Annotated in this window: 52 protein-coding genes (1 of these 52 running past the window's edge); 28 read left to right on the forward strand and 24 right to left on the reverse strand. The window is 65.8% G+C overall.

The genetic code is table 11. From position 1 onward, the window contains the following. Positions 1 to 57 precede the first annotated feature (57 nt). From WMN78_RS04970 to WMN78_RS05010, 9 genes are all read left to right on the forward strand, one after another. Entirely contained in the window at positions 58 to 1,641 is a 1,584-nt protein-coding gene (locus WMN78_RS04970; protein WP_340532397.1) for an amino acid permease, read from the forward strand. A 218-nt stretch (positions 1,642 to 1,859) separates the two neighbouring features. Continuing rightward, the gene (locus tag WMN78_RS04975) at positions 1,860 to 2,807 is read left to right on the forward strand and encodes an L-lactate dehydrogenase (protein WP_340532398.1); all 948 of its coding nucleotides are present in this window, start codon (positions 1,860 to 1,862) and stop codon (positions 2,805 to 2,807) included. A 105-nt stretch (positions 2,808 to 2,912) separates the two neighbouring features. Next, entirely contained in the window at positions 2,913 to 3,392 is a 480-nt protein-coding gene (locus WMN78_RS04980) for a hypothetical protein (protein WP_340532399.1), read from the forward strand. Between the two features lie 142 nt (positions 3,393 to 3,534). Continuing rightward, positions 3,535 to 4,155: a DUF305 domain-containing protein gene (locus tag WMN78_RS04985; RefSeq protein WP_340532400.1), complete on the forward strand. Its 621-nt coding sequence runs from the start codon at positions 3,535 to 3,537 to the stop codon at positions 4,153 to 4,155. 83 nt (positions 4,156 to 4,238) lie between these two features. After that, positions 4,239 to 5,117, forward strand: a complete 879-nt coding sequence (locus WMN78_RS04990) for a F510_1955 family glycosylhydrolase (RefSeq protein ID WP_340532401.1) — start codon at positions 4,239 to 4,241, stop codon at positions 5,115 to 5,117. Between the two features lie 117 nt (positions 5,118 to 5,234). Continuing rightward, complete coding sequence (locus tag WMN78_RS04995; protein WP_340532402.1) at positions 5,235 to 6,551, forward strand: ATP-binding protein; 1,317 nt, start codon at positions 5,235 to 5,237, stop codon at positions 6,549 to 6,551. Between the two features lie 8 nt (positions 6,552 to 6,559). Then, positions 6,560 to 7,204 carry a hypothetical protein gene (locus WMN78_RS05000; RefSeq protein ID WP_340532403.1) on the forward strand — a complete coding sequence of 215 codons (645 nt, stop codon included), beginning with the start codon at positions 6,560 to 6,562 and terminating at the stop codon, positions 7,202 to 7,204. Between the two features lie 3 nt (positions 7,205 to 7,207). Next, positions 7,208 to 8,458: a low temperature requirement protein A gene (locus WMN78_RS05005; protein WP_340532404.1), complete on the forward strand. Its 1,251-nt coding sequence runs from the start codon at positions 7,208 to 7,210 to the stop codon at positions 8,456 to 8,458. Positions 8,459 to 8,540: 82 nt separating this feature from the next. Then, entirely contained in the window at positions 8,541 to 10,052 is a 1,512-nt protein-coding gene (locus WMN78_RS05010; protein ID WP_340532405.1) for a carboxylesterase/lipase family protein, read from the forward strand. Here the strand turns inward: WMN78_RS05010 and WMN78_RS05015 are convergent. Both WMN78_RS05015 and gluQRS read right to left on the reverse strand, forming a co-directional pair. Then, entirely contained in the window at positions 10,049 to 10,660 is a 612-nt protein-coding gene (locus WMN78_RS05015) for a phosphohydrolase (protein ID WP_340532406.1), read from the reverse strand. The two genes, WMN78_RS05010 and WMN78_RS05015, sit on opposite strands and share 4 nt — an antisense overlap. Before the next feature lie 9 nt (positions 10,661 to 10,669). Beyond that, complete coding sequence (gene gluQRS, locus WMN78_RS05020) at positions 10,670 to 11,566, reverse strand: tRNA glutamyl-Q(34) synthetase GluQRS (protein WP_340532407.1); 897 nt, start codon at positions 11,564 to 11,566, stop codon at positions 10,670 to 10,672. Positions 11,567 to 11,891: 325 nt separating this feature from the next. Between gluQRS and WMN78_RS05025 the strand changes: the two genes are divergently transcribed. The 3 genes from WMN78_RS05025 to WMN78_RS05035 all read left to right on the forward strand — a co-directional run bounded on the left by WMN78_RS05025 (position 11,892) and on the right by WMN78_RS05035 (position 14,577). Next, on the forward strand, positions 11,892 to 12,350 hold the full coding sequence (locus WMN78_RS05025) for an Lrp/AsnC family transcriptional regulator (RefSeq protein ID WP_340532503.1): 459 nt from the start codon (positions 11,892 to 11,894) through the stop codon (positions 12,348 to 12,350). A gap of 86 nt (positions 12,351 to 12,436) precedes the next feature. Further along, positions 12,437 to 13,930 carry a WXG100 family type VII secretion target gene (locus WMN78_RS05030; protein WP_340532408.1) on the forward strand — a complete coding sequence of 498 codons (1,494 nt, stop codon included), beginning with the start codon at positions 12,437 to 12,439 and terminating at the stop codon, positions 13,928 to 13,930. Positions 13,931 to 14,016: 86 nt separating this feature from the next. Continuing rightward, entirely contained in the window at positions 14,017 to 14,577 is a 561-nt protein-coding gene (locus WMN78_RS05035) for a hypothetical protein (RefSeq protein WP_340532409.1), read from the forward strand. Positions 14,578 to 14,593: 16 nt separating this feature from the next. Here WMN78_RS05035 and WMN78_RS05040 read toward each other — a convergent pair whose 3' ends face one another. Beyond that, complete coding sequence (locus tag WMN78_RS05040) at positions 14,594 to 15,049, reverse strand: Lrp/AsnC family transcriptional regulator (protein WP_340532410.1); 456 nt, start codon at positions 15,047 to 15,049, stop codon at positions 14,594 to 14,596. 104 nt (positions 15,050 to 15,153) lie between these two features. Between WMN78_RS05040 and WMN78_RS05045 the strand changes: the two genes are divergently transcribed. Next, entirely contained in the window at positions 15,154 to 15,852 is a 699-nt protein-coding gene (locus tag WMN78_RS05045) for a LysE family translocator (protein WP_340532411.1), read from the forward strand. Positions 15,853 to 15,869: 17 nt separating this feature from the next. Here the strand turns inward: WMN78_RS05045 and WMN78_RS05050 are convergent, their stop codons facing one another. The 6 genes from WMN78_RS05050 to WMN78_RS05075 form a co-directional block, all read right to left on the reverse strand. After that, complete coding sequence (locus WMN78_RS05050) at positions 15,870 to 16,229, reverse strand: nuclear transport factor 2 family protein (protein ID WP_340532412.1); 360 nt, start codon at positions 16,227 to 16,229, stop codon at positions 15,870 to 15,872. 80 nt (positions 16,230 to 16,309) lie between these two features. Next, entirely contained in the window at positions 16,310 to 17,275 is a 966-nt protein-coding gene (locus WMN78_RS05055; protein WP_340532413.1) for a hypothetical protein, read from the reverse strand. A 41-nt stretch (positions 17,276 to 17,316) separates the two neighbouring features. Continuing rightward, positions 17,317 to 17,817 (reverse strand): DUF456 domain-containing protein, encoded by a 501-nt coding sequence (locus WMN78_RS05060; RefSeq protein WP_340532414.1) that lies wholly within the window; start codon positions 17,815 to 17,817, stop codon positions 17,317 to 17,319. 127 nt (positions 17,818 to 17,944) lie between these two features. After that, positions 17,945 to 19,135 (reverse strand): NADP-dependent malic enzyme, encoded by a 1,191-nt coding sequence (locus tag WMN78_RS05065; RefSeq protein ID WP_340532504.1) that lies wholly within the window; start codon positions 19,133 to 19,135, stop codon positions 17,945 to 17,947. A gap of 373 nt (positions 19,136 to 19,508) precedes the next feature. Continuing rightward, positions 19,509 to 20,084, reverse strand: a complete 576-nt coding sequence (locus WMN78_RS05070) for a TetR/AcrR family transcriptional regulator (protein WP_425341116.1) — start codon at positions 20,082 to 20,084, stop codon at positions 19,509 to 19,511. 160 nt (positions 20,085 to 20,244) lie between these two features. Beyond that, complete coding sequence (locus WMN78_RS05075; RefSeq protein WP_340532417.1) at positions 20,245 to 21,561, reverse strand: MFS transporter; 1,317 nt, start codon at positions 21,559 to 21,561, stop codon at positions 20,245 to 20,247. A 313-nt stretch (positions 21,562 to 21,874) separates the two neighbouring features. Between WMN78_RS05075 and WMN78_RS05080 the strand changes: the two genes are divergently transcribed. The 4 genes from WMN78_RS05080 (at position 21,875) to WMN78_RS05095 (ending at position 26,835) form a co-directional block, all read left to right on the forward strand. Beyond that, positions 21,875 to 22,819 (forward strand): thermonuclease family protein, encoded by a 945-nt coding sequence (locus tag WMN78_RS05080; RefSeq protein WP_340532418.1) that lies wholly within the window; start codon positions 21,875 to 21,877, stop codon positions 22,817 to 22,819. A 72-nt stretch (positions 22,820 to 22,891) separates the two neighbouring features. Beyond that, positions 22,892 to 23,413 (forward strand): ribonuclease E activity regulator RraA, encoded by a 522-nt coding sequence (gene rraA, locus WMN78_RS05085; RefSeq protein WP_340532419.1) that lies wholly within the window; start codon positions 22,892 to 22,894, stop codon positions 23,411 to 23,413. Positions 23,414 to 23,529: 116 nt separating this feature from the next. Beyond that, complete coding sequence (locus WMN78_RS05090) at positions 23,530 to 25,182, forward strand: MDR family MFS transporter (RefSeq protein ID WP_340532420.1); 1,653 nt, start codon at positions 23,530 to 23,532, stop codon at positions 25,180 to 25,182. A gap of 213 nt (positions 25,183 to 25,395) precedes the next feature. Beyond that, positions 25,396 to 26,835, forward strand: coding sequence for a sugar porter family MFS transporter (locus tag WMN78_RS05095; RefSeq protein ID WP_340532421.1), 1,440 nt, complete (start codon positions 25,396 to 25,398; stop codon positions 26,833 to 26,835). A 230-nt stretch (positions 26,836 to 27,065) separates the two neighbouring features. Here the strand turns inward: WMN78_RS05095 and WMN78_RS05100 are convergent, their stop codons facing one another. From WMN78_RS05100 to WMN78_RS05110, 3 genes are read right to left on the reverse strand one after another with little or no spacing between them, the layout of a single operon-like run. Continuing rightward, complete coding sequence (locus WMN78_RS05100) at positions 27,066 to 28,220, reverse strand: mannitol-1-phosphate 5-dehydrogenase (protein WP_340532422.1); 1,155 nt, start codon at positions 28,218 to 28,220, stop codon at positions 27,066 to 27,068. Then, complete coding sequence (locus WMN78_RS05105) at positions 28,220 to 30,193, reverse strand: PTS mannitol transporter subunit IICBA (protein WP_317783312.1); 1,974 nt, start codon at positions 30,191 to 30,193, stop codon at positions 28,220 to 28,222. The genes WMN78_RS05100 and WMN78_RS05105 overlap by 1 nt, the downstream gene beginning before the upstream one ends. 58 nt (positions 30,194 to 30,251) lie before the next feature. Further along, positions 30,252 to 30,980 (reverse strand): TetR/AcrR family transcriptional regulator, encoded by a 729-nt coding sequence (locus tag WMN78_RS05110; RefSeq protein ID WP_340532423.1) that lies wholly within the window; start codon positions 30,978 to 30,980, stop codon positions 30,252 to 30,254. 161 nt (positions 30,981 to 31,141) lie between these two features. On the opposite strand from WMN78_RS05110, the gene ptsP reads away from it, so the two are divergent. The 5 genes from ptsP (at position 31,142) to WMN78_RS05135 (ending at position 35,389) form a co-directional block, all read left to right on the forward strand. Then, positions 31,142 to 32,827, forward strand: a complete 1,686-nt coding sequence (gene ptsP, locus WMN78_RS05115) for a phosphoenolpyruvate--protein phosphotransferase (RefSeq protein ID WP_340532424.1) — start codon at positions 31,142 to 31,144, stop codon at positions 32,825 to 32,827. Between the two features lie 32 nt (positions 32,828 to 32,859). Then, entirely contained in the window at positions 32,860 to 33,138 is a 279-nt protein-coding gene (locus WMN78_RS05120; protein WP_340532425.1) for an HPr family phosphocarrier protein, read from the forward strand. A gap of 63 nt (positions 33,139 to 33,201) precedes the next feature. Then, positions 33,202 to 33,600: a helix-turn-helix domain-containing protein gene (locus WMN78_RS05125; RefSeq protein ID WP_340532426.1), complete on the forward strand. Its 399-nt coding sequence runs from the start codon at positions 33,202 to 33,204 to the stop codon at positions 33,598 to 33,600. 112 nt (positions 33,601 to 33,712) lie between these two features. Further along, the gene (locus WMN78_RS05130; protein WP_340532427.1) at positions 33,713 to 33,943 is read left to right on the forward strand and encodes a hypothetical protein; all 231 of its coding nucleotides are present in this window, start codon (positions 33,713 to 33,715) and stop codon (positions 33,941 to 33,943) included. 96 nt (positions 33,944 to 34,039) lie between these two features. Further along, entirely contained in the window at positions 34,040 to 35,389 is a 1,350-nt protein-coding gene (locus WMN78_RS05135) for an FAD-binding protein (RefSeq protein WP_340532428.1), read from the forward strand. 12 nt (positions 35,390 to 35,401) lie between these two features. On the opposite strand, the gene WMN78_RS05140 is transcribed toward WMN78_RS05135, so the two are convergent. After that, a complete protein-coding gene (locus tag WMN78_RS05140; RefSeq protein WP_340532429.1) occupies positions 35,402 to 36,622 on the reverse strand; it encodes a helix-turn-helix domain-containing protein in 1,221 nt (406 codons plus the stop codon). Positions 36,623 to 36,855: 233 nt separating this feature from the next. On the opposite strand from WMN78_RS05140, the gene ald reads away from it, so the two are divergent. Then, a complete protein-coding gene (ald, locus tag WMN78_RS05145) occupies positions 36,856 to 37,974 on the forward strand; it encodes an alanine dehydrogenase (RefSeq protein ID WP_340532431.1) in 1,119 nt (372 codons plus the stop codon). A gap of 105 nt (positions 37,975 to 38,079) precedes the next feature. Here ald and WMN78_RS05150 read toward each other — a convergent pair whose 3' ends face one another. From WMN78_RS05150 to WMN78_RS05180, 7 genes are all read right to left on the reverse strand, one after another. Then, positions 38,080 to 39,168 carry a Gfo/Idh/MocA family protein gene (locus tag WMN78_RS05150; protein ID WP_340532432.1) on the reverse strand — a complete coding sequence of 363 codons (1,089 nt, stop codon included), beginning with the start codon at positions 39,166 to 39,168 and terminating at the stop codon, positions 38,080 to 38,082. Positions 39,169 to 39,466: 298 nt separating this feature from the next. Then, the gene (locus WMN78_RS05155; RefSeq protein ID WP_340532433.1) at positions 39,467 to 41,176 is read right to left on the reverse strand and encodes an ABC transporter family substrate-binding protein; all 1,710 of its coding nucleotides are present in this window, start codon (positions 41,174 to 41,176) and stop codon (positions 39,467 to 39,469) included. A gap of 52 nt (positions 41,177 to 41,228) precedes the next feature. Beyond that, positions 41,229 to 43,514, reverse strand: a complete 2,286-nt coding sequence (locus tag WMN78_RS05160; protein ID WP_340532434.1) for a dipeptide ABC transporter ATP-binding protein — start codon at positions 43,512 to 43,514, stop codon at positions 41,229 to 41,231. Then, entirely contained in the window at positions 43,511 to 44,494 is a 984-nt protein-coding gene (locus tag WMN78_RS05165; protein WP_340532436.1) for an ABC transporter permease, read from the reverse strand. Before WMN78_RS05165 ends, WMN78_RS05160 begins: the two co-directional genes overlap by 4 nt. A gap of 2 nt (positions 44,495 to 44,496) precedes the next feature. Continuing rightward, positions 44,497 to 45,483, reverse strand: a complete 987-nt coding sequence (locus WMN78_RS05170; protein ID WP_340532438.1) for an ABC transporter permease — start codon at positions 45,481 to 45,483, stop codon at positions 44,497 to 44,499. 377 nt (positions 45,484 to 45,860) lie between these two features. Continuing rightward, complete coding sequence (locus WMN78_RS05175) at positions 45,861 to 46,514, reverse strand: helix-turn-helix domain-containing protein (RefSeq protein WP_340532440.1); 654 nt, start codon at positions 46,512 to 46,514, stop codon at positions 45,861 to 45,863. A gap of 34 nt (positions 46,515 to 46,548) precedes the next feature. Next, a complete protein-coding gene (locus tag WMN78_RS05180) occupies positions 46,549 to 48,567 on the reverse strand; it encodes a hypothetical protein (protein ID WP_340532441.1) in 2,019 nt (672 codons plus the stop codon). Positions 48,568 to 48,834: 267 nt separating this feature from the next. Here WMN78_RS05180 and WMN78_RS05185 point away from each other — a divergent pair, with 267 nt between their 5' ends. Both WMN78_RS05185 and WMN78_RS05190 read left to right on the forward strand, forming a co-directional pair. Continuing rightward, on the forward strand, positions 48,835 to 49,401 hold the full coding sequence (locus tag WMN78_RS05185) for an NADPH-dependent FMN reductase (RefSeq protein ID WP_340532442.1): 567 nt from the start codon (positions 48,835 to 48,837) through the stop codon (positions 49,399 to 49,401). Between the two features lie 180 nt (positions 49,402 to 49,581). Beyond that, positions 49,582 to 50,385: a GerMN domain-containing protein gene (locus tag WMN78_RS05190; RefSeq protein WP_340532443.1), complete on the forward strand. Its 804-nt coding sequence runs from the start codon at positions 49,582 to 49,584 to the stop codon at positions 50,383 to 50,385. A gap of 48 nt (positions 50,386 to 50,433) precedes the next feature. Here the strand turns inward: WMN78_RS05190 and WMN78_RS05195 are convergent, their stop codons facing one another. Then, the gene (locus WMN78_RS05195; RefSeq protein ID WP_340532444.1) at positions 50,434 to 51,279 is read right to left on the reverse strand and encodes an isocitrate lyase/phosphoenolpyruvate mutase family protein; all 846 of its coding nucleotides are present in this window, start codon (positions 51,277 to 51,279) and stop codon (positions 50,434 to 50,436) included. Positions 51,280 to 51,400: 121 nt separating this feature from the next. On the opposite strand from WMN78_RS05195, the gene WMN78_RS05200 reads away from it, so the two are divergent. Continuing rightward, on the forward strand, positions 51,401 to 52,693 hold the full coding sequence (locus WMN78_RS05200; RefSeq protein ID WP_340532445.1) for a PLP-dependent aminotransferase family protein: 1,293 nt from the start codon (positions 51,401 to 51,403) through the stop codon (positions 52,691 to 52,693). 66 nt (positions 52,694 to 52,759) lie between these two features. Next, positions 52,760 to 53,188, forward strand: a complete 429-nt coding sequence (locus tag WMN78_RS05205; RefSeq protein ID WP_340532446.1) for a universal stress protein — start codon at positions 52,760 to 52,762, stop codon at positions 53,186 to 53,188. A 12-nt stretch (positions 53,189 to 53,200) separates the two neighbouring features. Here the strand turns inward: WMN78_RS05205 and WMN78_RS05210 are convergent, their stop codons facing one another. Then, positions 53,201 to 54,784: an AMP-binding protein gene (locus WMN78_RS05210; RefSeq protein ID WP_340532447.1), complete on the reverse strand. Its 1,584-nt coding sequence runs from the start codon at positions 54,782 to 54,784 to the stop codon at positions 53,201 to 53,203. 229 nt (positions 54,785 to 55,013) lie between these two features. On the opposite strand from WMN78_RS05210, the gene WMN78_RS05215 reads away from it, so the two are divergent. Next, positions 55,014 to 55,352, forward strand: a complete 339-nt coding sequence (locus WMN78_RS05215) for a hypothetical protein (protein WP_340532448.1) — start codon at positions 55,014 to 55,016, stop codon at positions 55,350 to 55,352. A gap of 103 nt (positions 55,353 to 55,455) precedes the next feature. Here the strand turns inward: WMN78_RS05215 and WMN78_RS05220 are convergent, their stop codons facing one another. Continuing rightward, on the reverse strand, positions 55,456 to 56,949 hold the full coding sequence (locus WMN78_RS05220; RefSeq protein ID WP_340532449.1) for a dihydrolipoamide acetyltransferase family protein: 1,494 nt from the start codon (positions 56,947 to 56,949) through the stop codon (positions 55,456 to 55,458). 68 nt (positions 56,950 to 57,017) lie between these two features. After that, positions 57,018 to 57,104 carry the 3' end of an alpha-ketoacid dehydrogenase subunit beta gene (locus WMN78_RS05225; RefSeq protein WP_340532450.1) on the reverse strand. 894 nt of this gene lie beyond the right edge of the window, so 87 of the gene's 981 nt are visible here — the last part of the coding sequence; the start codon falls outside the window, past its right edge; the stop codon is at positions 57,018 to 57,020.

The raw sequence follows: 57,104 nt of genomic DNA on the forward strand, positions 1-57,104 counted from the left end.
CCACTCCCCGAACAGCGCACCTCCGGCTCCTCCCCAACAGGAAACCAAAGGACTCCCATGACACAGCCCCAGCAGGACACTGCCCAAAAGCAGCCAACCACGCAGAAACCGGCCATCACCGACCACACCATCCCGGCGCACGCCCACGCCTCCGAAGCCACCCTCCACCGCGAGGACGAGGGCTACCACAAGGGGCTCAAGCCCCGGCAGGTCCAGATGATCGCCATCGGCGGCGCGATCGGCACCGGGCTCTTCATGGGCGCCGGCGGCCGGCTGGCCGCTGCCGGGCCGGCGCTCATCATCAGCTATGCGGTGTGCGGCTTCTTCGCCTTCATGATCCTCCGCGCCCTCGGCGAGCTCGTGATGCACCGCCCGTCATCGGGATCGTTCGTTTCCTACGCCCGTGAATTCTTCGGCGAGAAGGCCGCCTTTGTCACCGGCTGGCTGTACTGGCTGAACTGGGCGATGACCGCAATCGTGGACATCACCGCCGTTGCGCTTTACATGAACTTCTTCAAAAAATACTGGGCACCCATTGCGGACGTTGACCAGTGGGTCTGGGCGCTGACGGCCCTGATCCTGGTCCTCGGCCTGAACCTGGTCTCCGTCAAGGTCTTCGGCGAGCTCGAGTTCTGGTTCGCGCTCATCAAGGTGGTGGCGCTGGTGACCTTCCTGCTGGTGGGCATCTACTTCGTCATCTTCGGCACCCCGGTGGAAGGCCAGCAGGTGGGCTTCAGCCTGATTGCGGATAACGGCGGCATGTTCCCCAACGGGCTGCTGCCGGCAATTGTGGTGATGCAGGGCGTGGTGTTCGCCTACGCGTCGATCGAGCTGATCGGCACCGCGGCCGGCGAAACCGAGAACCCGGAAAAGATCATGCCCAAGGCCATCAACACGGTGATCGTCCGTATTGCGGTGTTCTACGTCGGCTCCCTGGTGCTGCTTTCCCTGCTGCTGCCGTACACCTCGTACAAAGCCGGCGAAAGCCCGTTCGTCACCTTCTTCGGCTCCATCGGGGTGGAGGGCGTGGACGCCATCATGAACCTGGTGGTCCTCACCGCGGCGCTGTCCTCGCTCAACGCGGGCCTCTACTCCACCGGCCGGATCATGCGCTCCATGTCCGTCACCGGCTCCGCCCCCAAGTTCGCCGCCCGCATGAACAAGGCCGGCGTCCCCTACGGCGGCATCGCCCTGACCGCTGCCGTGGCTGTCCTGGGTGTAGTGCTCAACGCCATCGTTCCCGCCGAAGCCTTCGAGATCGTCCTCAACGTAGCGTCCCTGGGCATCATCAGCACCTGGGCCGTGATTGTGATGTGCCAGATGCAGCTGGCACGGCTGGCCAAGCGCGGCGAACTCCTGCGGCCGGCGTTCCGGATGCCGGGTGCACCGGTGACCGGCTGGATCACGCTGGCCTTCCTGCTGGCTGTGCTGGTCCTGATGGCCTTCGACTCGCCCGTGGGCACTTGGACCATCGCTTCGCTGCTGGTGGTCATTCCGGCGCTGATGCTGGGCTGGCGCCTCTGCCGGGACCGGGTCCTGGAGCTTGCCGCGGTCCGCGACGGCTTCACCGGCCCATACCCGCTCGTGGCCAACCGTCCGGGCCCGGGCGCGGGAAACAACAGCGCGGGGGACAACAACTAACCGCCCCTCCTCAAGGTTCTTCCAGCGCGAACGGACACTTGCGGCCCCGAAATCTTCGGATTCACGGGCCGCAAGTGTCTGTTCGCGCTTTTGTCTGGGGCTTAAGTGTCTGTTCGCGCTGGTGTGCGGCCACTCCTGAATCGGTAGCATGAAGCCATTGCGGGCCGTTGCACATCAGCGCGGGTCCCGGGGCTCCGGGGCCGGGGAAGAGGTAACTCATGTCAGGATCCAAACTTGCCGTGGTGGGTGCCGGGAGCGTGGGCACCTCACTGGCCTACGCTGCCCTGATCCGGGGTTCGGCCAGCAACATCGCACTGTTCGACGTCAACGCCCTCAAGGCGGAGGCGGAAGTCCTGGACCTAGCCCACGGCACCCAGTTCGCCGCAGCGGCCGCCACCGTCACCGGTGGCGGCGACATTGCCGTGACGGAGGGCGCCGACGTCGTGGTGATCACTGCCGGGGCAAAGCAGGCGCCGGGCCAGACGCGCCTGGACCTCGCCGGGACGAACGTCCGCATCCTCGAACAGCTCATGCCGCAACTGCTGCAGCATGCCCCGGACGCGGTCTACGTCCTGGTCACCAACCCCTGCGACGTGCTCACAGTTGCCGCGCAAAAGATCTCCGGGCTGCCGCCGGAACGCGTCTTCTCGTCCGGGACCGTGCTGGATACCTCGCGGCTGCGGTGGCTGCTTGCCCGCCGGGCCGGGGTTTCCGTGGCCAGCGTCCATGCCAGCATGGTGGGCGAGCACGGCGACACGGAGTTTCCGGTGTGGTCCGGCGCCACCATCGGCCCCGTCCCCATCCGCGACTGGACGGACGACGGCGAACGCATCTTCACGCAGGACTACCTCGCAGAGACGGCCCGTGAAGTGACGCAGGCGGCCTACAAGGTCATCGCCGGCAAGGGAGCAACCAACTACGCGATCGGGCTCTCCGGCGCGCGGATCGTGGAAGCCCTGCTCCGGGACGAGAACGCCGTCCTGCCCGTGTCCACCGTGCTGGACGGCCCCTACGGAATCTCCGGCGTGGCATTGTCCCTTCCCAGCATTGTGGGGCGCGGCGGCGTGCACCGCGTCCTGCATACGCCCATGGACGACGGCGAACTGGCCGCCCTGCAGCATTCGGCCGACACGCTGCGGAAAACAATGGGTACGCTGGGAATCTAAGAGCCGCACGCTTCGTTGAACGGTGTGGACTCTACAGCCACTGCGCTCGATACCAAGGGAAGGGAGAACGCTGTGCCCCACATTGCCGGTGCCCTATCCTTCCCTGTGAGTCGCCGGCTCCGGACCGCCCTGTTTTTGGGCGTCCTCGCAATCCTGGCCGGATTCATCGGCATGCACGTCTTGGCGTCCCCGCACACCAAGCACGGCCCGGGGGCCTCGGCGGCCGTTCCCGCCGGCACCCACGCAACCCACGCCGCGGCGCCGAGTGCAGCGGCACATGCCGCGGCCATGGCGGACGGAACAGTGCACGGCACAGCCTTGGATCCGGCGTCCGCCCGGCCCATGGGCAGCAGCGCACCCGAACCGCCGCCGTCGTGCGTCTCCACCGGCGAAACCGGTGAGATGTCTGCCCCGCACGCAAGCTGCATTCCTGCACCGGCCACCGCAGGCCTGTCCGCGCCGCCCCCCGGCGCCACATCTTTCGCCGGGCCGGAACCGGCCGCGGACACCGGCCGGGCGCTGTACGCCTACCCACACGTGCCCGGCAGTCCCACGCCCGGCGAACTCTCCATCAGCCGGACGTAAAACCGGGAGCTGCACCGTGACGCTTCCGGTGCTTCCACCTGCCCCTGGATGCCGGCTCCCCGCGTTGAACCCCCGCGCACCGAAGCCAGGCATCCGCCCCTCCCCGGCGCCGCATGCCGGATTCCCGAAGGACACCATTCACATGAAGAAGCCAATCACCCTTTCAGCCGCTGCCCTGGCAGCCGTCATCACACTCGCCGGTTGCGGCTCGAACGCCACCACCGGCCCCTCAACGATGCCCGCGGACCACGGGGCCATAAGCTCCAGTTCCGCACCGTCGGGCAGCGCTGACGCCATGGGCCACAACTCCGCTGACACGCTGTTCACCCAGTCCATGATTCCGCACCACGCACAGGCCGTGGAAATGAGCGACATGATGCTCGGCAAGCAGGGCGCCAGCCCGGCCATCACCGAGCTGGCCACCAAAATAAAAGCCGCACAGGGCCCGGAAATCGAACAGATGAACGGCTGGCTCAAGGGCTGGAATGAACCCACCGCCATGGCCGGGCACGGCGAAGCCGGCCACAGCATGTCCGGCATGATGAGCGACGACGACCTCAAGGCACTCGACGCCGCCCAGGGCAAGGAAGCTGACAAGCTGTTCCTCACCCAGATGATTGCGCACCACGAGGGCGCCGTGCAGATGGCAAAGGCCCAAATAGCCGACGGGCAGAACAGCGACGCCGTGAAGCTCGCCCAGGAAATCGTTACCGCCCAGGAGGCCGAAATAAAGCAGATGCAGGACCTGCTGGCCACACTTTAGTCCGCCGGTCCCCGGCGCCGGACCGGGACCACCTGGTCCGGCGCCACCGTCCGTTTACCCACCCCAAGCCGCTGGAGCCTGCCTTGTATTTATCCCGTGCCGCCCGGCGCGGCCGCCTCGTCGCAGCCGTATCGGGCCTCCTTCTGCTTCTGACTGGCTGCTCGGCCGCCCAGAAGCCAACCACCGGAGAGACCAGCCAGCAAGTACCTCAGCAGGGCCTGCCCAACAGCCACGTCCATGGCCTCTCCGTCGACGGGGAAACCGGCAAGCCGCTCCTGGCCACCCACGACGGCCTGTTCGACCTCTCGGCAAACCCGGCGGTCCGGATCGGGCCCGGGCACGACCTCATGGGGTTCGCTGCCGGGCCTGACCATGGCACGTTGTACGCGTCGGGCCACCCGGAGAAGGGCTCAACGCTCCCGGACCCGCTGGGCCTGATGCGCTCAACCGACGGGGGTGCCACCTGGGAGCCCCTTTCCAGGCAGGGTGCATCCGACTTTCACGCCCTGACCACCACTGCGTCCGGGATCGTAGCGTTCGACGACGCCCTTCGCGTCAGTGCTGATGGAAAGTCATGGCAAAAGGTGGCGGCATCTTTCGTTCCTGCCGCCCTGGCTGGAAGCCCGGACAGTGATGTAGTCCTCGCCACCACCGCGGAAGGGCTGCAGCGGTCCGTTGACGGCGGGCGCACGTGGACGTTGAACCGGGCCGCCCCGGTCCTCCGGTTTGTGGCTTTCGTCGGTGACAACGGCGTCGTAGGGGTGGAGCCGGGCGGTGCTGTCCACCAGTCCCCCGACGGTGGTGGCAGCTGGGTTCCGCGCGGGATCCTGCCAGGCGAGGTGTACGCCATTGACGCGGCGGCCGGCAGCGGCGGTACCGTCCGTGTGTGGGCTGCCACGTCAGCCGGGCTCCTGGAGTCCGGGGACGGCGGGGTCACCTTCCGTCCCCACAGCCCTTCCTAGCGGCCGCCCGGCGGCGTAATGCAACGCCGCCGCAACCCCGGGCGGGGGCGCGTTCGCATATGCTCAGCTAAGAAGTTCATGCTGGCTCAACGACGAACCACCTCGGGAGAAACGCACATGACCACCTGGCGGATCAGGGATTTCCATTCGGCCGACCTTGACGGCATCCTGCACCTCTGGGAGTCGCTCAAGGCCACCAACGTGGAGCCCGTCTACGCGCTCTCCGAGGTACTGGCCTCCTGCGAAAAGGACCACGCCGTGGTGGCGGTGCAGGGCGACCAGGTGGTGGGCGCCGCCGTCGGACGTGCCGCGCACGACCAGGGCTGGATCGTTTTCCTGGCCACCCTCCCCGAATACCGCGGCCGCGGGATCGGCACCTCGCTGCTGGCCGCCGTCGAAAACCGGATGGCCCCGCACGGGCTGAACAAGCTGTCCGCGCTGATGCCGGAGTCCGAAACCCGGGTGGAGGCCTTCCTCAGCCGCGGCTTCGTCCTCAAGAAAAACCTGCGGTACTTCGAACGCACCATCCCCGTCCAGCGCCAGGAACTCGAGCCGCTGGGCCTGCTCGGTGGCCGCATCCTGGCCCGCGACCTCTGGGAAAACGTGGCCGGCATGCGGAACGAGAAGGAACTGCTGGAACGCCGGCTGGTGCTCCCCCTGGCCGAGGCGGACCTGGCGGATGAATTCGGCGTGGTGCCGCCGCGCGCCGTCGTCCTCTTTGGCCCTCCCGGCACCGGCAAGACAACGTTCGCGAAGGCCATCGCGTCCCGGCTCGAATGGCCGTTCGTGGAAGTATTCCCCTCCAGGCTCGCCGCCGATCCCAAGGGGCTCGCCGGCGCCCTCCGTGAAACCTTCCTGGAGATCGCCGAGCTGGAACATGCCGTGGTGTTCATAGACGAAGTGGAAGAGATCGCGTCCCAGCGGTCCGGCGAACCGCCGTCGCCGCTGCAGGGCGTCACCAACGAGCTGCTGAAGATCATCCCGGCCTTCCGCGAGCAGCCCGGCCGCCTGCTGGTCTGCGCCACCAACTTCATCCGCGCACTGGACACCGCGTTCCTCCGGCACGGCCGCTTTGACTACGTCATCCCCATCGGACTCCCGGACCGCCAGGCCCGCGAGGCCATGTGGCAGCGATTCATCCCGGCCACCGTGGTGGACGACGTGGACGTTGCGCTGCTGGTGGACCGCACCGAGGGGTTCTCCCCGGCGGACATTGAGTACGCCGCACGGAGCGCGTCCCAGCGGGCGCTGGAAAAGGCAGTGTACGACGACGGCGGGCTGGCTTCCGGCGGCAGCCCCTCCGTACGCGAGGCGGTCCGGAAGGGCCCCGCCACGCAGGACTACCTCGACGCGATAGCGGACACCCGGACCACGGTGAGCAAGGAGGTCCACCAGGACTTCCTCGAGGACATCGACTCGCTGGGCCGGGTGTAGCGGGCCGGGTGATTCTGTTCCTCACTGTCGTCAGCGGTATCGCCTGGACGATCGTGTACATCGACGCGATCCGGGTCGGCTTCAGGGACAGGACGAACGCCATCCCGGCCGCAGCCCTGGCGCTAAACTTCGCGTGGGAGGCCATTTACGCCTCGCGTTCCGTGGCCACCGCGTTGTCCGTCCAGGGCGTTATTAACATCGTGTGGGCGCTGGCGGACGTCGTCATTCTCTACACGTTCTTCAGGTTCGGCCGGGCCGAGCTTCCCGCTTGGGTGACGCGGAAGCTCTTCTTCGGCTGGGCCCTCCTCCTGGGCGTCACCGCCTTTGCCGTGCAGCTCCTGTTTGTCGCGGAGTTCGGCTGGGATCCAGCCCCGCGATACGCGGCCTTCCTGCAGAACCTGCTGATGTCCGGGTTGTTCATTGCCATGTTCGTTTCCCGCGGCGGGTCCAGGGGCCAGTCCCTGCTGATCGCCGTCGCCAAATGGATTGGAACCCTGGCTCCCACCCTCGTGTTCGGCTGGTACGCCAATTCGATGCTGATCCTCGGCGTCGGGGCACTGTGCAGCATCTTCGACCTCGCCTACATCGGGCTGATGCTGCGGGCGCGGACGGGACGGTCTGGAGAGGCCGCCGCTCCCGGCGGTACTCTTTGAGCCATGTCCAACAATCCGCTCCGGCACGCCATGGCCCGCATGGGCGGCCGCGACCCGCATGAGCAGCACCGGGCAGCTACGCCGCTGGAGCTGTTTTTCGACCTCACTTTTGTGATTGCGTTCGGCGTGGCCGGCAGCCAGTTCGCCCACGAAATCGCCGAGGCCCATTTCGGCGCAGGGCTCCTGGGATTCTCTTTCACGATGTTCGCCGTGATCTGGGCATGGATCAACTTCACCTGGTTCGCCAGCGCCTATGACACCGATGACTGGGTCTTCCGTGTGGTCACGATGGTCCAACTGCTTGGCGTGCTCATTCTGGCCATGGGTATTGAGCCGCTCTTCCACTCGCTGGTGGAGGGCGACCATGTGGACAACGCCGTGATCGTGGGCGGCTACGTGATCATGCGCCTGGCCCTGGTGTTCCAGTGGCTGCGGGCGGCCCGGCAGGACCCCGCCCGCCGCCAGACCTGCCTGCGCTACGCAACCTATCTGGGGGCGGTGCAGCTCGGCTGGATCGCGGTGCTGCTCATTCAGGCGGACGTGCCGACCACCATCATGATGACCGTTCCGCTCTACGTGCTGGAAATGGCGACGCCGTACGCGGCCGAACGCACCATGCGGACCCCGTGGCACGCGCACCACATCGCCGAACGCTATGGATTGCTGGCCATCATCGCCCTCGGCGAATGCCTGATCGGCGCCATCGAAACGCTCCGCGCCATCGTGGCCAACCACGGCTGGAGCGTGGACGCGGCGCTCGTGGGCTTCGGCGGAGCCGCCCTGGCCTTCGCCATGTGGTGGATCTACTTCATCCTGCCCGCCGGCCGGGCCCTGCACCTTCAGCGGCACCGCTCATTCTTCTTCGGCTACGGCCACATCCCCATCTTCGCTGCCATCGCGGCAACAGGTGCCGGCCTGCATGTAGCGGCCTACTTCATTGACCACGAGGCGCACATCAGCGCCGCCGTGGCCGTGGCCAGCATCGCCATCCCCGTCGCGATTTTCAAGGCGTCGCTCACGGCGATGTTCAGCATCATGATTTGCGTGGACCGCACCGTCGTTGCCGTGGCAGCCGGCGTTCTGGCAGCGCTGGCGGGCAGTGTGGGACTCGCCGCCGCAGGGGTCTCGGTGCCCGTCTGCCTGCTGGTGATCGTGCTGGCGCTCGGTGCTTCAATCGTCATTGACGAGAAGCGCGGCACCCACAAGATGAACGCAGCGCTGGAGCAGATGGAACGGGCCTCTTTGCAGGGGTGACCTTCGGCCCTTCAACCGCACTGCTGCGTCCTGCCAGAGTGGAAGCTAACCCCAGACATCCCCGGCCGTGAAGGTGGCAGGCATGGACAGCGTTGTCAAGACCGCGCATGGTCCACTGCGCGGCAGCATTGCCGACGGAGTGCACCGTTTCCTGGGCATTCCGTACGCGGCACCGACCTCGGGCGCGAACCGGCTCCGGCGGCCGCAGCCGGTCCAGCCGTGGAGCGGAGTCCGCGATGCGACGAGCTACGGAGCCTCCCCTCCCCAGGTGTCGCCCCCGGAAAGTGCGGGCTCGGAGTGGGACACGGCGCTGGCAGGAGAGGACTGCCTGAACTTGAACGTGTGGACCCCCGACCCCGGCAGCACCGGGCTTCCCGTAATGGTGTGGATTCAGGGTGGCGCGTTCGAAATCGGCTCCACGGCGGCTTACAACGGCCGGAACTTCGCCAGGGACGGCGTCGTCTGTGTGGTCATCAACTGGCGGGTAGGCGCCGACGGATTCCTGGACCTTGGCGACGGGCAGGCCAACGTCGGTCTCCTCGACCAGGTCGCTGCCCTGCGCTGGGTCCGCGAGAACATCGCAGCCTTCGGCGGCGATCCCGGCAACGTCACTGTCTTTGGGCAGTCGGCGGGCGCCATGAGCATCGGAGTTCTCCTGTCGATGCCCCGCGCGGAGGGGCTGTTCCGGCGCGCCATCCTGCAGAGCGGCGCTGCCCACCATGTCCTCCCCGCCCAGAACGCCCACCGTATCGGCCGGTCCCTTGCCGAGAAGCTTGGGGTGCCGCAAACCCGTGAGGCAATGGCAGGCGTTCCCGTCCCGCGTTTCCTCGCGGCGCAGGCAGAATTGCAGGCGGATTTCCGTGCCCACCCGGACCCTGAGCTCTGGGGACACGAGGTAGCGGCGAGCATGATGCTCTGGCAGCCGTCGATCGACGGTGATGTCATTCCCCGGCGCCCCATTGACCGGATTCGTACCGGCGCCAGCGCGACGGTGGACCTCATGGCGGGCACGAATACTGAGGACTGGAAGCTGTTCCTGGCCATAACGGGCGTGATCGCGAAGGTCACGGAGCAGGACCTGGCGGACTCCAACAGCGTGGACGGCTTCCCGCCCATGTCCGTGTACGGGCTCCCGGCCGAGACGGCGTACCGCGAGTATCGCTCACACTATCGGGACAGTTCGCCAGGCGATGTGCTCGCCGCCGTGGAAACGGACTGGTGGGTGCGGATGCCGGCGATCCGCCTGGCCGATGCCCATGCAATGGCCGCGTCGACCACGTCAGCGCGTACGTACATGTACGAGTTCGCCTGGCCGGCCCCCGGCCTCGGCGCAGTCCACGCCGTGGAAGTGCCGTTCGTCTTCGACACCCTGGACAAGGATTCCAGGCTGTTCGGACCGCTGCTGGGGACAGACCCGCCGCAGGAACTGGCCGATGCCATGCACGCGGCCTGGATTTCCTTCGCCGCCACCGGCGATCCGGGCTGGCCCGGCTATGACCAGGCGCGCCGGACCACTATGCTCTTCGACACCGATTCCCGCGTCATCCACGACCCCCGGGCGTGGGAGCGGGCCCTCTGGAAGGACGTCCGCTAGGGCGAGGACTCGTAGGAGAGGTTCTCGTAGTCGGTGTCGTCTGCTTCGTCCAGGCGGTCGTCCAGTTCCTCGAGCAGCCAGGGGTTCACCCGGGCCAGGATCATCCGGACTTCTTCCACCGGCACGGCGTTGTAGAGCACCGGCCGGGCCTCGTCATAGCGGGTGACGGGCGGCTTGTCCGGCCACTTTTCAGCCAGTGCCTTGACGCGTTCGGGCAGGGAATTGTGCGCGTTGTCGGCGATCTTGACCAGGGTGGCGTCGTGGTCCTCAGCGATGAAACGGATGCCGGCCTGATAGTCATCCGGGTTGTCGTGCAGCCTCTTGGTGACGCGCTCGATGATGTCCACGGCGCGTTCGGAGACGCCCATGTCCAGCAGCGCCTGCCGGGTGATGGGGGTGTCCTCCGCAATGTCATGCAGGTATCCGGCGATGCGGATGTCGTCGTCGAAATCCGCCAGTGCGTCCCCGACGGCGAGAACGTGTTCGCGGTACGGCCGCTTGAGCTTGTCCTTCTGGCGGTTGTGGGCCACTTCGGCAAGGACCTTGGCCGTCTCAACAGTGAATCGTGGCTGGGGGACGCTTGCGTCCGTGGTTCCTGTGTCTGGCATGGTTCCAGCCTACGCGCCCACCGCCGGCACACCGGGCCACACCCATGGCTCCCGCGGCAGGGCCAGGGGATCGAAGGCCGCCAATGCCAGCGGCAGCGGCCCGGCCGGAAGCCCGAGCGATTCCAGGATGAGGTCCCGGACCGGGCCCACGTCCCAACCTGCGGCCGCAAGGTCCGCTAGGGTCACGGCCCCGTCGCGCTTGGCCAGCCGGGCGCCGTCGGAATTCACCACCAGCGGCACGTGCACATATTCCGGGACGGGAATATTCAATAGGGAAGCCAGGTAGGCCTGCCGCGGGGTGGAGGGCAGCAGGTCATCGCCGCGGACCACCTGGTCGATCCCCTGCGCGGCGTCATCCACCACCACTGCGAGGTTGTAGGCGGTCACCCCGTCATTGCGGCGGAGGACAAAGTCGTCCACCACGCCTGTGTAGGTGCCGTGCAGCCGGTCCTGCACGGTCCAGTCGGCCACTGCGGAGCGCAGCCGTATCGCCGCGGGGCGGATGGTCCTTTTGAATTCACGCTCGGCCGGGTCGAGGTTCCGGCACGTCCCCGGGTACGCACCCTGCGGGGCATGCGGCGCTGATGGCGCTTCCTGGATTTCCCGCCGGGTGCAGAAGCACTCATACGTTAGCCCGGCGGCAGCGAGCCTGCTGATCGCGTCCGCATACAGCGGCTCGCGTTCCGTCTGGCGTACGACGCCGCCGTCCCAGTTCACGCCGATGGCCGCCAGATCGCGGAGCTGCTCCGCCTCCGCGCCCGCACGTGCCCGGTCCAGGTCCTCCACCCGCATCAGGAACCGGCGCCCGGTGGAGCGGGCGAAGAGCCAGGCCAGGATCGCCGTCCTGAGGTTCCCCACATGGAGTTCGCCGGAGGGGCTCGGGGCGAAACGGCCGGCTGATGTCATGGCACCAGCCTAATCCGGACAACACAAGAGCCCCTCAGCTACCGATGACTTCGGAAATCCGACGTCGGGAGCTCAGGGGCTCTTGCCGTGTTTGCGGAATGACGATGCGTGAACAAGTGTCAATCAGCGGCGGCGTCCTTGCGGGAAGCCTGTTCCAGGGGCCGGGTGGTGTTCCGGGGTGCCTGTAGCCTGCGGGATCCGGCGGTGGCCTGCGTCCCTTGTTGCCATCATTTCACCAGAAGCCCTACAGTTGGCGCAATGAGCTGCTACTTTGTTGATCAGACTGATCAATCAAGGGACAGCAAGCAGACAGGAAGTGGTCAGATTGCAGGAACTCGATCCCACGGACCGGCGGATCCTGGCCGCACTGGACGACGACCCCCGCGTGCCCATCATGGTGCTGGCACAGAAGCTGGGCCTGGCGCGCGGAACTGTACAGTCGCGCCTGGAGCGGATGACGGCGTCGGGCGCCCTCCGCCCAAACAGCAGCCGTGTGCTGCCTTCCGCGCTCGGCCGCGGCGTGGCCGCAGCGGTGAGCGCTGAACTCGACCAGAGCCACTTGAACGAGGCCATCGCCGCGCTGCGCAAGATCCCCGAAGTCCTGGAATGCCACGCGCCGGCCGGCGACACCGACCTCCTCATACGAGTGGTGGCCAAGAGCCCGGATGACCTCTACCGGGTGTCCGAGGAAATCCGCCTCTGCCCCGGCATCGTCCGCACCTCCACCAGCATGTTCCTGCGCGAGGTCATCCCGTACCGCACCACCGGGCTCCTGGGCACCTGAGGCGGTAACCGTGGCGGGGAGCCCTCCCCATCGCCGCGTCCCGCCAGGGCCGTTAGGCTTGCCGTGGACTTGAACCAGGGGGAAAAGTGGCGGGGAACTTCTACGGTGCGGACGTCGCACAGCTACGCCAGCTCGCGAAGGATCTGGCTAAAGGTGCAAGCCGGCTGGAGCAGCTGGGGCAACAGTTGGGCGTCTCCACAGCCTCCAGCCCCTGGAAGGGCAACGACGGCGACCGCTTCCGCAGCGACTGGAACGCCTCACACGCGAAAACTCTCAGGGCTGCGGCGGCGGGCATCCACAGCGCGTCCAAAGCCCTGCTGCAGAACGCCGACCAGCAGGACCGGGCCAGCGCCGGTTCAGCAGGTGGCGGCGCGGGCGGCCCCGGCATCGGCGGCAATTCTCCGACGGACGGCGCCGCGCAGGAACTGACGGACCGGCTCAACGGCATGACGCCTGCCGAACGTGATGCCTACCTGAAGTCCGAGGAATTCCAGCAGTGGGCCCGCCAAAGCCAGACCAACGCCGATGCCGCAAAAGGCATCCTTGACCGCCTTGTGGACTCGGGCGCCATGACTCCATTGGACGCTTATGGGAACAAGAACGGCTACGGGCAGTTCCTGCAGCAGTACTGGGCCGAGTCCGCAATGCGTGAGGCGGGGATCGATCCCAACCGCTGGGATCCGTCCAAGGGCGTTGACTACAACCGGGCCGACATCTACAGGGTGTACGCCTTCTATGCTGAGCTCTACAAACACGATCCCCGGATGGAGTGGATCGGCATGGCCAACCAGGTGGGCCCAACCTTCATCGCCGGCTTTGAGGACCTCGCTGTTCTCCGCAAGGCAGCTGCAGCCGGCGAGGACTTGTCAGAACACCTGGACGGCGCAGACCCGGCGCAACGAAGCTGGATCACGCTTCTGGCTTCCCTGGGCGAGTCCGACCTTGCCTACTACGAAGAAACGTTCCTCTCCATGCAGAAGGAGATCTTCTCGGACATCGGCTCACAGCACTTCGCGTACCAGCAGGGCGGCATGGAAGAAATCCTGCGGCTGAAAGGTGCCGGTGCGGTAACTCCCCTCATGGAGGCTGCCTGGACCAGCTTGGATTCCGTCCCGCCTTACCCGGGGCCGGAGGGGTACCACCAGCTGACCCGCGCCCAGCAGGATTCCTTGCACTGGGCGTCCTACAACATGGCCGACCAGGAACAGAACCACGTCATCGCGGACGATTACGACAATATTCGGGGACAGGGGACAGGTGAAGCCTTCACTGCGGCCATGACAGTGGTGGGGCAACCGAGCATCGTTGGAGCGAAATCCTATTATGAAATGTTCCCCATGGTGAATCCGTACTTCGACATTAATCGGAGCCCGATGATGGGCGCTGACGTTCATCTTGGCAACATCTCGAACCGCGACGACCGGTGGACCCTCATCGATCAGGACACGCTGGCCGCGTACGAGGACTGGCTGCACGCAGAAAAAGACCCGTACGGTGAAATGGTGAAACCCATGCCCGAACGAGTTGAGGAGTACCGGATGGTCCCAGTTCCTGTTCGAGCCGTAGTGGGTGCGTTGTGAGGGCACGTTCGATAGCTGCACTCTTATGCAGCGCGCTCCTGATGTCTGGCTGCGCATTTACCCCCTCCCAAGAAAAGGAGCCCATCGTGGCCAGCGGAAACTCCCAATTCACCAAGAGCGGCATCGAGGCAATGAAAGCGAGCCGGAAGGTGAGCTTAGACTTCACGTCGCTGCCACTGGACATGACCGCCCTAGGCCTCAACGAGGAAGCCAACGGTGCCATGGTCGCTACCGATTCCGACCGGCTCATGAAGGTCGCCATGACGACGCCCACGGGTGTGGTCGAAATGGAAACGGACACCATTCGCGTCCGGGGCGGGGGAAGCGAGAACAAGGTGGCCCGCGTCGACATTTTCGTCAACTACCCGGACGCCCAGGATGCCAATCCCGAGATCGAGCGGGCCGCCAACGAGCTCGGGATCGTCCCCTTGAAAAATGCCCCGATCATTGGCCCGGAGTTCAAGGACGGCTCCGGGAAGGAAACGTGGAACCCCGGCTACGGCAACGCCACCGGCACGGTCTTTGCGCTATCAATAATGTCCAACCACACCACCGGGCGGATGACGTTCATCTACTCAGCCTTCCTGTCCGAGGAGTACTACACGCCGGAAGCCCAGGCACGAATAGCCGAGACGGGAAGGTTCTGAACCTGGCGGGCCGCCCCTAGACCGGCGGCCCGGCGTTCGACTTCAGGTTCTTCATCACCAGCGTTGACGTCAGCCGCTCCACGCCGGGCAGCGAGGTGAGCTCGGCGTCGTAGAAGCGCTGGTAGGCGGGCAGATCCTCCGCGATCACCTTCAGGAGGTAGTCCGGCGAGCCGAACAGCCGCTGCGCCTCCACGATGTTGGGGTTCTCCGCCACCCGGTTCTCGAAGATCTCCATGGTGGGACGGTCCACCTGCCGCAGAGTCACGAAAACGATCGCCTCAAACCCGAGCCCGACGGCGGCCGGATCAATGTCCGCGCGGTAGCCCCGGATCACCCCTGACGACTCCAGGTCCCGGAGCCTCCGGTGGCAGGGCGCCACGGTCAGACCCACCTTTGCGGCCAGTGCAGTGGCCGTCATCCGGCCATCCTCTTTCAGGTGGCGCAAAATATTTCTGTCGATATGGTCAATCACGCAATTATCTTACCGAGTAGCGGCAAATCACGAGTAAATCAGGGAACACTTGTGGCGGCATTTTCCCTAGAGTTTCTCCTATCAGCACATCGTAGGAGGCAGTCTTGAATCCCCAGTTATTCCTCGCATTCCTGGTGGTTGCCGGCGCCCTGGCCTGCACCCCGGGCGTGGACTGGGCCTACTCCATCGCGGCGGGCCTGAAACAGCGAAGCTTCGTCCCCGCAGTGGCCGGCCTGTGCGGCGGCTATGTCCTGCACACTGTGCTGATGGTGGCCGGGCTGGCCGCCCTGCTCGCCGGCGCGCCCGGCGTCCTTGGCTGGCTGACGGTTGCGGGGGCGGCCTACCTGCTGTGGCTGGGCTTCGGCACCATCCGGTCATGGCGCGGCGCCACCTTTGGCGCAGGCTCGGCTGCCTCGGCGGAGGGCACGACGGCGGGGAGCCCGGCGGGGATACCTGCCGCACCGGCGGAGTCCAACCAGTTCCGGACCTTCCTCCAAGGCGTGGGCACGAGCGGGATCAATCCCAAGGGGCTGCTGTTCTTCGTGGCGCTGGTTCCCCAGTTCGTCAGCCCGGAAGCGTCCCTGCCCGTTCCGGTGCAGTCCGCGCTGCTGGGCCTGACGTTCGTCCTGCTGGTTGCCGTCGTGTACACCTGCGTGGCGTTGCTGTCCCGGAAGCTGCTGCACTCGCGGCCCGGGGCCGCCCGGCGGGTGACCCTTGCCAGCGGGATCATCATGGTGGCACTGGGGGCCGTGCTGCTGTCCGAGCAGCTGATTCCCTTGGCGGCCGGGATCGCCTGGCAGTAGCACCCGCCAACGCCGGGCTAGACCTTGCGTTCCATGAACCATTCCGTGAAGGCCGCGGCACGCCCGTCCGGTCCGAGCCGGACCACCCAGAGGTTCTCGTAGCTGGGGCGGTCCCCCAGATAAGTGGTGCGCCCCTGGACGAAGTGCAGGTCACCGTCCGAGCCGAGAGGCGACCACTCGAAGGTCCATTCGTCGGGCTCGTCCGCAGCGGTCAGCCAGCGTTCCACGATCTGCTCGTGCCCGCGCCACGCGTCCGGGTCGTAGGGCCGGGTGGCGTACACGGCGTCCTCGGTGAAGAGCGCCCGGATGTCCTCCGGCTTATTGGTGGTCCACGCCGTAATGTACTTTTCCATCCACTGCACGATTGCATCGCTCATTGGTCCGTTCTACCGCGACCCGGCACCGCCCACAAGGGCCCCGATGCGCGGGCGGGAGGATCAATACCGGCCCCGCGGGATCATTCCCGGTCCAGCTGTTTCCATTCCTGCTCCCAGAGCCTGCGCTCCTCGACGTCCTTACGGATGACTTCGAAGGTCTCGAGTTCGGCGGGCCGGCCGCGCAGCCAGTCCCGCGGGTTCAGGGACTTGCGGCCGTTGTCCAGCAGCAGCAGGGCACGGTCCGTAAAAGCATCGTTGCGTAACGCAAGATGGGTCTTCCGGCGCCGCAGTACCTCCTTCAGGGCGGACTGGGCTGAGGTGTGGGCCCCGAGCCGCCGCAACGAACGGGCGCGGATCAGCAGCAGCGCGGCGGAGAGGTCATCGGAATTGAGCAGCCCTTCCGTCCAGACCACTACCTCCTTGTCCCGTCCCAAGGAGTGCGCCAGCGAACAGCGGGCCAGGGCTGCAGGCAGCGACGGCGGCAGCGAGGACACCGTTTGCAGCGCCGCCTCAAGGTGGCCCGTTTCCCGCAGCGAGTGCGAAAGTGCCAGGAACACGGCTTCCTCGCTGAACAACACGGGAACCTCGATGCGTTCGGCAACTTCGACCCGGGTGACCACGCGCGTCAGGTAGCCGGACGCGAACTGGTTGGCGTCGTCTTCGTTCCTTGTGGTGAGGCCCCGCTGCAGGAGCTCCGATGCACGCAGGTATCCGCCCTGCTTGTAGGCGAGCAGCCCGGCCATGACGTAGCACAGCCCGGCCCAGCCGGGGTAGGCGCGGCCCGCGGCGATCAGCCGGTTGGGGTCGGTGTTGTGGAAGATCGCGTCAAAAACGGCCCTCGCTGCCTTCCCCGGCAGCCGTTTGATCCTGGGGACAGGGCCGTCCACGCTGAGGAGTGCACCGTTCCGGCCGCCCAGGGCGCTGTGCAGAATCCCGCCCATGCCGTCCGCGATGTCCCGCACCGGCGTGCGGACGTGCGTGTTGCCGAACGGGGTGAGGTCGCGGTGGTCGCGGTAAATCGGTCCTGAGGTCTGTCCGGCGCTCATGCTTCCATGCTAGTGGTGCACGCTTGGCAGCGGCTGGGAGGCTAGCTGGCCGCGGCCACCCAGACGCCGATCACCCAGGTGCTCGCAGCAAGGCAGGCAAGGCCGAACTCCACCAGCATGCCCACGCCGGTGGCTTTCAGGGCTGCCCAGCTGGCGGTCATGGCGGTGCGGAAGTTGCGGGTGCGGTGGGATTCGCTAAGCAGCAGTCCGGCGGCAAACCCCACGAACAGGCCCACCACCGGGATGAGGAACATGCCCACCACTCCAAAGACGAGCCCCGCCACCACGCTGCGGCTGGGAATGCGGTGTTCCCTGAGTTTGCGTCCCGTGAGGACGGCGCTGGCCGCCATTCCCGCCAGTACGAACACCATACCGACCGCGAAGACCACCCAGCCGGCTGTTCCGGCGCCGCCCCAGATGGCCCAGGACAGCAGGCTGAGTCCGATGAGGATGCTGCCCGGCAGCACGGGGATAACGGTGCCGGCCACGCCCACCAGGATGGCAAGGCCGCAGAGGACAGTCACGAGGATCTCGGGGTTCATGCCCCCAGTCTAGGGTTGCCTGCGGGCCGGCCGCCGACGGCGGCTGCTTTCACAAAACGACGACGGCGGCGCCTCCCCAGCACGGGAGGCACCGCCGTCGAACTTCCTGGCGGAGGGTGCTCCGCTGTTACTCCGCCTCGACCGCTGCGGCCACGGCGGCGGAAACGGCCGGTGCGACGCGCGGATCCAGCGGGCTGGGCACGATGTAATCGGCGGACAGCTCGGGTTCGGCCAGCGCAGCGATGGCGCGGGCGGCGGCAAGCTTCATGGCAGGCGTGATCCGGCGGGCGCCGGCATCGAGCGCTCCGCGGAAGATTCCCGGGAAGGCCAGCACGTTGTTGATCTGGTTCGGGAAGTCGCTGCGTCCCGTGGCCACAACGGCTGCGTAGCGTGAGGCGACCTCCGGCAGGACTTCGGGGTCCGGGTTGGAGAGCGCGAACACGATGGAGCTGTGGTTCATGAGCTTCAGGTGCTCCTCATCCAGCTTCGAGGAGGAGACGCCGATGAACACGTCGGCTCCGAGCAGGGCTTCGCCGGGGCCTCCGGTGATGCCGCGCGGGTTGCTGCGCTGCGCCATCTGGGCCTTCTTGCTGGCGGGGTCGGCTGCGATGTCCGCGCGGTCCTTGTTGATGACGCCCCGCGAGTCAAGCAGGACGACGTCCTGGATGCCGGCGGTGAGCAGGATTTCGGCCACGGCGATGCCGGCCGCGCCTGCACCGGAAACCACCACGCGGAGTCCTTCGAGTTCGCGCCCGGTCACCTTGGCGGCACCGGTCAGGGCTGCGAGGGCAACGACGGCGGTGCCGTGCTGGTCATCGTGCATGACGGGGCAGTCCAGGGCTTCGATGAGCTTTTCCTCAAGCTCGAAGCATCGCGGAGCGGAGATGTCTTCAAGGTTGACGGCGCCGAAGCTGGGGCGCAGCCGGACCAGGGTTTCCACGATTTCGTCCACATCGGTGGTGTTGAGGACCAGCGGGATGGAGTCCAGGTCACCGAATGCCTTGAACAGTGCGGACTTGCCTTCCATGACGGGCAGGGACGCGCTGGCGCCGATGTTGCCGAGGCCCAGTACGGCCGTGCCGTCGCTGACCACGACCACCAGGCGCTGGGCCCAGGTGAGGGTCTTGGCGAGTTCCGGGTCGGCATGGATGGCGCGGCTGACCTGGGCGACACCCGGAGTGTAGGCAATGGAGAGATCGCGCTTGCTGGCGAGCGGGACCGTGCTGGAGATGGACAGCTTGCCGCCCTGGTGGGCTTCGAAGATCTCCTGGTCGGTCAGCACGGTTGACTGCTCGGCGGAGGCGGTACCGGCGGAAATGCCGTCAGCGGGAGTGATGATTTCAGTGGACACTTCGTTGTCTCCTGGGGCTAGCCGTGGGCGCACGGCACAAAAAGGCTCAAGCACATAGGAGGCTCAAGATGGGCTGGCAGGAAATTCTGCGGTCCAAGGGATGGCGGGACCGCGGTGAAGCTCCTGCGAGGTACTGGCTGCTAGCCACTCCGGTCTTGCAATGGTAAACAACTGGGCCACCGCCGAACGGACACTGGGCCGACCACCCATGATGCTAAAACGTTTTATCGGCAACACAAGTGAGCTACGTCACTAAATTCATCCCAGGAAGGGCTTCTGTGGTCTAGACCGGTTACGCGATACTACCGGCCCCGGCGTCGCACGGGGTTCGCTGGCGCGGCTAGCACCGGGTGAGGAGCGAACAGGCTTTTTTCAGGTCTTCCTCGGCCTCGAAGAGCGATAATCGACGGCATCGCACCGCCTGGACCAGACCGCTGACGGTCAGCAGCAGCACTCGGGACTTGGCGGCGTCGCCGCTTGCCACCGTAACGGCCTGCTCGGCAATGACATCGATCTCGCGCAGCAGGACCGTGGTGTCCTTGTCCTTCGTGTAGACGCACTTGCTCAGGCACTGCTCCACCGCAGGCTGCATCAGCCGCATGTGGAAGATCTCCATCACCACGCCGGCCAGGGAATGGACGCGGTTTCCCCCGGACTCCGGCCAGCTTCCCACCTGCAGATCGCCCAGCTGCTTCCGGTACAGTCCCAGCATCAGGTGGGTGGGAGAAGGGAAATACCGGTACAGGGTTCCCAGCGGGACATTGGCTTTGGCGGACACCTCGGACAGGCTCACGGAGTCCAGCCCCTTACGGGCGAACCCGGCGGCAGCATCCAGGATCCGGTTATAGCGGATTTGTTGTCGGGGCAGGGTCGGCGGCGTGGCCATGGGGGGAAGATCCGAATTGAGTTCGAGCATCAGCAGCGTTCCGGGAGTGGGTTTCGTACAGCGGTCAGGCGATCCCCATCAGAGCACTGCCGCAGCAATTCGAGTCCACTATACGTCACACGCCTTGCGGCTAATCCGTGCGCCAATTAGTCAAAACGGTGTGCTGCGAGAGGCGGCCGGCCGCCTGGCTTCAGTCCACACCCTTGATCTTCACCACGAACACCGCGCCCAGCAGGCCGATGACCGCGGCGGCGATATACAGCGAGACATAGCCGCCCCACAGCGTGACGAACGGAAACGCAATCAGGGGCGCCAGGACCTGCGGAAGAGAATTAGCGATGTTGATGACACCGAGGTCCTTGCCCCGGTTCAGGGCGCTGGGAAGGACTTGTGTAATGAGGGCAAAGTCCACGGCCAGGTAGGCGCCGAAGCCGATGCCAAGGACCGAGGCGCCCGCGATGGCGCCTGCCCAGTTGGGGGCGAATGCGAGGATCAGGGATGCGACGGCGATGATCACGGACGAGGCGATGACCAGCGGCTTCCGCTTGCCCATGCGGTCGCTGAGCGGGCCACCGATCACGCTGGTGATGATCACCATGACTGCGTACAGGCCGGTGAGGATCAGGACGCCGAAGGCCGGTTCGATCCCCTGCGTCTCTTTCAGATGCACCGCATCCGTCAGGAAGAACAGCAGATAGAGAGTCACCATATGGTTGCCGATGTTCACCAGCAGCCGGGTCAGCCAGGCCCACGCGAAATCGGGGTAGAGAGAAGGCGAGATCCAGAACCCCCTGGCAAAGCCGGCCAAGCTGAACGGCGGGCGGGCCTGCGCAGGCAGCGGGACGTCGTCGCTTTTGAAGAAGTACAGCGCGACGCCGGCAATCAGCGCTGCGGCGCACACCAGGTAGCCCAAGCCGAAGTTTCCGCTGACGACGGCGGCGATCACCGCACCGAGCAGGATTCCCACCGTCTGCCCCATGGCGGCGAGCCCGCCCACGGCACCGCGCTGCGGCACCGGCACCCGGTCCGGGATGGCGGCGGTGATGGCGGCGTAGGCTCCGTTGCAGCCTGCCTGGACCAGGCACCAGAGGATGGTCATGACCGCCACGCTGGGGGCTCCGGCCAGGGCGATCAGTGCGGCGGCGCCGAGGATGGCCCCGAACAGCACCCAGGGGACGCGGCGGCCCAGCCGTGACGTGGTGCGGTCACTGAAGGCGCCGAAGAGCGGATTGGCCACGAGGGAGACGGCGGCGCCGGCGCCGGTGACGAGCGCCAGGATGGCTTCCTTGTCGCCTTCGCTGAAGTGCGCGGCCTGCTGTCCGAGCAGAACCTGGATGGGGCCGAAAAACGCCGCGTTGATGCCCACATTCACCAGCACGACGCCGGTGGTCCAGAGCGGACGGACGCGCCGTTCGGGTTCGGCGAGCGCCGCCGTCGAACTTCCCCCCGGGGATGCGGCAGCTACGGAAGGATCCGGGACGTGCCCCGGCAGGTCGGACAGGCTCATTGCGGCTCCCCCAGGAACTGATGATCGGTGTCCAATCAGACTATCGTGAGCCCTTCTTGGCCAGGCGTGAAATAGGCCCGTTTCCTTAGGGGCAGTACTGTCATCGCATAGCTCCTGTGCGGAGAAAACATGACTCATTCCAATGGGGGAATGCATTTTGGCATCATCAGGTTCATCGAGCCCACTATTTCGCATCAAAATCTTGGGACTTTTCGTTACAGCTGGCATGCTGCTCAGTGCCTGCAACGCTGGCTCCAGTAGCCAAAGCACAGATCCAGCCGCCAATCAGAGGGGAGCAGGCGAAGGCGAGGCTGTGGTTGTCCGTGTCATCGACGGCGACACTTTCACAGCCAGAACTAACGGCGACGAGAAGACCATCCGGCTGTTAAATGTCGATACTCCGGAAACGAAGGATCCCAATGCTCCCGTCGAATGCATGGGTCCCGAAGCGACGAAGGCATTAGAGGAACTTCTACCTGTTGGTTCGGTGGTCAAGTTGGAACTCGACGTCGAGCCATTGGACAAGTACGGAAGGACCCTGGCTGGCGTCTTCGATGCGGCCGGAGTACTGGTGAATGCCGAGATCGCTCGTCTCGGGTTCGGCATCCCGGTCCTGTTTGAGCCAAACAAGAAATTTCATCCTGCTGTCGTAAAGGCCTTCGAGGAGGCACAGTCGCGCGGCGTCGGGCTAACCTCGGCCGACATTCCATGTCTTCCCGCACAGCAGGTCGAAGAAGCAGTCAAGGCCGCAGAGAGCCTGGCCGCGTTGCCCCTGGCTGATACTGTGGCGGAGCTCGATCGGTCACATGCGGGCTTAGTGACGGCTCTCGCGGCAATAGCGGCACTCAAGGCAGCCGGGTCTGCCAAGAAGCATGTCCATTGGAGAGCATACAAGTCGGCTCAGCTGGCCTCCATGATGACCCGGCTGGATGCAGCGACCACAGCAGGCGTAGCTCGGCAGGCATCGATAGGCGCCAAGAAGACGGAGATCGCAAACGCGGCAGCGGCCGAAGCTGCTCGCGTTGCTGCAGCGGCGGAAGCTCGCGTTGCCCAGGAAGCGGCTGCGGCTGCGGCCGCAGCCGAAGCGGAGAGGGTCCGCAATCTTCCGCCTGCCCCAGCGCCGTATGTTCCGCCGGTCTACGTGCCCCCCGTCTACGTGCCGCCGGCCGCGCCGGCTCCCGTCCAGAATCCGTACCCCGGATACACCGGGCCGCGTTGTTATGCGCCGGGAGGCAAAAGCTGGACACCGTGTAAGTAGAGTGGGGCTCGGGGCTGGATGCTGAACCCAAGTCCCGGGCCTGCTAGGCGCCACCGATTCCGAGGAGGACCAATGACCGCTTCGTCCGCAGACACCCCTGAAACCCCTGATGCCACAGGCGCCACCGGGAGCATCAACACCGCCGACCTCTACGACGAACGGGGCGAGGAACTCAATTCCATCGCGCTCCAGTTCCAGTCACTGGGCGGGATCTCGCACTTCAGCGGGCCGGCCCGCACCATCCGTTGCCTTGAGGACAATGCCCTGGTCAAGTCCACCCTGGGTACTCCGGGTGACGGCGCCGTGCTGGTGGTGGACGGAGCCGGTTCGCTGCGGACCGCCCTCATGGGGGACATGATCGCGGCGAGCGCCGTCGCGAACGGCTGGGCCGGCGTCGTCATCAACGGGGCCATCCGGGACCGCGAGGTCCTTGCCGACCTGCCGCTCGGCGTCAAGGCGCTGGGCAGCAATCCGCGCAAGAGCGCCAAGGAGGGCGCAGGCGAAACGGACGTGGAACTGGAGATCGACGGCGTTAAGGTGCGCCCGGGTGCCATGATCTGGTGCGATCCGGACGGGATCCTGGTGGAGCGCTGAAGTTAATTCTTCATTTCGCAGGGGCTTAGCAGGGCCGGGGGAACAAATCTCAAAGTAAGATAGTTACTGAAAGCAACTATCGAGCTTGAATCCCTTTTCTTTGTAATGGAGCAGTCATGTCCAAAATCGCCGCCGGGCCCGTAGCCGGGGACGTCCTGACGAAGCGTCAGACCATCACAGTGATGGTGGGCCTCATGCTCGGCATGTTCCTGTCCTCGCTGGACCAAACCATCGTGTCCACGTCGATCTACACCATCGCCAACGACCTTGACGGGCTCTCCCTGCAGGCCTGGGCCACCACGGCGTACCTGATCACGTCCACGGTGAGCACCCCGCTGTACGGCAAGCTCAGCGACATTTTCGGGCGCCGCCCGCTCTATCTGGCCGCGATCGTGATCCTCCTGGCGGGGTCCCTGTATGCCGGCTCGGTGCACTCCATGACCGAACTGGCCATCGCCCGCGGCATCCAGGGTATGGGCGCCGGCGGTCTGCTGGCCCTCGCGCTGACCATCATCGGCGACATTGTTGCGCTCAAGGACCGCGCCAAGTTCCAGGGCTATTTCATGTCCGTCTTCGGCATCTCGTCCGTCCTGGGCCCCGTGGTGGGCGGCGCCTTCGCCGGCTCCGCGAATATCCTGGGCTTCGACGGCTGGCGCTGGGTATTCTTCATCAACCTGCCCATCGGCCTGGCCGCACTGGCCGTCGTGTTCCTCTATCTGCACCTTCCCGCCAAGCACGTCAAGCAGAAGATCGACTACTGGGGGGCGGCCGCCATCACGCTGGCCATCGTTCCGCTGCTCCTGGTGGCCGAGCAGGGCCGCAGCTGGGGCTGGACCTCGGCGGCGTCCCTCCTGTGCATCGGGCTGGGCATCGTGGGCATCATCGCGTTTCTACTGGCCGAGAAGCGCGCAGGCGACTACGCCCTGATCCCCCTTAGGCTCTTCCGGAACCTCACTTTCGGTCTCTCCTCGCTGCTGAACTTCATCATCGGGATCGGCATGTTCGGCGCGATCGCGATGCTGCCGATGTACCTCCAGCTGGTGAAGGGCCTCACCCCCACCGAGGCCGGCCTGATGATGATCACCTTCACCGTGGGCATCCTCACCGGCTCCATCACCGCCGGACGGACCATCTCAGCGTCGGGCACCTACCGGATCTTCCCCATCATGGGCACCGCGGTGCTGACCGCTGCCGCCACCGTGATGGGCTTCTCCCTGGGCGTGGACACCGGCCTCTGGGTGCCGGGCGTCATCGCGGTGTTCTTCGGCCTGGGCCTTGGTTTCTGCATGCAGCCGCTCACGCTGGCCATGCAGGTTTCCGTCCCGCCGAAGGACATGGGCGTTGGCACCTCCTCCGCCGCATTCTTCCGGTCCATGGGCGGCGCCGTGGGCACCGCCGTCTTCATCTCCATGCTCTTCAGCATGGCCGCTGACCGCATTGCCACGGGAATGAAGGACGCCATGCAGGACGCCGGCTACCTGAAAGTCCTGAAGGACCCCGCAGTGGCTGCCGACCCCGCCAACGCCAAGCTCTATGAGTTCTTCCAGAACGGCGCCACCAACGAATCCCTCAACGACACCAGCTGGCTGCACACAGCCAACCCCGTGCTCACCCGGCCCATCACCGAGGGCTTCGCCCAGTCGATCGACGCCGTCATGCTCACCGCCGCCGTGCTCACCGGGATCGCCTTCCTGATCAGCTTCGCGCTGCCAAACAAGAAGCTGACGGACCCGAAGGCTGCCTCCAAGGAGTCCGTGCCGGCGCACTAGGGACTTTCGCGCGCGAACGTCAGGGCAGGCCCGCAGCCGGGCCGGAGACGACGACGGCGGGACGTCCGCCGTCGTCGTCCTCCCGTAAGTGGAACCTCACAGCGTGAAGTGGCACACTGTTTAGCGCGTGTGCGCCGGCCAACAGGGCTGGTTCCGTGGTCAACGATGTCCGCACAGCTAAAACCCAAAGCGTCAAAATCCCAAGGGAGATCCATGTCCACATCCAGCACCGAAGGCCGTCCCGGCGTTCCCCGCAAGGTGATCGGCCTCGCAATCGCGGGAGCGGTGGGCGGGTTCCTCTTCGGCTTTGACTCCTCCGTTGTCAACGGGGCCGTCGACGCCATCAAGGGCGAATTCGCCCTGAGTGAGGCCGTCACCGGCTTCGCGGTGGCCGTCGCCCTCCTGGGCTGTGCTGCCGGCGCCTACCTGGCCGGCAAGGTGGCCGATAAGTACGGCCGCATTCCCGCCATGAAGCTCGGCGCCATCCTTTTCCTGGTGAGCGCCCTGGGCACCGGCTTCGCGTTCGGCGTCTGGGACCTGATCTTCTGGCGGCTGGTGGGCGGCCTCGGCATCGGCCTGGCCTCCGTCATTGCCCCCGCGTACATCTCGGAAATCTCACCGCGGCACGTGCGCGGCCGGCTCGCCTCGCTGCAGCAGCTTGCCATCACCACGGGCATTTTCGCCGCCCTGCTGTCCGACGCCCTGTTCGCCAACGCGGCCGGCGGCGCGGACCAGCCGCTCTGGCTCGGCATCGAGGCCTGGCGGTGGATGTTCCTCGCCGGGGCCGTCCCCGCCGTCGTGTACGGCTGGATTGCGTACACCCTGCCCGAATCCCCGCGCTTCCTGGTGTTCAAGGGCAAGGAGGACGAGGCACGCAAGGTGTTCCAGACCATCGCACCGTCCGAGGACACCGACCGCCACATCCGCGAAATCCAGTCCGCCATCGAGGAAGACAAGCTCGCCGGCCAGAGGGGCTCGCTCCGCGGCAAGGTCTTTGGCCTGCAGGCCGTGGTGTGGATCGGCATCACGCTGTCCGTGCTGCAGCAGTTCGTCGGCATCAACGTGATCTTCTACTACTCCACCACCCTGTGGAAGGCCGTGGGCTTCCAGGAGAAGGACTCGCTCACCATTTCGGTGGCCACGTCCGTCACCAACATCCTGGTCACCCTTGTGGCCATCGCACTGGTAGACCGCATCGGCCGGCGCCCCATCCTGCTGGCCGGCTCGGTGGGCATGGCAGTTTCGCTGGGTGCCATGGCCCTGGCCTTCGCTTCGGCCACCGGTTCCGGTGAGGAGATCTCGCTGCCCGGTGCCTGGGGCCCCGTCGCCCTGGTGGCCGCTAACGTCTTTGTGATCAGCTTCGGCGCCTCGTGGGGCCCGCTGGTGTGGGTGCTGCTGGGTGAGATCTTCCCGTCCCGGATCCGCGCCCGCGCCCTCGGCCTGGCCGCGGCCGCGCAGTGGATCGCCAACTTCGCCATTACGCTGAGCTTCCCGGTGATGGCGGCAGGTTCGCTGCCGCTGACGTACGCCATGTACGCACTGTTTGCAGCGGCGTCGTTCTTCTTTGTGATGTTCAAGGTGCCGGAGACAAACGGCATGTCGCTGGAGCAGGCGGAAACACTGTTCGTGCCGAAGGGGACCGTCAAGGTCTAGGCACCTTCCAGACGCCGCCCCTGGGGGTGGGGGGGGTGCAAACGCTCTTTCACTTCCTGCCCCCTAAATCCCCGACGCTCTCTCACCTTTCGCACGGAAAACACAAACGCTCTCTCACCTGCTGAACTGAGGTGAGAGAGCGTTTGCGTACATCCCGCAAGAGGTGAGAGAGCGTCGCCGGAAAACCGACAGGAAGTGAGAGAGCGTCGGTGCCAGGGGGTAATACGCCCCTAGACCTTAGCCTCCGACTTGACCTCTTCCACCAGCGCCTCGACGGCCGCGAAGAGCGGGTGCCCGGGCGTCAGGCCGGTCACCTTTTCCGTGGCCTCCGCAGCCGTGGACGACGCCACGATCTGCGCCAGCTCGGTTGCTTCGGCGTCGGCGGGATCGTTGAAGCGCAGGGCTGCTGCCATGGCTCCAAGCAGCGCCTCGGGCACGATTCCGCGTTCGGCCAGTTCCGCGGCCGGGCCGATGAAGCGCTCGTGCCGGCTGAGCTTGCGCAGGGGCGCGCGGCCCACCCGGTTCACGGTGTCCGGCAGGTGCGGGTTGGTGAAACGGCCAAGGATCTTCTCCACGTAGGCTTCCTGCTCCTCGCGGTTGAAGCCGTGCTTGTGGATCAGCAGCTCCTTGGTTTCGTCCAGGACGGCGCGCACATCGGCGGCGACGTCCTGGTCCGCCATGGCCTCCGAGATTTTGCCAAGCCCGGCCTCGAACCCGAAGTACGCTGCAGAGGCGTGCCCGGTGTTCACGGTGAAGAGCTTCCGCTCAATGTACGGCTCCAGGTTGTCCACAAACGTGGCGCCCGGGATGACCGGCGCATTGTCCCCGAAGGGCGTGCGGTCGATGACCCACTCGTAGAACGTCTCCACTGTGACATCCAGGCCCTTGCCCGGCTCCTGGTTGGGGACGATCCGGTCCACGGCTGTGTTGGCGAACACGGCAGCGGCCTCAAGCGGGCCGGTCGCCGGATCCCACTGCGCCGCCACTTCGTCCCGCAGGGTGTCCGTGGCGTTGATGGCGTTCTCGCACGCCATCACCTGCAGTGGAGCCAGCCCGGCCGCCCTTGCGGCGATGCCCTTGGCGATCACGGGCGCCACGAACTTCAGGATGTGCGGCCCCACCGCGGTGGTGACGACGTCCGCCGTCGCGATTTCCGCCACGACGTCTGCCTCCTGGGTGGCGGAGTTGAGCGCCCGGAAGTTGTCCACGGTCCGGACTGTGGGGTTCTCCCCCACTTCGTGGACGTCATAGCTGTCTGCGGCGGCGAGCTGCGAGATCAGTTCATCCGCGACGTCGGCAAATACAAGCTCGTAGCCTGCCTGGTGCAGCAGCAGTCCCACAAAGCCGCGGCCGATGTTCCCGGCCCCAAAATGAACAGCCTTCACTATGCGTTGACCTTTCCGAAGAGTGCCAGCACTTCGTCAACGGTGGTGGCCGCCTCGAGCTGGGCCACCTGCGCCTTGTTGGTGAAGACCTTGGCGATGGAAGACAGGATCTGGAGGTGCTCGTTGTTGATGCCGGCCACGCCCACGACGAACTTGACCTCCTTGCCGTTCCAGTCGATGCCGTTCGGGTAACGGATCACGGAGACCGCGGACTTCATGATGTGGTCCTTGGCGGCGTTGGTGCCGTGCGGAATGGCCAGGAAGCTGCCCATGTACGTGGACACTGATTCCTCGCGTTCGTGCATGGCGTCGATGTAGCCGCTGTCCACGGCGCCGCGGTCCAGCAGCAGCCGGCCCGCTTCGTCGATTGCGGCGTCACGGGTGGTTGCCGTGCCGTTGAGGACCACGCTGTCAGCCACCAGGATGTCCGACGGCGGCGCGGCCTCCGGTGCGGCGGCTGCGGCAGCGGGCGCCGCTGCCCCCGCAGGAGCAGTTTCGCCGGCGGCTGCCGTTCCCTCAGTGTTGCTGCTCTTGACCAGTTCCACGATCTCGTCATACCGCGGGCTGTTCATGAAGTTGTCCACGGAGACATGCACGGCGCTGCTGGTGGCGGGCTTGGCCCGCTCAGTGAGGTCCTGGTGCGTGATCACAACATCGTAGGTGTCGCTCAGGTTGGCGATGGCGGAGTTGGTGACCTTGACGTCGGGGTAGCCGGCGGCCTTGATCTTGTTCCGCAGCACCGAGGCGCCCATGGCGCTGGAGCCCATGCCGGCGTCGCAGGCAAACACGATGTTCTTGATGGGACCTGCCATGACGGCGGTGGTTGCGCCTGCGCCGGTCAGGGCGGAGGAGATGGAGCTCTTCTTGCCCTTCATGGCCTCCATCCGCGAAGTGGCGGCGCTGAGGCTGTCCTCCTCGGTTTCACCCACGGGCGTCTTGCTGGCCTTCAGGATCACCGAGGCGATCAGGAAGGACACCGTGGCTGCGAGCAGCACGGCCAGCGCCACCCCGAAGTAGCTGTCACTGGCGGTGGCAGCGAAAACTGCGAAGATACTGCCCGGGGCAGCCGGCGAACGCAGGCCGGCGCCGGTGAGCACCAGGGTGAAAATGCCGGTCATGCCGCCGCCGATCGCGGCGAGGATGATGATGGGCTTCATCAGCACGAACGGGAAGTAGATCTCGTGGATGCCGCCGAAGAACTGGATGATGCCGGCACCGGGGGCTGACGCCTTGGCCAGGCCCTTGCCGAAAACCATGTACGCCAGCAGGATGCCGATGCCGGGGCCGGGGTTGGCTTCAAGCAGGAACAGGATGGACTTGCCGTCCGCCAGGGACTGCTCAGTGCCCAGCGGCGTCAGGATGCCGTGATTGACGGCGTTGTTCAGGAACAGCACTTTGGCAGGTTCGATGAAGATGCTGGTGAACGGCAGCAGGCCGTTGTTGACGAGCCATTCGACGACGTCGCTGGCGCCATCGCTGAAGGACTTCACCACCGGGCCAATCACGAGCATGCCGAAGATGGCCATGAAGGCCGAGACGATGCCTGCAGAGAAGTTGTCGATCAGCATCTCGAAGCCCGGCTTGACCCGGCCCTCCCAGACCTTGTCCAGCTTCTTCATGATCCAGGCGGTCAGCGGGCCCATGATCATGGCGCCGATGAACATCGGGATGTCGGTACCCACAATCACGCCCATGGTGGCGACCGCGCCCACCACGCCGCCGCGGACTCCGTGGATCATCTTGCCGCCGGTATATGCGATCAGGAGCGGCAGGAGGAAGGTGATCATCGGCCCTACGAGGGCAGCGAACTGCTCATTCGGGAACGGACCGTCCGGGATGAACAGTGCCGTAATGATGCCCCAGGCGATGAAGGCGCCGATGTTGGGCATGATCATTCCGGACAGGAACGTCCCGAACTTCTGGACGCCAACCCGCAGGCTGGTACGGGGTTTTGCAACTGTCTCTGTTGCCATGTGATTTCCTAACCGTGATTCCTGCTGCACCGCAGGATGGTCCGATATTTTCCGACGACTAGCTGGTGGAACTGGTAGAGATCCGGTGGAGCCATTCGAGAAAGAGCTTGAGTTCCGAGCTGGAGAGCTGATCCGAGTGCGACGCCTGGAGCGCGGCGTTTAGGGCGATCGCTGCCACCACAACCGACGATTTACCGGACGTGTCGGGCCCGGCGCCGCTGGCCTGTTCCGCAGAAACCGCGAAAATCATGGCGTCCCGGGTCATGGTGGATAGTTCAAGATTGCGTTCCGCGGCAGGCTCCGCAATCAGCATGAGCGTCACGCCCACGTTCGCCGCCAGGATGCTTCTGGCCGCCTCACGCGGCTGCACGTTCAGCTGCCCCGCCACTGCTGCTTTGTTCAGCATTTCCTCCATGAGTGCCTCGGCATCGGCAACGATGGCCGGACGGCTCTCAGGGCGAATGTTGCCAAACATTACCAAGTAGAGTTCCGGCTGGTTCAGCCCGAACTGCACATGGTTGTCCCACATCCGCCGGATGTCTTCCAGCGGATGTCCGGACGGCGCGAAGTCGCGTTCGCCGGCCACATACTCTTCAAAACCCGCCGCGACGACGGCGTCAAACAGCCCTTCCTTGTCACCGAAGTGGTGATAAAGGGTGGGAGCAGAGACCGCTGCCAGCTGGGTGATCTGGCGGGTGGAAACTGCCGCGCCACCGGAGTTGGCCAGCAGCTCGGCGGCTGCACGCAGCAACCGAACTTTGGGCGGAAGCTGGCCATCGAAACTCATAACCGCTACCCTAGCACCTATAGCAACGCTATATGAAGTGCATCACATACAATTTTTTCAGGTACCGCAAAAGCCGTCCGACGTAGCCGTCGCGACGGTCCGGGCAATCGCCCGGGCAACGAACGGCGGGGCCTGCTTACGGCAGAGAACGAGGACCTTCAGTGCAGAACTTCCCAGGAGTAGGCGTCAGCCCCGGCCGCATCATCGGCACCATCCGTCAAATGCCCCAACCCATCAGCGAACCGCCGGCAGGCGAACAACTGCCTGCCGGCGTCACGGCCGAGGACGCAACCGCTGCCCTTAAGGCGGCGTCCCAGGCCGTGCACGATGAACTGAAGTCGCGGGCCGCCCACGCCACGGGTGACGGCAAGGCCGTCCTGGAAGCCACGGCACTGATGGCCAAGGACACCATGCTGATCAAGGGTGCGGCCAAGCTCGTAGCCCGCGGCATCTCGAGTGAACGCGCCATCTGGGAGTCCGGCTCGTCCGTCTCGGAAATGCTCCACAACCTGGGCGGCTATATGGCTGAGCGCGCCACCGACGTCCTGGACGTACGCGCGCGGATCGTGGCCGAGCTGCGCGGCGTGCCCGCTCCCGGCATCCCCGCCTCCAACACGCCGTTCGTCCTGGTGGCCGAGGACCTGGCACCGGCCGACACCGCAACCCTGGACCCGAACAAGGTCCTGGCGCTCGTCACGGCAGGCGGCGGGCCCCAGTCCCACACCGCCATCATCGCCCGATCCCTCGGCCTTCCCGCCGTCGTCGCCGCAGTAGGCGTGGACGAACTCCCGGACGGCACAGACGTTTTTGTGGACGGCGCCGCCGGCACCGTCACGTCCGAGCCCGACGAATCCTTGCGTGCCGCAGCGGAGGCATGGGCGGCCACCGCTTCCCTGCTGGCCGAGTTCAGCGGCACGGGCGCGACGGCGGACGGTCACCTGGTGCCGCTGCTCGCCAACGTCGGCGGCGGCAAGGACGCGGAGGCAGCCGCCAAGCTGGGCGCCCAGGGTGTGGGGCTGTTCCGCACCGAGTTCTGCTTCCTGGAACGGGATACCGAACCCACCGTGGAAGAGCAGGCCGCGGCCTACAAGAGCGTCTTTGATGCCTTTCCGGGTAAGAAGGTGGTCCTGCGTACGCTCGACGCCGGCGCCGACAAGCCGCTCCCGTTCCTGACCGACTCCACGGAGCCCAATCCCGCCCTGGGCGTCCGCGGCTACCGCACGGACTTCACCACGCCCGGCGTCCTGGACCGCCAGCTGGAGGCCATCGCGCTGGCCGAAAAGGAATCCGAAGCGGACGTGTGGGTCATGGCCCCGATGATCTCCACGGCGGAAGAGGCCGCCCGCTTTGCCTCCATGTGCGCTGACGCCGGCATCAAGACCCCCGGCGTGATGGTGGAGGTCCCCTCTGCCGCGCTGACGGCCGAGGCCATCCTGCGCGAAGTGGGGTTCGCCAGCCTGGGCACCAACGACCTCACCCAGTACGCCATGGCGGCCGACCGGCAGCTCGGCCCGCTGGCCGCGCTGAACACTCCGTGGCAGCCCGCCGTCCTGCGCCTCGTCGGCCTCACCGTTGAGGGCTCGCGGGCTGAGGGCCACAACAAACCTGTGGGCGTCTGCGGCGAGGCGGCGGCGGACCCGGCCCTCGCCGTCGTGCTGACCGGACTCGGCGTTTCCACGCTGTCCATGACCGCACGGTCGCTGGCGGCCGTGGCCGCGGTGCTCAAGACCGTCACGCTGGCCGAAGCGCAGGAGCTGGCCAAACTGGCGCTGTCCGCGCCGAGCGCCACCGAAGCCCGGGCCTGGGTGCGCGAGAAGCTGCCCGTGCTCAACGAACTCGGCCTCTAACAGCCGCCCACCGACAACCACCAGGAGAAGCAATGCCCGAACGTACCGCAACCATCGCCAGCCGCTCCGGCCTCCACGCCCGCCCTGCGGCGCTGTTCGCCGAAGCGGCCGGCAATGCCGGGGTGGACGTCACCATTTCCATGCAGGGTGAGCCGGCGGAGGAGGCCCTCGACGCCGCCAGCATCCTTTCGCTGATGACGCTGGGGGCGGCCAAGGGAGACGTCGTGGTGCTGCGGGCCGACGGCGACGGCGCGGAACAGGCCCTGGACGCATTGGTCACTCTGCTGGAGACGGACCTCGACGCCGAATAGCGGCGTCCAGGCCGGATCATCGATACAAAGCCGGGTCACGCCGGGGGGCGCTAGGATTTCGGCATGGCACTGATTGCTCCCCGCGTGACCGCCGGTCTCCCCGGCGACGAAGCCCTGAAACTGAAGCATGCCTTGAACGGCAGCCATGACATCACGGTGTTCGTGGACGGCACGGTCCACCGTCTGCCGCCCCAGGCGAGGGACGCCGTCGTGGACCTGCTCAGCCGCTTCAGCCGCGGCGAAGCAGTGACCGTGAGCAGCGTGGAGGAAATGCTGACCACATCCCAGGCCGCGGAGCTTGCCGGCATTTCACACACGTATCTTCGCAACATGACGGATCGCGGTGAAATACCGGTGGAATACCGCGGCACGCACCGGCGGATCCGACTGGCGGCCATCATGGAATGGCTGGAGGCGCAGAAGAAGACCAAACCAACCGGCGACGGCGGCGAGCAGCCTTGATTGTGCGGCGTTCGTTTAGCGCGGAACGCCATTTGTGAAGCAGTGATAAGGATCAAGCAACGATCACCGCTTACCGCCAAAAGGCCGCAAAGGCCGGGGTTACCCTTTATTTGTGGGTAAGTTCAGAGGGTGGCACATCGTGGCGGGGTTCGCCGCCATGCTGCTGACTGCCGCCCTCGGAACGGCCATGGGCCTGAGCAATACCGCCGCTTTTATGGCCAGCTGTGTGGCTTTCGTTGCGGTCTCCAAGGGCCTGGAAAGCCACTTTGCCCGGCGCCGCCGCGAAGCGGCCGTCCGCCTCCTTGAGGAAAGCCAGTCACGCACGTCGATGGAAGACCGCTGACAGGTGGATGACCATTGACACGGAGGGTTCGGCTCACCAGAATTGTTAGCGATAACAATCGCCGGCGGCCGCGTTGGTCCGGCGCGAAAGGATGCAATGCGCACTGAGACCAGCGAACTGCCCGGCCTGAGCTCCGGCACAGCCGGCGGCCGGGGTTCCGGCCTGAACGCCGAACTGAACTGGGCGGGTAACTACCGCTACACGGCCGCTGCGATCCACCGTCCCCGCACCTTGGAGGAAGTCCAGGAAGTGGTGGCGGGCGCATCGAAAATCCGCGCGCTCGGCTCCCGCCACTCGTTCAACGCCATCGCGGATTCCCCGGGGTCCCTGATTTCGCTTGAAGAACTGGATCCGGGCATCCGCATCGACGCTGCCGCCCGCACCGTCACGGTCTCCGGCGGAACCCGCTACGGCACCCTCGCGGAAAAGCTGGAGGCCAACGGCTTTGCGCTGCCCAACCTGGCCTCCCTCCCCCACATCTCGGTGGCCGGCGCCGTCGCAACCGCAACCCATGGTTCCGGAGACGCCAATGGAAACCTGGCAACATCCGTCGCTGCACTGGAAATCGTGGCAGCGGACGGAACCGTCCACCATGTCAGCCGGGGCAGCTCGCCCGACTTCGACGGCGCCGTCGTGGGTCTGGGCGCGCTGGGCGTCGTCACCAAGGTGACCCTGGACATCGAACCCACGTTCACGGTCCGGCAGGACGTCTTCGAGTCACTTCCCTGGGAGACCGTGCTGGAGAATTTCGACGCCGCCACCTCCGGCGCCTACAGCGTCAGCCTGTTCACGGACTGGAGCGGCGACGCCGTCGAGCAGGCATGGCTCAAGAGCCGCGTTTCCGGTCCGGGCACCGCCGGCGCCGACCCGGAACCGGCGTTCGCCGGCAACACCTTCTTCGGCGGTACGCGCGCCACCGCCGCCCGGCATCCGCTGCCGGGAGTGTCGGCCGAAAACTGCACCGAACAGCTCGGGGTCCCCGGGCCCTGGTCTGAGCGCCTGGCCCACTTCCGCATGGCGTTCACGCCCAGCAGCGGCGAAGAGCTCCAGAGCGAATTCTTCGTCCGGCGCGAGGACGCGGTGGCCGCCATTGCGGAACTGCGTGCCCTGTCGGACCGCATCACCCCGTTGTTGCTCGTGTCGGAAATCCGCACCGTGGCGGTGGACCAGCTGTGGCTGAGCACGGCGTACGGCCAGGACTCTGTAGGGTTCCACTTCACCTGGAAGCAGCGGCAGGACGACGTGGAGGAAGTGCTCCCCGTCATGGAGGAGGCGCTTGCGCCGTTCAACGCACGGCCACACTGGGGCAAGCTGTTCCACTCAGACGCCGACGCTGTGGCCCGGCTCTACCCGCGCTTTGCCGACTTCAAGGACCTCGCCGAGCGCATGGATCCGGAGCACAAATTCCGCAACGAGTTCCTGGCCCGGAAGGTCTTTGGCAGCTAGATCCGCGATCGCCTAAATCCGTGGCCGTCCTGCCCAGCGGCGGGCCTTGAGCGCCGCGTGGAGTTCCAGCCGGACCATGCCCTTCAGCGGGTCCACGCCGAGCACCTGCCGGATGCGGCCCAGCCGGTTGTAGATGCTGCTCCGGTGCAGGTGGAGCTTTGTGGCAACGTCCTGCACTGAACCGTCGTTGTCGTAGAGGAGTTCAAGCACGGGCAGGAGCTCACCGTTCCGGTCATGGTCTTCCAGGATGCGCGAGTAGACGGAGCCGGCGTCGGCCCAGGCTCCCGCGCCGCCACCGGCGGACGCAAGCAGCTGATAAACGCCCGTGCCCCGGCAGTCCACCAGTTCGCCCAGCTGGGGGTCCACCGCGGCGGCCTGCGCAGCCTGCTTCGACTGCCGGTAGGCATCTGCTATTTCGCGGGGCTTGGCGAAGCCCTCGCTCGTTCCCAGGATGATCCGGTGCACCGTCCGGCCGGACCGCTTGGCGAGTTCCAGCTGGTAGTGGACAAGAACCTGCGCGTGGGCCGCCCGCCCGGTCGACTCCCGGAACAGGACCACGGCATGGGTTTCGGTGCCTGCGCTGAAGAGCGCCGCATCCACGCCGATGGTGGCCTGCAGCGCCGCGGAACGGTGGATCAGGGTTGAGGCGATGGGATCGGACCCCTCCGCCCAGCCGTCGGCGTCGAGCACCGTGACGAGCTGCCACGGACCGCGCCCCTGGACTTCCTTCCACCCGGCCACCGCGGCCACCGCATTGGCCTCGCCGCGGCAGGCGCTCAGGAACTCCTGTTCCCTGCGGCGCCGGAATTCAGATTCCGCAGTGTTCGACTCGAGCAGCAGCCCGGACAGCAGCTCAAGCTCATCCCGGACGCCGGGCAACTGGGTGAGGATCGCCGTCGCACTCTGGTCCTCAATGTCCTGCTGCACCCACAAGTAGCCGACGCGGAAACCGCGAACCAGCAGCGGGACGCAGACGCGTCCCAGCATGCCCAGCTCCTCGTTGGCGGGTACGACGACGGGACGCACCGCCGTCGCGATCCCGTGCGAGAGCTGCCACGCCTTGACGTCCGCCGGCACGCGCTTACTGAGGAGGAAGTTCACCCTGACCCGGTCCGCGTGCGACTGGTTGGAGCTGTAGGCGAGCAGGACGCCGTCGAGATCCTCAAGCGAAAGCCCCCGGCCAAGCTTCACGGCAACCTGCTCAACGAGCTCTTCAACATCCTGCTGGTGCATGCCTGCCACATTACTGCCCGCCAACCCTGCAGCGTGAACGGACATCAGGCGACACCTGACGCCCCGCGGCTCGACAGATGTCTAGGTGCGAAGGTCAAAAACCGCGGAAACACGCGGGAGGAGCTGGGCGGGGACGGTCAAATCCTGTCAGCTAGCTCACACACAGATTTATTCTGGAAGTACAGATTCCCCGCACACCCGGCCCAAGAGGCCACCAACGATGGAGCCCACAAATGATCATCGGCGTCCCCAAAGAAATCAAGAACAACGAATTCCGCGTGGCCATCACCGCAGCCGGCGTGCATGAATTCCGCACCCACGGCCACACCGTGCTGGTGGAACGCGGCGCAGGCCTGGGCTCCGGAATCACCGACGAGGAATACGCCATTGCCGGCGCCGAGATCGTTTCCGAAGCCGACGACGTCTGGGCCCGCGCCGACATGGTCATGAAGGTCAAGGAGCCCATCGCCGCGGAATACCACCGCTTCCGCAAGGGCCTGATCCTCTTCACCTACCTCCACCTGGCCGCCGAGCCCGAACTGACCCGGGAGCTCATCAACTCCGGCGTCACCGCGATCGCCTACGAGACAGTCCAGGAAGGCCGCACGCTGCCCCTGCTGGCCCCGATGTCCGAAGTTGCCGGACGCCTGTCCGTCCAGGTCGGCGCCACCTCGCTGATGGCTCCCGCCGGCGGCAAGGGCGTACTGCTGGGCGGCGTCCCGGGCGTCCGTCCCGCCAAGGTTGTTGTCCTCGGTGCCGGCGTGGCCGGAACCAACGCAGCCGCGATGGCCCTGGGCCTCGGTGCCGACGTCACCATCCTGGACATCAACATCAACCGCCTGCGCGAACTCGATGCCCAGTACCAGGGCCGGCTGAAGACCGTCGCGTCCAACAAGTACGAAATCGAAAAGTCCGTGGTGGATGCGGACCTGGTCATCGGCTCCGTGCTGATCCCCGGCGCCAAGGCCCCCAAGCTTGTCACCAACGAACTCGTTTCCCGGATGAAGCCCGGCTCAGTCCTCGTGGACATCGCCGTGGACCAGGGCGGCTGCTTCGAAGACACCCACCCCACCACGCACCAGGAACCCACGTACAAGGTCCACAACACGATCTTCTACTGCGTGGCCAACATGCCCGGCGCGGTCCCGAACACGTCCACGTACGCACTCACCAACGTGACCCTGCGGTACGGCGTGGCCCTGGCGAACCTCGGCGTCAAGGCCGCATTCGAGAAGGACCCCGCACTGGCAGCCGGCCTCAACATTGCCGCCGGCCACGTGGCCCACCTCTCCGTCTCCGAAGCGCACAACCTGCCGCTCGTAGCTGACTGGCACGAACTGGTCTCTGCGTAGGCCTTAGTTCGTCCCGCTGCGCTGGACGACACACATCCTCGGCGTGCTGCTCCTTCGTCGCTTTGACGCACGCTGCCGGATGTCTGTCGTTCAGCGCAGTTTTGGTTAAGCCCTCTGCGTCGCCATTTCCCGTGCTTGTTCGATTAGTTTGAGGACCTCGATCGGCCCAGCCGGATCCACCGGGACGGGCAGCGGCGAGGCGGTGCCGCCGTCGTTGATTTTGTCCGCGAGGATCCGGTAGAACTCCGGGTACGCTCCCCGCTCGGTGGACAGCCGGTCCAGGTGTCCGTCGCGGCCCAGGAGCCCGGCCCATTCGGCGCCCTCGACGCCGTATTCCTCGTCCAGAGGCCCTCCGCCGGCCACAATGTACGGCTCCTGGGGGTCGACGCCGTGCTTGGTGAAGCCGCCTTCCGACCCCAGGAGCCGGTAACGGGGTCCCTGCTGGGCGCAGAGCATGTTCATCCAGAGGTGGCTGACCACGCCGGAGTCATGCTGCAGGGCTACGAACACGTCGTCGTCTGTTTTCTCTCCTTGCCGCCGGGCCCGGAGTTCCGCGTGCGTGACGGTCGCCGGGCCGAACAGCTGCAGCGACTGGTCAATAAGGTGCGTACCGAGGTCGAAAAGCACTCCACCGCCGGCGTCCGCGGTGGCCTCCGCTTTCCAGGCCTTGGAGACTTCCGGGGACCAGCGCTCGAACCGCGACTCGAACCGGGTCACAGTTCCCAGGGCGCCGCTTTCCAGCAGGCCCTTGACCGTGAGGTAGTCGCCGTCCCAGCGGCGGTTCTGGAAGACAGTCAGTACGCGGCCACGGCGCGCGGCAAGGTCCGCCAGCTCCCTGCCCTCGGCGCTGCGCACCGCAAAAGGCTTGTCGACGACGACGTCGAGCCCCGCTTCCAGCGCGGCCTTCGCCAGGGGGTAGTGGGTGGCCGGCGGCGTCCCGAGGACCACCAGGTCAAGGTCGCCGGCGAGCGCCAGGAGGTCGGCGGGGGTGTTCACGAGCCGCGCCGCAGGGTAGCTGGCGGACGCATCTTCCTGCCTCCCGGCGTCGGACGTCGCAATGGCGTCCAGGGAGTACGCGGGGTTGGCGGCGATCAGCGGCGCGTGGAACACGCGGCCGGACAGTCCGAAGCCGGCGACTGCCGTCCGGATGGCGGGCTTGCTCAGGCCGGAGCCGGGAGTTGCTTCTGTGCTCATGCTCCAACGCTACTCCCGGACGCTCTCTCACTTCCCGCGTTGTTTCATCAAACGCTCTCCCACTTCCCGCGTTGTTTCATCAAACGCTCTCTCACTTCCCGCCGGATCGTGTCGGGAAATCCCGCGCCGGTGAGAGACGGTCTGGCGAAAATGCGCGAAAAGTGAGAGAGGATGGCCCGGAAAGGCGCAGCAAGTGCGAGAGCGTCGGACCGGCACGGCGAAGGCCGGCACCCCGTGAAGAGTTCGTCTGAACAGATCACGGGATGCCGGCCCTGGCGTTACTGCTGTCAGGCTGCTGTTACTTCTTTTCCCAGCCGATGGTGGTCCAGTCCGGAACCTGGGACAGGCTCTTGAACAGGGACGGACCGTAGTTGGCCAGGCCGGTGCGCACGAACGAGATCTGGGGTCCGTTCATCACAACGCCCATGGAGAAGTACTTGGCCATGTGCTTCTTTTCAACTTCCATGGCCGCCTTGTTGCGCTCGGCGTTGTCCTCGATGCTGCTGAGCGCTTTGATCTCGGCATCCAGCTCGGCGTCGCCCAGCTCGTTCTCGTTGGTCTTGGAGTCGTAGAACTGCTTGACGGCGTCTGTTGCGTCAGCACCCACGGTGTAGCCGGAGACGCTGAGGAAGAAGTCGCGGCTGCCCAGTACCTTGCCGAAGTCGGCGGAGGCGCGCTGGTCGATTCCTACATCCATGCCGCCGGCCTGGAGCTGCTTCTGCAGGGTCTGCACGAAGGCCAGGGTGGTGGGGTCATCGCCGAAGTTGCTGATCTTGAATGCGGCGGGAACGCCGTCCTTCTCCATGATCCCTGCGGCGTTGGGCGTGTAGCCGGCGTCGGTCAGTACCTTCTTGGCTGCCTCGGCACCGGATTCCGTGGCCGGGTAGTTGTCCTGGTAGTACTTGGAGAACGGCAGCAGCATCATAGAGCCGGAGCTGGTCTCTTCCCAGTTCAGCCCGTTGAAGCGGACCTTGCGCAGGGCCTCACGGTCCACGGCGGTGAAGATTGCCTTGCGGATGGCGACGTCCGTCAGCGGGGCCTTCTGCGCGTTCAGGTTCAGGCCGCCGGCGAACAGCCGCTGGCCGCGGCGGATCTCGGAGTTCTTGGTGCCGTCCAGCTGCTTGTAGGGAGTGATGGTGTTGGCGGAAACGCCGTCAATCTCGCCGTTCTTGAAGGCGGCAATCGCGGCGCTGCTCTCCAGCTGGCGGAAGACCACCTTGTCGAGGACGGGCTTGGTGCCCCACCACTTGTCATTCCGGGCCAGGGTGACAGTCTTGGCGGCACTGTCGTACTTGTCCAGCTTGAAGGGTCCTGCCATCCACTCCGGGTGCATGTCTCCGGTGAAGCCGGTGTTGAAGATCTCGGGAGTGTTCACGGCCGGGTGGATCAGGCCGGTGAAGAGGGCATCCAGCGGGTAAACAGGCTGGGTGGTGGTGACCACAACCTCCTTGTCACTGGAGCCGGCCTTCACGGAGTCAACGAACTCGTACGCGCCGGAGCTGACGATATCGATGTCCTTGTTCTCGCCCTTGAGCATTTTCCACGTGTTCTCGAAAGCCTTGACGTCGATCGGCGTGCCGTCGTTGTAGGTGGCCTTCTCATTCACCTTGATGGTGATGGTCTGCTTGCCGTCCTTAACCTCGCTCTTGACGTCCTCGCAGAAGTCCTTGTTCGGCGTCGCTGTGCCGTCGAAGTCGAAGTTCCAGCAGCCCCAGGTGCCCGCACCGTCAACGGGCCGGTGCAGCGCCGTGTTGTCTGCGCTGTTGCCGTTGTTGGAGAAGCCGTTGAAGTCCGGACCGATGTTGCCCAGCGAAAGCGTCACGGTGCCACCCGGTTCCAGGTCCTTGGCGTCCTTGGCGTTGATGCTGATCAGCTTGGTGAGGTCGCTGCCGGCGTCCTGGCCCTTGCCGGCGTCGGGGCCCGAGGGGGTGCCGCCTCCGCCACAGCCGGTGAGCGCGAGGGCTGCCGTTACGGCGGCCACCCCGCCAATCTTGGTCAGATTCTTCATGGTTTTCCCTTCATTTTTGGTGCGAGAGTTGGTGCTTTGGGGATCGGGCAAGTTATGGGCCTTCGTGGACAACAAGCATGTCCGTGTCGAGTTCGCCGTCCGGGAAGAAGCAGGCAAACTGCTGGTCCGTCGACAGCTGGTCCGCTTCGGCCGCATGTGTCCGCGGGTGGACTGCTTGCGGGTGGGAGACAGTTTCCAGTGGCGGCTCAAGCGTGAGGCATTTTTCCTGCTTCGCGGCAGGGAGCGCGGCAAACACCGGGCAGCGCGTGGCGAAGTTGCAGCCCTTGGGTGCATCCAGCGGCGACGGAAGGTCGCCCTGCAGGATGATGCGTTCGCGGGTTCGTTCCAGTTGCGGGTCCGGCACCGGGATCGCGGACAGGAGTGCCCGCGTGTAGGGGTGTCGCGGGTTGTCGAACACGCTGTCCACGTCACCGATTTCCACGATCTTGCCGAGGTACATCACGGCTACGCGGTTGGAGATGTGGCGCACCACGGACAGGTCGTGGGCCACCATGAGGTAGCTCAGGCCGAGTTCCGCGCGGAGCTTGTCCAGGAGGTTGATGACGCCCGCCTGCACGGAGACGTCCAGTGCGGACACGGGTTCGTCGAGGACCACCAGTTTGGGGTTGACGGCGAGCGCGCGGGCGATGCCGATCCGCTGGCGCTGGCCGCCGGAAAACTGGTTGGGGAACCGGTTGACGTGGTCCGGCTGGAGGCCCACCAGCTCCATCAGTTCCATGATGCGTTTCCGGATTGCCGGCTTGGCCAGGCCGGCGTTCTCGAGTGGTTCGGACAGCACTTCGAAGACGGTGAAGCGCGGATCAAGGGCGCCGGTGGGGTCCTGGAACACCATCTGCAGTTCCCTGCGCATGGCACTCTTTGTTTTGGCATCGGAGGCTGCCTTGTTGCTCAGTCCGCCGATGGTGACCTCGCCGTCCTGGTCCTTGTGGAACTCCATGATTTCCAGCAGAGTGGTGGTTTTCCCGCAGCCGGACTCGCCCACGATCGAAAAGCATTCGCCCTCGCGGATATCGAAGCTCAGCCCGTCCACGGCCTTCACCGTCCCGATCCGCCGCTTGATGAGCGCACCCTTCAGCAACGGGAAGTGTTTCCGGACGTCCCGAAGTTCCAGTACCTTCCTGCGTTCGAGCCGCGGAACGGCGTCGAAGCGGGAGACCGGAACGGCGGGGGCATGGAAGATCTCGTGGACGTCCACTTCGGCACCCAAGGAGTCGGTCTTGATGCAGGCCGCCTTGTGGACGCCGCTGCCGGCAGGCCCGCTGCCGGGTAGTCCGTTCGCCGCTCCCCGGGGGCCGCTGACCGGCCACAGCTCCGGTTCCCCCTGCAGGCAGGAATCGCTCACCAGCGGGCACCGGGGCGCGAAGGAACATCCCGTGGGTGAGTGGATCAAATTCGGCGGAATGCCCTCGATGGGCACCAGCGAGGCCTTTTCCGCGACGTCCACGCGCGGCACGGCGCCCAGGAGGCCCATGGTGTAGGGCATCCGCGGGCTGTAGTAGATGTCGTCCACGCTGCCGGTTTCCACCGGTTTTCCGGCGTACATCACCATGATGTCGTCCGCCATCCCGGCCACCACGCCAAGGTCGTGCGTGATCATGACGACGGCGGCGCCGGTCTCCTCCTGCGCGGTGTGGAGCACTTCCAGGACCTGCGCCTGGATGGTGACGTCCAGCGCCGTCGTCGGCTCATCCGCGATGAGTACCCGCGGGTTGTTGGCGATCGCGATGGCGATCATGACGCGCTGGCGCATCCCGCCGGAAAATTCGTGCGGGAACGCCGTCAGGCGGTCCTTCGGGCTGGGGATCCCCACCCTGCCAAGAAGTTCGACGGCGCGGGCTTCTTTGGCCTGCTTGCTCATCTTCGGGTGGTGGACGGTCAGCGCCTCGATGATCTGGTTCCCTACCGTGTACACCGGCGTCAGGGATGAGAGCGGATCCTGGAAGACCATGGCGATGTCGTTGCCGCGGTACCGGCACATGGCTTTGTCGCTGAGACCCAGCAATTCCGTGCCGTTCAGCTTCACCGAGCCGGTGACCCCGGCGGTGGCGGGGAGCAGGCCCATGATGGCCAGTGAGGTTACCGACTTCCCCGAGCCGGACTCGCCCACGATGCCCAGCGTCTTGCCGGGCAGGAGATCGAAGCCGACGCCGCGGACCGCGTGCACCACGCCGTTCTCCGAGTTGAACCGGACGTTCAGGTCCCGGACGGACAGGACGGCATCCGCCGGGGCATCACCCGATACATGCAGCCCTGCGACATGCAGACGCTCCGCCACCGAATCGGTGCGCTCTGTGCTGGCTGTGGTGTCGCTGCTCATTTGTTTCTCTTCCCTGCAGTCTTCTGTTTCCTGCCATTGGCCCTGCCAACTGAGCTGGAGCTGGGGTCGAACGCGTCGCGGAGGCCGTCGTTCATCATGGCCAGCGAACCCGTGAGCAGGAACATCGCCACCAGCGGAACCCAGAACATCCACGGGAACGTCTGGACCTGGGAGGTCGCCTGGTTGATGAGGACGCCCAGGCTCACATCCGGGACCTTGATGCCGATGCCGATGAAGGAGAACGCCACCTCGGCCAGGATGGCGCCGGTGACACCGCGCGTGATGTCCAGGACCAGCAGGGAGCCGATGTTGGGGACCAGGTGCCGCCAGACAATCCGGCGGCCGGGGATGCCCATGTACTGGGCGGCCTTGACGAAATCGCGCTGCATGAGCGACATCGAAAGGGAGCGGATCAGGCGCGCGGTGCCCATCCAGCTGAAGACCAGGAGCACGATGATCAGCAGCAGCCAGCTGGGCAGGTTCTCCCGCAGGCCGTTACCGCCGCCGCTGGTGGCCACTGCCACCACCAGCAGTGCCGGCATCATGATGAGGGCCTCCAGGATGAAGAGCATGACCTTGTCCACTTTGCCGCCGAAGTAGGCCATGGTGCAGCCGTAGACGGCGGCGATCAGCACCGAGACCAGGCCGACCACCAGGCCGATGAGGATGGAGATCCGGGTGCCTTCCACCATCAGGGCATAGAGGTCGATGCCGGCCTGGGACGTGCCCAGCAGGTGCTCCGCCGAGGGCGGCATGCCGATGTTGAAAGGGTCGATGGTTTCCTTGTCCCAGGGGGAGAAGAAGCCTCCCACGAAGGAGAAGACCGTCAGGGCGAGGAAAATGACCAGGCCGGCCACGGCCGTCTTGTTCCGCAGGAAGCGCCGCAGGATGATCGAGGACTTGGCGATGACGACGTCGTCATTCTCGATCTTTGCTTCCTCGGCGACAGCAACCGGGTCGATGGCATTCAGGTTGGTCATGGTTACTGCACCCGCACTCTCGGGTCGACAAGCGTGGTGGCGAAGTCCGCGAGGATGGCGCCGATCGCGAAGATGACGGAGCCGTAGGCGAGCGTGGCGGTGGCTGCGTTGACGTCCTGCAGGGCAATGGCGTCGATGCTCCACGAACCGACGCCGGGCCAGGCAAAGATCTTCTCGGCGAAGAATCCGCCGGCAAAGATGGCCGGGATGGTGAAGGCGATGCTCTGGGCCACCGGGATGAACGAGACGCGCAGGGCGTGGCGGGCGATGGCCTGGTTGCGGGTGAGGCCCTTGGCCCGGGCCGTGCGGACGAAGTCGGCGTTGACGTTGTCCAGCAGGTACTGCCGCTGGGCGATCTGGTACGTTCCCCAGCCCACCAGCGTGATGGCCAGCGTGGGCACTGCGTAGTGGGCCAGCATGTCCACGAACTGAACCCAGGCGCTGCCCTCCAGCCCGGGAGTGGAGATTCCTGTGACGAAGAAGATCCGTTCGCCGATGGATTCATTGATGTTGATGGCACCCAGCTGGACCAGAAAGTAGGCGATCGGGGCGGGCACGATGTACACGAGGTAGCTGTAGGACGTGATGACGCGGTCTTGGAACTTGTACTGCCGGGCTGCGGTGTAGACGCCCAGCGCGACGCCGATGATGAGGGTCAGGACGATGGATGCCAGGAACAGCCGGGTGGAAATCCACACGCGGTCGCCGAATTCGGCGTTGATAAATGCACCGTTGGGGCTTCGTCCCCAGTCCCAGCGGGTGACCACCGCCGTGAGCCAGTCCACATAGCGTTCCCAGGGACTGAGCGTGGGGTCAAGGCCCTTGAGCCGGAAGGAATTGGTCACCTGCTCGGGCGTCGGCCGTGGAATGCGTTCTTGTTCCAGCAGCGCCGGTTGCAGCGTGCTGACGGCAAGGAAGTAGCCCGCCGTCGTGGTCAGGAAGATCATGAGCAGGTACGTGGCTGCCCTTTTGGCGAGGTAGCGGAACATGTCTGCCTAGCTCTGGATCGCCGGTGCCAGTTCCGCGCCGCGCAGTGACGGCAGCTGTGCGGAGGTGCCGTTCCCGGCGGGTGTCATTTCAGCATTCACAGCAGTCGATCCTTCCGTCATCCCCCGCACCGGCGAGGGTTCCGCCGCCGGTCCGGGATCATGGCCAGCGGGTGTCTGGCCGCCCGCATGCCCTGGGGCCTTGTCCTGGTGGACTATGTTGCGGGTCACATTCCAGAGGAAACTACCACATAAGAAGAAGCCTCCAGGGTGCCCTTAAGCGGAAACACGGGTGTCCTGTACCAGATCGTTATGAATAAATCATGATGATTGATTTGAGTGGACGGCCACCCGCTGGAATTACCCTTCGTCCGGCCGGATTACCCTCCGCCCCCAGGCCGCTCCTCCGCCTGGTGGTCGCCGCCGCCTGGGCACCTGACGAGACTCGTCACCAGCTCGCGCCAGGACTCCGCAAGCCGTTCCGGAGAAACGTGGTGCACCCGCACCGCGTAGAGCAGCCGCTCGGGATCCAGGGTGGAGCTCAGCGACATCGCCATGAGCCAGGGATCCGCGGTTACGCCGGCCGCGCGCAGGAGCATTTCGATGTGCCGGTGCCAGAGTACGGCGGCCGGTACATCAAAGCGGTTGTAGGCAGAGGAGTCCGCGGCGCGGGCCAGCTCCCCGTACTCCAGGACGTAGGCGATCCGCTCCGCACCGAATGCCACGAGCCGTTCCAGCGGGGGCGCGCCCGGGCCGAGGGGCGGCGGGCCGAACATGAACCGGCCCTGGAACTCCGCCTCCGAGTCGCTCAGCAGCGTCATCATCAGCCCGGCCCGGGAGCCGAACCGCCGGAAGACAGTGCCTTTGCCGACGCCGGCCCGTTCGGCCAGGCGGTCCATGGTGAGGCCGTCCGCGCCGCACTCCTCGATGAGTTCGCGGGCGGCCTTGAGCAGCAGCTCCCGGTTGCGGGCGGCGTCGCTGCGTTCCGCTTCCCCGCCCAGCTGCGATCCGGACCGGATTGGGATGAGGCTCACACCGGATATTCTAGCCCCGCGGTGTTCGCGGAAGTCAGTTCACGCCTATGGTTCGCTCGAGGAGCTGGTCGGGCAGCCCTTCCGATTCAAGAAAGTCGCGAAGGGTCGAATCAAGGACAAGGGAAACGTCGGGATCCGCTCCCAGCACATTTTCTGCCACTTGAGCGAGATTACCTCCGTAGCCCTCGTGGAGCGGCCGCAGTTCCTCTACCAGCCTGTTCGTGTTTTGGTTGTGGGTGCCCGTCAGCGCCAGGTACCACGTGGCTGCCAGGAGCGGGTCGATGTGCTCGGAATTGATGATGTACATGGCATCCCCCCGGCCGGCCGTGTGGCCCTCCGCGGCGCGGAACAGCTCCGTGGCGGCTTCAGCATTCTTGCTGGTGTGCGACTCGATGGTGGACATTCCCTGCTGATAAGGCGTCATCGGATCCATGCCGAGCGGCCTGGTGTCCTGGACGGTGAGCCCAAAGACTTGCGTGGACGCCAGGGCTGCCAGCGCAGACATGACCGCCAGCCCCCTGGGGCGGCCGTACCTTTGGGACGCAAGCCACCGGCCAACCAGGGCCGTCACGGCAATGCACGCAATGACGGGCAGCATGAGCTCTACCGCCAAGGCCAGCTTGAGCGAGTAGTAGTTGACCTTTCCGGCACTCACTATCTGGTAAGTGCCGAGCGCAATGACAACGGCCAGGCCGAGGACGGGAATGACGACAAGCCTGGCGGCCGCGGGCATCTTTCCCGGACTGGTGAGGAAGTCCCTGAAGTTGCCGTGCACCAGCAGTATTGACGCCGCCATGGCAACAAGAAACGTGGCGATTTCCACGCCGTGGGTGGAGCTCGGCACCCTGCCTATGGCTGTCACGACGGTGCCGGTCTCGATCCGGGAAATTTGCAGGCCCACCAGGGCCAGGCCGATCAGGCCCGCCGCCGCCACCACGCCGTTTGCCAGCCAGGCGGCCTTCGTACCCTGCCATCGTTGCCGCGACCACGGGAAGACGGCAAAGGCGGCCAGCGGCACCACCAGGAGCAGCAACAGCGCCCATGTATTGGCAATCCCAACAATCGCGGCGGCCGAGGTTGCGAAAACCACCGGCTTGGCCAGGGAGTCCGCGAAGGACACCACGATCATCAGGCAGGCCAGCAACGCAACACCAACCACAAAGTTCTGGAACGCATGCAGCGTGGCGACGGAGGCGGTGCCGAATGACCACGCCGTGATGGCCAGCACAACGAAAGGCGTACACATCATGGGCCGCTCCCTGATCCAGGGCAACGAGGTGAGTCCGGCGGTCACCATCACCGTCGCACCAACGGCAGCGAGGGAACTCAGCCGGCTGTAGGTCACCAACTCGATGCCCAGGGGCCCGGGTGCATGCCCCACCGCGAGGTCGGCCATGGTTGCGAGAGCGGCGTGGAACCCTTGCGGATACTCCATGAAGACCCACGGATGGCCGCTCTCCGAGATGCCGGCCATCGGGACCACCGTGCCGTGGCTTCGGATCATGTTGTACATGCTGAAGTGGGAAGAGTTATCCCAACTGGCCAACAGCAGCCCCAGGGCCTGCGGGCCCGTGAAGACGCGGAAATACGGCAACAACACGGCTGAACCGAGGGCTGCAGCAACCAGGAGCAGGGTATCCGCCTTGCCCACTGACGGGAGGAGCGAGGCCGCCGCCGCTTTCCGGTTCGGGGACCCGATGATCCAAATCGCAAGTCCGGATATCAGCCCGCCGAGGAGCAGCTGGCCCCACCCAGGGAAACTCGTGGGGAGGGGTATCCACCACAGCAAGGGAACCGCTCCAAAGTACAGGCAGCCCAGGATGACTATCCGCTGGGACAACTGACGTGCGGTTGGCACCGCCACGGCCAGCAGACCTGTCAGCGCGAGGACCCCCCACCCGCTGAAAGGCTGAAGCTGGACCAGCAGCAGGAACCCTGCCATCACAACCAGCCCGAGGCAGATGCCGGCACCCTTGCGGTTCCACAACGGGAGCGGGCGGCCCTGCGCCACCGCGGGTACATGGCATTCGGCTGTTTCTAGGGGGTGGGGCACATCGACTCCGTGGGCTAGGCTGCGGACTTCCGTTGGGGACGCAGTCCCGTTCCCCAGTGATCATGAACCGCCTCCGGACGAGCGACCGCCTTTGAGTCTAATCGAGCGGTGTTAGTGGAGCGCGCTGCGATGAGCGTCACACCGGAAGATTCGACGTCGGGGAATAAGAATCGGACCGCAGTCCGTTTAGCATGAGTGAAGGCATCAACCAGCCTCCATGATCAACCAGCCGGCGGATACTCCCGCGGCCAGACACTAGGAGTTCACATGTCCAAGAGCACCGTACTTGCCCTGGTCGGCAGCCTGCGCGCCGAATCCACCAACCAGAAGCTCGCCGAAGCCATCCAGCTGAACGCCCCCGAGCAGGTTGACGTTGTTATCCACGAAAGCCTGGGCAACATCCCGTTCTACAACGAGGACATCGACGTCGAGGGCCAGGTTCCGGCTGCCGCCGCCGCCCTCCGCGCCGCCGCCAACGACGCCGACGTCCTGCTGCTGGTCACCCCGGAGCACAACGGAACCGTCCCCGCCTCGCTGAAGAACGCCATCGACTGGCTGTCCCGCCCGTTCGGCGCCGGAGCCCTCAACGGAAAGCCGACCGCCGTCGTGGGCACCGCGTTCGGCCAGTACGGCGGCGTCTGGGCACAGGACGAAGCCCGGAAGGCTGTCGGCATCGCCGGCGCCCGGGTCCTTGAGGACGCCAAGCTTGCCGTTCCGGGCTCCATGGTCCGCTTCGCCGAACTGCACCCCAAGGATGACGCCGAAGTTGTGGAGCAGATCAAGGGTGTCTTCGATGCCCTGGCCAATGCCGCAACCGCAGCCGCAGCCGCCTGATCCACCGCACCAAGCCTGCTTCTCCCCCTAAAACGCCCCCGGCAGCCGCCGGGGGCGTTTTGCGTCACCATTCCGTGATGGAGCTGACGCAAAACCGTCACTCGGCACATATTCCGCGGACAGACGCTCCGCCGTAACGTTGAGACGGGGACGTGCGAGAGCTGGAAGTGCGGTGCGTTCATGATGTCCACGCCTGGGGTCCGGGCAATAGCGGCAACTGCCGCGTTTATGCTTCCGCTGTGGCTCGGATCGTGCTCGCTGCCGCCCGGAGCTTCACCGGCCAGTACGGCCATCCAGCCCGGCGGTATGCCGGCACCGCAGCCGCTGCCCGCGCCATTTCCGGTCACCACAAGCGCCGCTGCCACACTCCCCGCATCGGGTCCGGCGACGGCCGCTTCGTCCGGCCCGGAGGCTCTAACTTCCGGCCCGGCGGCTGCCGCCTCGTCCGGCGCGAGCGCCAAACCCATGACGGCCGACAGCATCGCGCCGCAGGCGGGAGCCAACCGCGGAGCCGCAGCAACTATCGACGATTCCGCCACCGACACCCTGCCAGCCGCCGGCGGCCGGGCGACGCCGGAAGGCCTGGTGCCCGGCGGGACACCCGTGTACTTCGTGGCACTGGACGACGGCGGCAGCACCGGCGTGCGGTTCGGCTGCAACGACAGCCTGGTTGCGGTCTTCCACAACCCCGCCGCGGCGGAGGAACCGCTCCGGACCGCCCTCGCCATCCTGCTGGGCGGCGGAAGCCCCCCGGACGGGCTGTACAACTCGCTGGACAACTCCGCGCTGAAGTACCTTTCCGCTTACTTCGACGGCACCACTGTGGTGGTGAACCTGACCGGGACCATCCGCCCGGGCGGCACCTGCGACATCCCCCGGCTGGAAGCCCAGCTCACGCACACAGCTGTATCAGCAGTTGGTGCGGCGCGGGCCGAGATCTATGTTGACGGGCGGAGGCTCGCAGACGTCCTGAGCCTTCGGTAGACGCGGTCCACACCCGGAAGAGTCGCCCGCTGCGGGAACGCGGTCAGATCAGCTACGCCGGAACAGATCGTCCATGGCGTCGTGGCTGCGGGCACCGGCGAGCTCGGACCAGTTGCCGTCGCCGAGCACGTCTTGGGCCACCCGGGACACGGTGGCATAAGCAGCCTTCGCCGTGTTGCCACCGATGCTGATCCGACGGACGCCGGCGTCGTGCAGTTCCCCCACGGACGGAGCCCCCAGGCCGGCAAGCGCGTTCAAGGGGGCGGCAATCTGACGCGAAAGGTCGTGGAGCACGTGCAGGTCCTGCACCCCGGGCACGAATATTCCGTTGGCCCCGGCGGCAAGGTATGCCTCCGCGCGGCCGAGGGTTTCCGTAAAGGCAGTCTCCGCGAAACGGCCGGACAGGTAGGTGTCCGTGCGGGCGTTGATGAACAGGTCAACCCCTTCTTCCTCCGCTGTGCGGCGGACGACGGCGATGCGGCGCGCCTGCTCGTCAACGTCCGTCAGCGGCTGCTCGCCGGAGTCCTCGAAATTCACGCCGACCGCCCCGGCGGCAAGGACAGCGCGGACGGTTTCGCGCAGCTCGCCGTCATCAAACCCGCCGCCAACGTGCGCATAGCCGGCTTCAATGTCAGCTGTAACGGGCAGGGCCGTGGATGCCGCGATCCGGCGAACGGCCGCCATGGCGAGTTCCCGCGGCAGGTGGTTGCCGTCCGGAAAGCCCAGGCTCCACGAGAGGGCCGAACTGGAAGTGGCCAGCGCCGTCGCCCCCGCTTCCTCCACGAGGCGGGCGGACGCCACATCCCAGACATTCACCAGGACCAACGGGGCGGCGCCCTCGTGGAGTGCGTGGAAGGAGGCGGCCAGGGATCCGGTCTGACTGTTCGTTGTCATGGCTCTATTCCATGCCCTGCGCCGTTGAAGGTAAAGCAACTTCGACCCTCCGCCGGACATCCGGGAAAATTGTGTCAACATCCGTTGCCTCATTGACAACACAAGGCTGTATCCTGTGGATGTGACCCACGAAACACTTGACGCCGCCGCCGATGTCCTGCCGGCCGAAGCAATTGACGCAATCGAACGCGCGGCAACGTCCGCCCACCGCCACGACGAACTGTTCTCGGAGCGCGCAGCAAACATCAAGCAGTCCGCGGTCCGCGATGTCTTCGACATCTCCCTGCGCCCGGGCCTTGTGTCGTTGGCCGGCGGCAGCCCGTACCTGCAGTCGCTGCCTTTGGAACGGCTGGGCCAGACAGCCGCGAAGATCATTGCGGAACAGGGCATGACGGCCCTCCAGTACGGCACCGGCCAAGGTACCGAGGAACTCCGCACCCAGATCTGCGAGGTGATGGCGGCAGAGGGAATCCTCGACGCAGATCCCCGGAACGTGGTGGTCACCGCAGGATCCCAGTCCGCCCAGGACGTGGCCACCAAGGTGTTCTGCGATCCCGGCGACGTGGTGCTGGTAGAGGACCCGACCTACGTGGGCGCCCTCAACACGTTTGAGGCGTACCAGGTGGAGGTGGCCACCGTCCCCATGGACGAGCACGGCCTGGTTCCGGACCTCCTGGAAGCCCGGGTAGCAGCCCTCCAGACGGCCGGGAAGAACATCAAATTCCTGTACACGATCCCCAATTTCAACAATCCGTCCGGCATCACCCTCGCGGAGGAACGGCGGCAGGAGATTGTTAACATATGCCGCAACGCGAATATTTTGGTCCTGGAGGACAACCCCTACGGCCTGCTGCGCTTCGACGGCAAACCGCTGGCGCCGTTGCGGGCTGCCAACCCGGACGACGTCATCTACATGGGCTCGTTCTCGAAAATCTTCGCCCCCGGCCTGAGGATCGGCTGGGCCCTGGTGCCGGCGCACCTCCAGCGCCGCTACTACCTGGCCTCCGAGGCCGTGACGCTCTGCCCGTCGACGCTGAACCAGATGCTGGTCTCCGCCTACCTGCGGGACTACGACTGGAAAGGGCAGATCGAAACCTACCGGGGGCTCTACGCCGAACGCTGCCAGGCCATGCTGGCCGCCCTGTCGGAGTACATGCCGGAGGGACTGAGCTGGACCCGGCCCGAAGGCGGCTTTTTCGTCTGGGTGACCCTCCCCGAGGGGGTGGACACATACCCGCTGTTGCGCAAGGCGATCGACGCGGGCGTAGTGTTCATTCCGGGTGCTGCGTTCACGCCGTCGGACGAACCGTCCAACAAACTGCGCCTCGCTTTCAGTGCCGTTCCTCCGGAGGCCATCGCGGAGGGCGTGCGGCGGCTCGCGCCGGTACTGCGGGACGCCATCGCGGCGCTGTAGCCTGAGTCATAGCTGCATGCAGCCGGGCACTTTCATGAGGCTGACCGATCCCTTAGGAGCTGGAGCATGACCGGAATAATTGTTGTCGGTGTTGACGGCAGCGAGACTGCAATGCGGGCCGCCGAAACGGCGCGGGGACTGGCCGCATCATTGGGGGCAACGCTCCACGTGGTCACAGCCTTCGATAGTGACCGCACCGAAGTGTACGGCAGCGGCAGCGACCGCTGGATTGTCTCCGACGCCGGGGACGCCGAGAAGGTGGCCAAGAACGTCGCGGCCCGGCTGAGCACGGAAGACCTCAAGGTCACCTACTCGGCAGCCCGCGGCAAACCGGCGGAAGCCCTCATCAAGGAAGCCGAGCGCTTCGACGCCCGCATGATCGTGGTGGGCAACCGCCGGATGCGCGGGCTTGGCCGGGTGCTGGGCAGCGTCGCCAACAGCGTGGCCCACAATGCGCCGTGCGACGTTTACATCGCCAAGACCGACGCCGACTAGGGCGTCCCAGGACTAGGGCGTCTTAAGCAGCCTGCGCAGAATCTTCCCGGAGGCGGACTTGGGCACGGCATCGATGAACTCCACTCGCCGGACCTTCTTGAAAGGTGCCACCTTGCCCGCAACGAAATCCATGACGCCGGCTTCGTCGAGCGACAGTCCCGCGTTGCCCGGCTGACGCACAACGAAAGCCAACGGGACTTCCTGGCCGTCGGCGTCGGGCGTCCCGATCACGGCGGCGTCCGCGATGCCGGGGTGCGTCAGCAGCAGGGCCTCCAATTCCGCAGGCGCGATCTGGTAGCCCTTGTATTTGATCAGTTCCTTGAGCCGGTCCACGATGGTCACCACGCCGTCGGCCCGGACTGTCGCGATGTCGCCGGTGTGCAGGAAACCGTCCGCGTCCAGGGTGTCTGCGGTTTCCTCCGGGCGGTTGAGGTAGCCGAGCATAACGTTCGGTCCCCGGCACAGCAGATGCCCCGGGGCGCTGGTGCCGTCCGCCGGGATGTCAATGTCCTCCCCCGTGGCAGGGTCCACCAGCCGGCATTCCATGTTGGGCACGGTGAAGCCCACCGAGCTCACCGGAACATCCGGGTCGTCCACCGGGATCAGGTGCGATACCGGGCTCATCTCCGTCATCCCGTAGCCCTGCAGCACCCGGCAGCGAAGACGTTCCGCAAGTGCCGCACCGAGCTCGCCGTCCAGCGGCGCGGCGCCCGAGAGCGTGGTGTGGACCGAGCTGAGATCGTACTCGGCAACGAGGGGGTGCTTGGACAGTGCCACGGCCACCGGCGGGGCGATAAACAGGTAGGTGCACTTGTGGTCCTGGATGATGCGGAGGAACTCGGCAAGATCGAAGCGGGGCATGGTGACCAGGCAGGCCCGTTCCCGGAGGGCCAGGTTCAGCAGGACGGTCAGCCCGTAGATGTGGAAGAACGGCAGCAGGGCGAGCAGTCTGTCCTGGTCCGTCACCTTCAGCAGCCCCCGGGATTGTTCCACGTTGGCCACGAGGTTGCGGTGGCTGAGCTTGACGCCTTTGGGCCGCCCGGTGGTCCCGGATGAATACGGCAGAACCGCCACATGGGTCGCCGGGTCCAGGGAAAAAACCGGGACCGGTGCACCGGCGGTGAGCAGGTCCTTCAGCGAAGGGTGACCCGGGGCGCCGTCGAGCACCACCAGCCGATCCGCCGGAATTCCGGCGCGTTCGGCGGCCTCCTCGGCCGCAGGCAGCAGCGCGGACACCGTGAACAGCCAGCCGGCGCAGGCGTCCCGCAGCTGATGCGTCAGTTCATCGGCGGTGTAGAGCGAGTTGACGGTGGTGACGGTGGCGCCGGCGCGGAGCAGGCCGTGGAACACGGAAGCGAACGCCGGGATATTGGGGCAGAGGATGGCGGCAACGCCGTGCGGGCCCAATCCGCGTTCGGACACGGCCCCCGCTACCGCGTCGATCTGCTCCAGCAGCTGCCTGTAGGTTGTTCCCGCGCCGCTCGCGCCGTCCACGACGGCGGTTCGGTCCAGGTCCGCTTCCGTGAGGCCGCCGAAGAGGTACTCGTAAATGCTCTGGTCCGGAATGACCACGTCCGGGAAAGGGCTTGAAAACACGCAACATCTCCTTTGATCTGCTCCAGCAGCTGGCGGCGGGTGGCGGCGGCAGCTGGTGCAACTCTAGTTCGGCGTGTCAAGGAGGGAGCGTCCCCGGCTTGACCGGCGTCACTCCCCCGGGTGGGCAGTCTCACCCGTTTTTCGGCGGAATCACGCGGTTTGCACCGATAAAATTAGAGGGTGCTCGATGGTGCGGACATCCGAGTACCGACGACTTCAGGGGAATAATATGCTGACGCTTCAGCGCCGCCAGCTGGTAGGCCACGACATCCTTCTTGCCCGCCACGGCAACCACATCAGCACGATGCGTGTGGACCGGGCCAACGACCGGGTGATCGCGTTCCTCGACGACGGTTCCACCGACACCGCCCCCAACCTGATTGCGCCCGGCCTGAACCTGCCGGAAACCATCCGCAGCGTCATGCGCGATGACTGGAAATTCTTCGCAGTCGTCACAGCCTGCGTCACCGGCTTTTCCGGCGCGATGATCGCTGCGGCAGTGGGCCTGAGCGGAATGACGGCCGATCCCGGCCTCGCCCAGATGCTCTCGAACTACCCCGCCTACTAGGCCGCCCCCTTCGGCTGGCACAACAGACGCAAAAGGAACCCCGTCGCTGACAGCGGCGGGGTTCCCTTGGTTTCTGCTCCGGCTTGGTCCTGCTCGCAGGGGCCTAATCCAGCAGGAGGGCTGGCTCCTCAAGGATCGCCGCGACATCGGCCATGAAGCGGGCAGACAGGTCGCCGTCCACCACCCGGTGGTCGAACGACCCGCCCAGGGTGGTAATCCAGCGCGGAATGACCTCGCCGTCCAGGACCCACGGCTTCTGCTTGATGGTGCCGAAGGCCACGATCGCCACCTCACCCGGGTTGATGATCGGTGTGCCGGTGTCGATGCCCAGGGCGCCGATGTTGGTGACCGTCAAGGTGCCGCCCTGCATCTGGGCAGGCTGGGTCTTTCCGGCGCGGGCCGTGATGGCCAGGTCATTGAGCGCCAGGGCCAGCTCCTTGAGCGAGAGGTCCTGGGCATTCTTGATGTTGGGCACCATCAGGCCGCGCGGCGTTGCCGCCGCGATGCCAAGGTTCATGAAGTGCTTGACGTGGATCTCGGCCGAATCGCTGCCGTCGGCACTGTCCACCCATGTGGCGTTAACGCTGGGGTTGCGGGCGGCAGCCCAGATCACGGCCTTGGCCAGGATCAGCAGCGGCGAGACCTTGATGCCCTCGAAGTCGCGCGAGACCTTGAGCCGCTTGACGAACTCCATGGTGCGGCTGGCGTCGACATCCACGAAGATGCTCACGTGCGGTGCGGCGAACGCGGACTCCACCATGGCCCTGGCGGTGGCCTTGCGGACTCCCTTCACTGGAATCCGCTCGATCCGCTGTTCCTGCGGCCGGCCGGACCTGCCCCAGAAGGTGTCCGCCTTGTCCACTTCGGCGTCGCGCTGGGCCTGATAGCTGACCAGGTCCTCGCGGGTAACTTCGCCGCGCGCGCCGGTGGGCACCACGTCAGCGAGGTCGATCCCTAGATCCCGGGCGATCTTCCGCACCGGAGGTTTGGCCAGGACCCGGTTCACCAGGCCGCTGATGGTGCCGCCAAGCGTAGGCCGTCCCGCAGCTTCCCCGGGGGCCGCGGCGACGTCCCCGGCGTCGGCCGTGGACGGCGCGCCGGCGCTGATCCAGATGCCCTGCGTCTCGACAGGCTCCACCACCGGAACGAGCCCGATCACTGCTGAAGGAGTTGCCGCCGACGCCGCCGGCTCCGCACGGGAAGGTGATGACTTGCGCGGGCGGCGCTTGACGGCGTCGGCCTTGGGACCCGACCCCACCAAGGGGGCCGCAGCCGTGCCGGGAGCTGGCTGAGCCGGCGCCGCTGCTGCGGGGGCTGGCGGAACGGGCGCATCCGCGGGCGTAGGATCACCGGTCACGGTGTCGCTCACGCTGATGATCGGTGTGCCGACGTCGACCGTCACGCCCGTGGGGACGAGCAGCTCGGTGACCGTGCCCGCAAACGGGGACGGCAGCTCCACGAGGGACTTGGCGGTTTCGATTTCGCACAGGATGTCGTTGACCGCGACGCTGTCGCCGGGCTTGACGTTCCACGAAACGATCTCGGCCTCGGTGAGTCCTTCGCCCACATCGGGGAGGTTGAACTTGTTTACAGTCATGGGGTCCTCGGTTTGGAAGGCGTCGGTTTGGCAACGGCCGTCAGTAGGGAGTCTTCAGAACGCGGTTGTCAGTAGGCAAGGGCGCGGTCCAGCGCCTCGAGGATGCGGTCGATGTCCGGCAGGTAGTCCTCTTCCACCTTGGCCACGGGGTAGGG

This window comes from Arthrobacter oryzae, assembly GCF_037911235.1.
GTDB lineage: Bacteria > Actinomycetota > Actinomycetes > Actinomycetales > Micrococcaceae > Arthrobacter > Arthrobacter oryzae_E.

Excerpts from the sequence above, each read along its gene's own strand:
- WMN78_RS04970 (WP_340532397.1), top strand. The coding sequence starts at position 58 with ATGACACAGCCCCAGCAGGACACTGCCCAAAAGCAGCCAACCACGCAG.
- WMN78_RS04975 (WP_340532398.1), top strand. The coding sequence starts at position 1,860 with ATGTCAGGATCCAAACTTGCCGTGGTGGGTGCCGGGAGCGTGGGCACC.
- WMN78_RS04985 (WP_340532400.1), top strand. The coding sequence starts at position 3,535 with ATGAAGAAGCCAATCACCCTTTCAGCCGCTGCCCTGGCAGCCGTCATC.
- WMN78_RS04995 (WP_340532402.1), top strand. The coding sequence starts at position 5,235 with ATGACCACCTGGCGGATCAGGGATTTCCATTCGGCCGACCTTGACGGC.
- WMN78_RS05005 (WP_340532404.1), top strand. The coding sequence starts at position 7,208 with ATGTCCAACAATCCGCTCCGGCACGCCATGGCCCGCATGGGCGGCCGC.
- WMN78_RS05010 (WP_340532405.1), top strand. The coding sequence starts at position 8,541 with ATGGACAGCGTTGTCAAGACCGCGCATGGTCCACTGCGCGGCAGCATT.
- WMN78_RS05015 (WP_340532406.1), bottom strand. The coding sequence starts at position 10,660 with ATGCCAGACACAGGAACCACGGACGCAAGCGTCCCCCAGCCACGATTC.
- gluQRS (WP_340532407.1), bottom strand. The coding sequence starts at position 11,566 with ATGACATCAGCCGGCCGTTTCGCCCCGAGCCCCTCCGGCGAACTCCAT.
- WMN78_RS05050 (WP_340532412.1), bottom strand. The coding sequence starts at position 16,229 with ATGAGCGATGCAATCGTGCAGTGGATGGAAAAGTACATTACGGCGTGG.
- WMN78_RS05055 (WP_340532413.1), bottom strand. The coding sequence starts at position 17,275 with ATGAGCGCCGGACAGACCTCAGGACCGATTTACCGCGACCACCGCGAC.
- WMN78_RS05060 (WP_340532414.1), bottom strand. The coding sequence starts at position 17,817 with ATGAACCCCGAGATCCTCGTGACTGTCCTCTGCGGCCTTGCCATCCTG.
- WMN78_RS05070 (WP_425341116.1), bottom strand. The coding sequence starts at position 20,084 with ATGCTCGAACTCAATTCGGATCTTCCCCCCATGGCCACGCCGCCGACC.
- WMN78_RS05075 (WP_340532417.1), bottom strand. The coding sequence starts at position 21,561 with ATGAGCCTGTCCGACCTGCCGGGGCACGTCCCGGATCCTTCCGTAGCT.
- rraA (WP_340532419.1), top strand. The coding sequence starts at position 22,892 with ATGACCGCTTCGTCCGCAGACACCCCTGAAACCCCTGATGCCACAGGC.
- WMN78_RS05090 (WP_340532420.1), top strand. The coding sequence starts at position 23,530 with ATGTCCAAAATCGCCGCCGGGCCCGTAGCCGGGGACGTCCTGACGAAG.
- WMN78_RS05095 (WP_340532421.1), top strand. The coding sequence starts at position 25,396 with ATGTCCACATCCAGCACCGAAGGCCGTCCCGGCGTTCCCCGCAAGGTG.
- WMN78_RS05105 (WP_317783312.1), bottom strand. The coding sequence starts at position 30,193 with ATGGCAACAGAGACAGTTGCAAAACCCCGTACCAGCCTGCGGGTTGGC.
- WMN78_RS05110 (WP_340532423.1), bottom strand. The coding sequence starts at position 30,980 with ATGAGTTTCGATGGCCAGCTTCCGCCCAAAGTTCGGTTGCTGCGTGCA.
- WMN78_RS05120 (WP_340532425.1), top strand. The coding sequence starts at position 32,860 with ATGCCCGAACGTACCGCAACCATCGCCAGCCGCTCCGGCCTCCACGCC.
- WMN78_RS05125 (WP_340532426.1), top strand. The coding sequence starts at position 33,202 with ATGGCACTGATTGCTCCCCGCGTGACCGCCGGTCTCCCCGGCGACGAA.
- WMN78_RS05135 (WP_340532428.1), top strand. The coding sequence starts at position 34,040 with ATGCGCACTGAGACCAGCGAACTGCCCGGCCTGAGCTCCGGCACAGCC.
- WMN78_RS05140 (WP_340532429.1), bottom strand. The coding sequence starts at position 36,622 with ATGCACCAGCAGGATGTTGAAGAGCTCGTTGAGCAGGTTGCCGTGAAG.
- ald (WP_340532431.1), top strand. The coding sequence starts at position 36,856 with ATGATCATCGGCGTCCCCAAAGAAATCAAGAACAACGAATTCCGCGTG.
- WMN78_RS05150 (WP_340532432.1), bottom strand. The coding sequence starts at position 39,168 with ATGAGCACAGAAGCAACTCCCGGCTCCGGCCTGAGCAAGCCCGCCATC.
- WMN78_RS05155 (WP_340532433.1), bottom strand. The coding sequence starts at position 41,176 with ATGAAGAATCTGACCAAGATTGGCGGGGTGGCCGCCGTAACGGCAGCC.
- WMN78_RS05160 (WP_340532434.1), bottom strand. The coding sequence starts at position 43,514 with ATGAGCAGCGACACCACAGCCAGCACAGAGCGCACCGATTCGGTGGCG.
- WMN78_RS05165 (WP_340532436.1), bottom strand. The coding sequence starts at position 44,494 with ATGACCAACCTGAATGCCATCGACCCGGTTGCTGTCGCCGAGGAAGCA.
- WMN78_RS05170 (WP_340532438.1), bottom strand. The coding sequence starts at position 45,483 with ATGTTCCGCTACCTCGCCAAAAGGGCAGCCACGTACCTGCTCATGATC.
- WMN78_RS05185 (WP_340532442.1), top strand. The coding sequence starts at position 48,835 with ATGTCCAAGAGCACCGTACTTGCCCTGGTCGGCAGCCTGCGCGCCGAA.
- WMN78_RS05190 (WP_340532443.1), top strand. The coding sequence starts at position 49,582 with ATGATGTCCACGCCTGGGGTCCGGGCAATAGCGGCAACTGCCGCGTTT.
- WMN78_RS05195 (WP_340532444.1), bottom strand. The coding sequence starts at position 51,279 with ATGACAACGAACAGTCAGACCGGATCCCTGGCCGCCTCCTTCCACGCA.
- WMN78_RS05205 (WP_340532446.1), top strand. The coding sequence starts at position 52,760 with ATGACCGGAATAATTGTTGTCGGTGTTGACGGCAGCGAGACTGCAATG.
- WMN78_RS05215 (WP_340532448.1), top strand. The coding sequence starts at position 55,014 with ATGCTGACGCTTCAGCGCCGCCAGCTGGTAGGCCACGACATCCTTCTT.
- WMN78_RS05220 (WP_340532449.1), bottom strand. The coding sequence starts at position 56,949 with ATGACTGTAAACAAGTTCAACCTCCCCGATGTGGGCGAAGGACTCACC.